Consider the following 57,671-nt stretch of genomic DNA (forward strand, 5'->3'; position numbering starts at 1 on the left):
GCGCAGGCAAGGCCTTGCGGTCCAGCTTGCCGTTGTGGGTCACCGGCAGCGCCGCCAGCAGCACGCAGTGCGCCGGCACCATGTAATCCGGCAAGCCGCCCTTGAGCGCGGCGCGCAGGCTGTCGGCGAAAGCGCGCTGCGCCTCCTCGCCGGCGGCCGCGGCCTGCGGCGCGCCGACGTAGGCCGCCAACTGGCGCACCGCGTCCTCGCCGCCGTCGCTGCGCACCACCACCGCCGCTTCGGTGACGCCCGGCTGGCGCCGCAGCAGCGCCTCGATCTCGCCCAGCTCGATGCGAAAGCCGCGAATCTTCACCTGATGATCGATGCGTCCCAGGTATTCCACGTTGCCGTCCGGCAGCCAGCGCGCCAGGTCGCCGGTGCGATACATGCGCGCCCCCGCCTGGTCGAAGGGATCGGCCACGAAGCGCTCGGCCGATTGTCCGGGCCGCCCCAGGTAACCGCGCGCCAGCCCCTCGCCGCCGATGTAGAGCTCGCCGGCCTCGCCCGGCGCCACCGGCTGCAGGCAATCGTCGAGGATATAGGCGTTGCGCCGCCCCACCGGTTTGCCGATCGGCACGAAGGGGCCGTCGACATCGACGTCCGCCACCCCAGCGCCCTTCCAGATCAGCGGTGTCACCACCGTCTCGGTCGGGCCGTAGCCGTTGATCAGCAGGCGCGGCGCCAAGTGGCGGCGCACCCGCTCGAACGAGGCGCGGGGCATGGCCTCGCCGCCGAAGACGTACAGCTCCAGCGGCGGCGCCTCGCCATGCTCTTCGCCCCACTGCGCCAACTGGCCCAGGTAGGCCGGCGGGAACACCGCGTTGGTCACCCGCTGGCGGTGCAGCGCCTGCCAGCTCTGCTCGATGCTCCACATCTCCGGGCCGCGCAGCACCAGCGCGGCGCCGCTGATAAGCGTGGTGATCCAGCGCTCGTGCGCACCGTCGAAAGAGAAGGACATGAACTGCAGCTCGCGCCAGCGCGGCGTCATCTCGTAGAGTTCGGCGGTGGCCTGGCAATGCATCGCCAGCGGCCCGTGGCTGACGGCAACGCCCTTGGGGCGACCGGTCGAGCCCGAGGTATAGATCACATACGCCATCTGCTGCGGCGCCACGACCACGGCCGGATCGTGCCCGGGCAAGCCGGCCAGATGCGCGGCGAAGGCGGCGTCGTCCAGCGCCAGGCAAAGCAGCCCGGAGTTGTCCTGCGGCGCCAACAGCCGGCGTCCGCGCTCATGCGTCAGCAACACGCGGATGCTGCTGTCGCCAACCATGTAGGCCAGCCGCTCGGGCGGATAGTCCAGGTCCAGCGGCACGTAGGCGGCGCCGGCCTTCATCACCGCCAGCAGGCCGACCAGCATGTCGAACGAACGCTCCACCGCCACCCCCACGCGCTGCTCGGCGCCCACGCCCAGCGAGATCAGGTGATGCGCCAGCCGGTTGGCGCGCCGGTTGAGCTCGCCATAGGTCATGCTGTGCTCGTCCAGCGCCAGCGCGACGGCATCCGGCGTCTGCGCCGCGCGGCGCGCGATGAGCAAGTGCGCCGGCGTTGCGCACGGGTAGTCCCGCTCGCCGCGCCCCAGCGCCAGTACCGCATCGAGCGCCGCCGGCGACAGCCGCGCCAGTTCGCCCAGCGCGCGTTCACCGCCGGCGCTCAATTGCTCGAGATTGAGCATGACCTGCTCGCGCAGGGCCTCCACCTCGGCGTCGCCGAACAGGCGGCGGTCGTAGCAGAACTCGATGTCCAGCGTCTCGCGCGCCACCACCTGCAGATCCATCGCGAAGCCGGTCAGGCCTTCGCCCTGGGCCTGGCCGAAGCGCAGCCCGGCGTTCTCGCGCGCCTCCAGCGAGCGGGCGATGGGGAAATTCTCGAACACGATGATGCTGTCGAACAGCGCGCGCCCGGCCATGCCGCTCCAGCGCTGGATGTCGTACAGCGGCGTGTGCTCGTGCTCGCGACTGTCGATGTTGGCCTGCTGCAGCGCGCGCAGCCAGTCGCCCACCCGGCGGCGGCCATCGACCTCGACCACGATGGGAATGGTGTTGATGAACAGGCCCAGGCTCTTTTCCACATCCGGCAGGCTCGCGGGCCGGCCCGATACGGTGGCCCCGAAAACGACCGTTGCGCTGCGCTTGCGGCGCGCCAGCGCCAGCGACCACGCGCCCTGCACCAGGGTGTTGAGGGTTACGCGCTGGCTGCGCGCGAACTGCTCCAGGCGCCGCGTGGCGGCGGCGTCGCAATGCCCGTAGATCTTGCCGAAACCGTGCCGCGCCGGATCCGGGCGCACGCCCTCGGCCAGCAGGCTGGGACCGTCCAGCGCTTGCAGCGCGCGCGTCCAGTAACGCTGCGCGGCCTGCGGGTCGAGCGCGGCCAGCCAGCGGATGTAGTCGGCATAGGCCGGTCCCGGCGCCGGCAGCGGTTGGCCGCCGTAGGCCAGCATCAGTTCCTGCATCAGTGCCGCAGTGCTCCAGCCATCCAGCAGGATGTGGTGCATGGTCCAGACCAGGTGGTGGCGCCCCGGCCCCAGGCGCAGCAGCGTCGCGCGCACCAGCGGCGGTTGCTGCAGGTCGAAGCCGCGCGCCAGGTCGGCGGCGGCGAAAGCGGCGATCGCCTCTTGCAGGCCGTCTCCAGCGGCGCGTTCGCTCCAGTCGTGCACCTCGATGCCGAAGTCCAGTTCGCGCCATACCGCCTGCAGCGGTTGCGCATAGCCGGCCTGCCACAGAAATCCCGTGCGCATCACCGGATGGCGCGCCAGCACGGTCTGCCAGGCTTGCGCGAAGCGCGCCTCGTCCAGGCCGTCCACGCTCACGCTGAGCTGATTCACATACAGGCCCGAGCCGGGGCTCTCCATGGTGTGGAACAGCATGCCTTGCTGCATCGGCGACAGCGGATAGACATCGTCCAGCGCGGCGTCCGGGGCCAGTTGTTCCAGTTGCGTGGCGCTGAGGTAGTCCTCCAGCCGCCCGGCCGCCGCTGCGGCGGCAGTTGCGACCGTCGGCGCAGTCGCTTGCGCCGGCCCGCACTGCAGCGCCAGTTCGGCCACCGTCTGGCTCTGGAACAACTGGCGCGGCGTCAGCGGCATTCCGCGCTCATGGGCGCGCGCCACGATCTGCAGGCTGAGGATGGAATCGCCGCCCAGCTCGAAGAAGTTGTCGTGGCGGCCGACCCGCTCCAGCCGCAGCACTTCGGCCCAGATCGCCGCCAGCAGGGTTTCGGTCCCGCCCTGCGGCGGTTCGTGCCCGGCCTGTTGGTTGAGGTCGGGACGCGGCAAGGCCTTGCGGTCGACCTTGCCGTTGGCGTTCAGCGGCAGCGCCGGCAGCAGCACCAGGCGCTGCGGCACCATGTAGTCGGGCAGGTTTTGCAGCAGGGCCGCACGCAAGGCGTCGGCGTCCAGCGCGCCGTCCGGATCGGCCGCATAGCCCACCAGCCGCGCCGGGCGGCCCGCTTCGGCCAATGCGATGACGACCGCGCCGGCCACGCCCGGCTGGGCCAGCAATTGCGCCTCGATCTCGCCCAGTTCGATGCGCAGGCCGCGGATCTTGACCTGATGGTCGGTGCGGCCCAGGTATTCGATCTCGCCGTCGGCGCGGCGGCGCACCAGGTCGCCGGTGCGGTACATGCGGCTGCCGTCGGCGGCGAAGGGATCGGCCACGAAACGCTCGGCCGACAGGCCGGGCCGTCCCAGGTAGCCGCGCGCCAGGCCGATGCCGCCCAGGTAGAGCTCGCCGGCGATGCCATGCGGCAGCGCGTTGAGACCGCCGTCCAGCACATAGGCCGCGGTGTGCGAGATCGGCCGTCCGATCGGCACGCTGCGCTCGCCCGGGCGGCAGGTCCAGTGCGTGACGTCGATCGCCGCCTCGGTGGGGCCATACAGGTTGTGCAGGGCGATCCGGGGCAGGCGTGCGAAAGCCTGTTCCTGCAGCTCGGCCGGCAAGGCCTCGCCGCTGCAGATCACCTGACGCAGGCTGGCGCATTGCGCGCTGGCCGGATGGGCCACGAAGGCCTGCAGCATCGACGGCACGAAATGCAGCGTATCCACCTCATGGCGGCGGATGCGCGCGGCCAGCAACGCCGGGTCGCGATGCTCGTCGGGCGCCGCCAGCGCCAGCCGGGCGCCGCTCATCAGCGGCCAGAAGAACTCCCACACCGAAACGTCGAAGCCGAACGGCGTCTTTTGCAGCACGGTATTGCCGGGGCCGATGGGATAGGCTTCCTGCATCCACGCCAGCCGGTTGTGCAGCGACACATGGCGATTGCCGGCGCCCTTGGGCTTGCCGGTGGAGCCGGAGGTGTAGATGACGTAGGCCAGCCCGTCGGGCGCGACTTCGATGCCGGGATCATGGGTCGGCATGCCCTCGCGCCACGGCCGGCCCGGCGCATCCAGCGCCAGCACCCGCACGCCGGGCGGCGGCGCCAGTTCGGCGCGCAGCGCGGCCTGCGTCAGCAGCAGCGCCAGGCCGCTGTCGGCCATCATGTCGGCCAGGCGCGCCGGCGGCAGGTCGGGATCCAGCGGCAGGTAGGCGGCGCCGGCCTTGAGCACGGCCAGCAGCGCCACCACCATCTCCGGCGCGCGCCGCGCGGCCACGCCGACGATGCGCTCCGGCCCCGCGCCCTCGGCCAGCAGGCGGTGCGCCAGGCGGTTGGCTTCCTCGTTGAGGCTGCGATAGTCCAGCACCGTGTCGCCAAAGACAAGCGCCTGCGCTGTGGGCGTGGCCGCCGCCTGGCGTTCGATCAGGCGATGCACCGGCAGCTCGTAGGCATGGCGCTCGCGGTTCACGCCGGCGTCCCGCCACGGCGCCAGCTCATCGGATGACAGCAGGCCCACGCTGCCGATCGGCTGCTGCGGCTGCGCGGCCAGCGCCTGCAGGAGGTGCCGCAGGTGGGCGCCGATGCGCTCCACCATCTCGTGGGCGAAATCGGCGCGGGCGTAGCGCAGCTGCAATTGCAGCGTATCGCCGGCGTTGACTACCACGGTCATCGGATAGTTGGTTTCCTCCCGATGCCGCACAGCGGAGAACGCCAACCCCTCCGGCGCGCCCTGGCTCAGGGTGGCGTCCACCGGATAGTTCTCGAACACCAAGATGCTGTCGAACAGCGCCTGCGCGCCCTGCCCCGACCAGCGCTGGATGTCGTACAGCGGGGTGTGTTCGTACTCGCGCGCCTGCAGGTTCTGCGCCTGCAGCGCGCGCATCCAGTCGCCGGCGCTCTGCCCCGGCGGCGTGGCCACGATCACCGGCAAAGTGTTGATGAACAGGCCCAGCAATTGCTCCACGCCGCCCAGTTCCGCCGGACGCCCTGCCACGGTGGCGCCGAAAGCCACGCCCTGGTCGTCGGCGGCGCAGGTATAGCGTTGCAGCAGCAGCGCCCAGGCGGCCTGCACCAGCGTGTTGAGGGTGATGCGTTGGGTGCGTGCGGCCTCGTTCAGGCGTGTGGCGGCAGCGGCGTCCAGCAGCACGCGGTGTTCGCCGTGGCCGCCGCCGGCCCCGGCCGGACGCGGCATGGCGTCGGCCAGGCGGGTCGGCTGCTGCAGGCGCGCCAGTTGGGTTTTCCAGAAGGCGCGTGCGCCTTCCTGGTCGCGGCCCTGCAACCAGCCGATGTAGTCGCGGTAGCGCAGCGCCGGCCTGGCCTGGCCGGCGGCGGCTCCCTGCGCGTAGCGGCGCAGCACTTCGCCCAGCAGCATCGAGGTGCTCCAACCGTCCAGCAGCAGGTGGTGCACGGTCCAGATCAGGTGATGGCGCTGCGCGCCGGTGCGCACCAGCACCAGACGCATCAGTGGCGGCGCCGCCAGGTCGAAGCCTTGCGCCAACTGGCGCTGGGCCAGCGCATCGAGCTCGCCCCCCAGGGCGTGCCCGGCGGCCGCGGTGTCGCGCCAATCCAGTTGCAACAGCGGCGAGGCGATGCGGCGCGCCACCCATTGCAGCGGCCGCGGCTGGTGCAGGAAGCCGGTGCGCAGGACGTCGTGGGCGGCGGCCGTGTCTTGCCAGGCCTGTTCGAAGCGTGCGGCGTCCAGGCCGTCGATGTCCACTCGCAACTGGTTGAGGTAGGCGCTGCCGCCGGGCTCGTAGACGCTATGGAACAGCATGCCGCCCTGCATCGGCGAAAGCGGATACAGGTCGTCGACGTTGCGCGGCTCCAGCGGCAAGGCGTCGAGCTGGGCCTGAGTCAGCGCCGCCAGCGGCAGGTCGGACGGCGTCAGGCCGCCGGCATGAGCGGCGCACAGTACGACGAGTTGCTCCAGCTGCGCCTGCAGGTGGGCGGCCAGCACCTCCACCATGGCGCGGCCATGGCGCTTGCCGCAATAGTTGAAGCGTAGCTGCAGCACGCCCTCATGCACCTGGCCGTTGACCGTCAGCGCGTGGCGCATGGCGGCCTGCGGATCCATCGGAGCGCCTGTGGATTCGGCCGCCAGGCGCCAGCCACCCTCTTCGCCGGACTGGAACTGGCCCAGGTAGTTGAACGCCACCTGGGCGCGCGGCAAGGCGGCCAGCGCGGCGCATTCCCGGGCGCTGCCGAAGCGGCGCAGCACGCCGAAATCCAATCCCTTGCTGGGCAGCGCGCGCAGGCTTTCCTTGGTGCGCAGCAGCGTCTCCAGCGGCGTGCCCGCGGCGTCCAGCGCCAGCGGGAACACCGAGGTGAACCAGCCCAGCGTGCGCGACAGGTCGGGCCCGGCAGCCTCGGCCAGTTCTTCGCGGCCGTGGCCTTCAAGATCCACCAGCAATCGCTGCGGCGCGCCCCAGGCAGCCAGCGCGCGCGCCAGCGCCGCCAACAGCAGGTCGTTGACCTGGGTGCGCCAGGCGCCGTGCGCGTCCTTGATGACGGCCTGGGTCAGCGCGGGCGTCAGGCGCAGCAGCACGCTTTGCTGGTCGGCCAGGCGCGGCGTTTCGTGGTCGTCGGCCGCCAGCGCCGGGTCGCCCGGCAACTGCACCGGTGTGCTTTCCAGCGCCAGCCAATACGGCATGCGCCGAGCGGCGACGGGCGCATGGGCCGCCAGTGCCTCGCTCCACTCGCCGACGGTCGCACCTTCGCCCGCCAGCCGCGGCGCCGTCTGCGGCGCGGCGCAGGCCTGCGCGTAGGCGTGCTGCAGGTCTTCCAGCAGCACACGCCAGGAAACGCCGTCGATCACCAGGTGATGCGCCACCAGCAGCAGGCGCCAGCCGGCTTTGCCCATGTCCGCCACGGCCACCCGCAGCACCAGGCCCCGCTCCAGGTCCAGGCTGCGCTGCGCGCTTTCGCACAGCGCCAGCAGTTGATCGGCGTCGTCGGCGCGAGCCGTCAGCAGGCGTTCCCGGATCGTTTGCGCGGCGGGTAGCGCGCCATACAGCTGGCGCCAGCCGTCGCCGTGGCGCTCGTAGCGCATGGCCAGCGCCGGATGGGCTTGCATCAGCGCATGCAGCGCCGCCGCCAGCGGTGCGACGTCGATGGGCGCGTCGCTGTGCAGCAGCAGCGACTGGTTCCAGTGCGCGCGATTGGGAACGTCGGCGTCGAAGAAGTCCTGCTGGATCGGCAACAGGCGGCATTCCTGCCCGGCCTGCGCGGTGGCAGCGCGCACCGGCGCGGCCGCGGCGCCTTCGCGCACCGCCACGGCGGCCAGTTCCGCCACCGTCTGGCGCTCGAACATCTGGCGCGCCGTGATGGCGATGCCGGCGCGGCGCGTGCGTGAAACGATCTGCAGGCTCAGGATGGAATCGCCGCCCAGCTCGAAGAAGTTATCGTGGCGTCCCACCGGGCCGCCCTTGAGCACCTCGGACCAGATGGCCGCCAGTTGCGCCTCCAGCTCGCCCTGCGGGGCCGCGTATTCGGCGCGGGCGGCCATCTCCGGCGCAGGCAGCGCCTTGCGGTCGACCTTGCCGTTGATGTTCAGCGGCAGCGACGGCAGCAGCACCAGCGCGGCCGGCACCATGTAATCGGGCAAGGTCGCGGCCAGCGCGGCGCGCAAGGATACGACATCGGGCGTTGCGCCGGCGCGCGGCGACAGGTAGCCGACCAGGCGCGACGCGGCGCCGTCCTGGCGCACCATGACGGTGGCCGCGCCGACGTCGGGCTGCGCCAGCAATTGGGCCTCGATCTCGCCCAACTCGATGCGAAAGCCCCGTATCTTGACCTGCTGGTCGATGCGTCCCAAGTAATCCATCTGGCCGTCGTGGCGCCAGCGTACCAGGTCGCCGGTGCGGTACAGGCGGCCGCCTTCCTCGCCCGCGCGGGCGAACGGATTGGCGACGAAGCGCTCGGCCGACAGCGCGGCCCGGTTCAGGTAGCCTCGCGCCAGGCCCGCGCCGCTGACGTAGAGTTCGCCGGGCACGCCCGGGGGCGCCAGGTTCAGGCGCTCGTCCAGCACGTACAGGCCGAGGTCGGGGATGGCCGTGCCGATCGGGCTGCGGGCCGCCTCCAGGTCGCCGCGCAGGATGCGGCGATAGGTTACGTGCACGGTGGTCTCGGTGATGCCGTACATGTTGATCAGCGCCGGGCGGTCGTCGCCGAACTGCGCGATCCAGGGACGCAGCATTTCCGGCTCCAGCGCCTCGCCGCCGAAGATGATGGCGCGCAAGGGCAAACCGGCGGGCTGCATCTGCTGCAACTGCGGCAGTTGCAGCAACTGGCGGAACGCCGACGGCGTCTGGTTGAGTACGGTGACCCGCTGCTCGCACAGCAGCGCCAGGAAGTCTTCCGGCGAGCGGCTGACCGCGAACGGCACCACCACCAGGCGGCCGCCGTAGCACAGCGCGCCGAAGATCTCCCACACCGAGAAGTCGAAGGCGTAGGAGTGGAACATGGTCCACACGTCTTCGCGCCCGAAGGCGAACCAGTCGGCGCTCTGGCGCAGCAGCCGCAGCACGTTGGCGTGCGTGAGCTGGGCGCCCTTGGGACGGCCGGTGGAGCCGGAGGTGTAGATGATATAGGCCAGGTTGTCCGGCTGCAACGGTACGCCGGGGTTGTGCGCGGGCGCGCCGTCGCCGGCCAGGGCCGGGGCGATCGGCACGCTGCGCAGGCCGGTTGCCGGCAAGGCCTGCGCGGCGTCGCCGGCGGTCAGCGCGAGCGTGACGCCGGCATCCTGCACCATGTAGGCCAGGCGCTCGGACGGATAGTCCGGGTCCAGCGGCACGTAGGCCGCGCCGGCCTTGAGGATGGCCAGCATGCCGACGATCATCTCGAGGGAGCGCGGGGCGGCGAGGCCTATCCTGTCTTCAGGGCGCACGCCCTGTTCCAGCAGGCGATGCGCCAGGCGGTTGGCGGCGGCGTTGAGTTGCGCATAGCTCAGTTGCCGCTGTTTGCACACCACGGCCACGGCCTCGGGGATCGCGGCGGCCTGCGCCTCGATCAGGGCCGCCAGGTTGGTGCCGGGCGGCAGTGCGTCGCACCGCCGCGGGTCGCCCCAGCTTCGCAGCCGGGCTTGTTCATCATCATCCAGCAGCGCGATCTGCGAGACCTGCGCCTGCGGCGTGCGCGCGAAGGCGCGCAATATGTTGCGGTAATGGCCGGCCATGGCCTCGATGGTGGCGGCGTCGAACAGGTCGCTGGCGTATTCCAGCTGGCATTGCACCGCGCCCTTGATTACCTTCACATCCAGCGACAGGTCGAACTTGGCGCTGCGCTGCGCCAGCGCCACCGGCGCCGTTTCGATGCCGTCGAAGGACAGCACGGCGCCGCCCTCGCCCACCATCTGCAGGCCGAACATCACCTGGAACAGCGGATTGCGGCCGGGATCGCGCTCCACCTTGCGATGTTCCAGCAAGGCTTCGAACGGCAGGTCGCCGTGTTCCAGCGCGGCCAGCATGTCGCCGCGCACCTGGCGCACCAGTTCACGCACGCTCATCTCGGGCGCAAGCCGTGCGCGGTACAGCTGGGTGGTCACGAAAAAGCCCACCAGGTCCTGCAGCTCGGCATGGTTGCGCCCGGCGTTGGGAGCGCCGACCAGGAAGTCGGCCTGACCGCTGTAACGCCCCAGCAGCAGTTGCCAGGCCGCCATCAGCGCCACGAACGGCGTGCAATGCTGGGCCCGGCAGAAGGCCTGCATTTCCTGCGCCAGCGCGTCGTCCAGCGCGAAAGCGTGAACCGCGCCGCGGAAGCTCTGGCGTGCCGGACGCGGGCGGTCGGTGGGCAGGTCCAAGGCGCTGTTGGACGGTCCCAGGTAGCCGTCCCAATGACGAAGTTGATCGGCCAGCCAGGGCCCCTGCACGCGCCCGCGCTGCCAGTGCGCGTAGTCGGCGTACTGCATCGGCAGCGCCGGCAGCTGCGCCCGTCCATCCCGGCGCGCCTGGCGATAGGCTTCGGCCAGGTCGCGGATCACCAGCGGATTGGACCAGGCGTCGGAAACGATGTGGTGCATGCCGATAGCCAGCACGTGTTCCTGAGGCGCCAGCGCGATCAGGCGCACGTCCAGCTGGCCGGCGCTGCCGAGGTCGAATACATGCGCGGCGGCGGCTTGCAGCTCCTCCTGCAGGCGCTGCTCGCGCTGCTGCGGCGGCAGCGCGCGCAGATCAATCCAGGCCATGTCCACCGGGAACGGCGGCAGCACCTCCTGGTACGGCAGGCCGTCGGTCTCGGCGAAACGCGTGCGCAAGATGGCGTGGCGCGCCTGCAGCGCGTCGATGGCGGCGGACAGCGCCGCACGTTCGAGCTCGCCAGTGAGGCGGAAGGCGCGCGTCAGGTTGTAGGCCGTCAGGCCGGGCTCGTACTGCTGCAGGAACCACAGCTGCTGTTGCGAATAGGATAGCGGCGCCTGCGTGGCGCCCACAGGCGCCGGTGCTTGCGGCGCCAGGTCCTGGTTGTTGCGGGGCATGTCGTTCATGATTGGAATGGAGGTGTTGGAACGTGATGGTCAGGCAGTAAGAACCTGTTTACGACCCCGTCCGAGGTTGCTCAAATACCTTTTCAGGCGCTCTGCGGCGTTGCGCCAGCCGTTCCAGCGCATCGGCGTCGGCGGCGGCAACCTGCAGCGCCGCCGCCAACGCGGTGGCGCTGGGATGATCGAACACCAGGGCCGGCGCCACTTCCAGCGCCAGGCTCTGGCGGATGCGCGCCACCAGCTTGATCACCAGCAGCGAATGCGCACCCAGCTCGAAGAAATCCTCGTCGGCGCCGATGGCCGGGCGTTCCAGCAATTGCGCCATCTGTTCGGCCAGCAGCGCGGGCAAGGCGCCCCGGGCCTTTTCGGCGATAACCGGCGCGCTCGCATCCTGCCGGCCGAGCTTGTCCAGCAAAGCCTTGCGGTCAACCTTGCCGTTGCCCAGACGCGGCAGCTCGGACAGCACCAGCCAGCGCGAGGGTTGCATCTGCGCCGGCAAGGCATCGGCCAATGCGGCGCGCCAGGCGGGGATGGCCTGCGCATCGTCGGCGGCCACGCAGACCGCCAGCGCACCGTCCGGCGCGGCCAGCGCCAGCGCCTGGCGCACGCCGGGCTGGCGCCGCAAGGCCGCTTCGATCTCGCCCGGTTCGATGCGGAAACCCCGCACTTTCAACTGGTGGTCGGCGCGTCCGGCCAACCGCACCCCGCCCTGCGGCAAGAGCACGGCCAGGTCGCCGCTGCGGTACAGGCGCCGGCCCGGCTGCCAGGGATCGTCGATGAAGGCCCCGTCGTCCTGTTGCGCATCCAGGTAGCCGCGCGCCACCTGGGCGCCGCCCAGCCACAACTGGCCGATGGCGCCCTGCGGCGTGGGCCGCATCCGGGCGTCCAGCACGCGCGCATAAGCGTGCGGCAAGGCCTCGGTGAGCGGCAGGCTGTCCCCGGCTTCGTCCTCGGCGCGGTGCACCAGCACGCCGACCGTGCACTCGGTCGGGCCGTAGTGGTTGAACACCCGGCATTGCGGCGCCAGCGCGCGGATGCGCGCCAGCAGCGCGGCCGGCGTGGCTTCGCCGCCCAGCACCAGGATCGCCGGCAAGGCCGGCGCCGGCGTATCCAGCAAGGCGTCCAAGTGCGAGGGCACGATCTTGAGCGCATCGATTTCCTGCGCGCGCATGAAGGCGGCGAAGCGCCGGCCGTCGCGCATGTCGTCCGGGCTCGCCACATGCAGGCAGGCGCCATTGGCCAACGCCCCGAACAGCGCGGTGTTGCCGAGATCGGCGGCCACCGTGCCGGTCAGCGCCCAGCGGCGGCAGCCGTCCAGGCGCAGGGCCCGGGTCACGCCCTGCACGTAGGCGGCCAGTTGCGCATGGCCGATCACCACGCCCTTGGGCGCGCCGGTCGAGCCGGAGGTGAACAGCACATAGGCCGCGTCCTCCATGCGGCTGCCCGGCAAGGCCGACGACGATTCCACGCTATCGGCGGCCAATTCGTCCCAGGCCGCCGCGGCGCAACGGCCCGGCAATTCGTCGGCGGATTCGCCTGCCGGCAGCACTAGCAAGCTGGCGCGTGCTGCCTGCAGGATCTCGTTGCGGCGCGTGGCCGGGCCATCGCTCTCCAGCGGCAGGTAGGCGGCGCCGCAACGCCACGTCGCCAGCAAGGCCAGCACCAGCGCGATGGAGCGCGGCAATTGCAGCGCCACCGTGTCGCCCGGCGCCACGCCGCGCGCGCGCATGGCGTGCGCCAGGCGATCCACGCGCTGCGCGAGTTCGGCGTAGTCCAGCGACTCGCCGACGGCGACCAGCGCCGGCGCATCCGGATGCGCCGCCGCGCGCGCGGCGATTAGCTGCGGCACCGTCACGGCCGGCATGCTCGACGCCACCGCGCCCAGCGTGGCCGGCGCCAGCGAATCGGCATGCAGCGGCAGCGAGGACAGCGGCTGCTCGGGCACGGCCAGCGCGCGCGCCAGCAGTTGGCGGTATTGGCCGGCCAGCACGGCGATCTCCGCGCGGCTGTAGCGTTGCCCGTCGAAATGCCAGGCCAGGCGCCAGCCCTGCCCGCGACGCCGGGCCAGCAAGGCCAGTTCGGCGCCCGGCGGCGGACCGGGCAACTCCAGCACGCGCCAGCCGGCCGGCGCGTCCACCTCGTCGCGCCAGCCGAACAGCACCGACGGCGCGACGCCGCCGTCCTGGTATTCCTGTTGTTCGCGGTGCATGCGCAGCGCCTGCTCCAGCTGCGCGCGCCATTGGCGCAAGCCCGCCTGAAACGGAAACGCCAGCCGCAAGGGCGACACCCGTTCGAAGCGGCCGACCGCGCCGGCCAGCATTTCCCGCAGGTGTTCGTCGGCGCGGCAATCGTGCAGCCAGCCGCTGGCCAGCACGCGCGGCTGTTCCTCGCCGAACGCGGCCGACAGGCGCGCCAGCAGGGCCAGCCAGACCGCATGCAAGACCTCGGCCGCGGCCTGCGGGGCAGCCGGCAGCGCCTGCGCCAGTGGCGTGTCCAGCGGACATTCGAACAACTCGACGCGGGGCTCCCGGGAGGCGCCCTGGCGGCGGCTGGCCGGCAACGGGAGCGTATCGTCGGCTTGCCGCGCCTGCGCCTGCCAATAGGCCTGCCCGGCCACGGCGGCGTCGCGGTTGTCGGCGCCGTTGGCCAGTTCGTCGAGCCAGTTGCTGAAGGCGCCGAACTGCAACGGCTGGTCAGCGAGGCCTGCCGACGGCAGCTCGCCTACCAGCGTCGCCAAGCTGCCGTAATCGGCGACCAGCGGCGAGCATGCCAGCCACAGTTCGTCGCCCTGCCCGCCGGCCTCGCCCTGTATGCCTGCCGCGCGCCACAGGGCGGCGTCCGGCCGGCCGAACTGCTGCGCGCGCCAGGCGGCAATCGCCGCATAGTCGTCATGGGCAATGAGCACGCAGTCCACCGCGGAGCCCGCGTCGACCAGCCGCCATTCGCGGTAGCCCGGCACCTGGCGCAAGCGGCAGCGCAGGATCTCGTGGCGCAGCGCCAGCCGCTCCAGCAATGCCGGCAACTGGGCCGCGCCGATGCCGGCAGGCAGGCCCAGGCGCAGGTGCAACGTCGGGGCCGCCTCCTGCAGCAGCGCGCGCTGGGTGGCGGTCAGGGGAAATCCGGCGGCGTCCGGCCGGGCTTGTTCTTGTTGGTGCATGGTGTTCTCCGGTGGCAGGCGCGGCATTGGCCGATCCGCGCCCGTGAATTCGTCGATGTGTGCCGAGGCCTCAGCCGGCTCGCGCGTCGTCGGGCGCCAGCAGGTCCTTGCGTTCGAACATGGCGCCCATGGCGACCACGATCTTGCGCGGCCCTTCATAGGGATCGCGCGCATGGGCGGCGATCATGTTGTCCAGCATGACCACGTCGCCCTGCCGCCAGGCGAAGCGCACCGCGCATTGCTCGTACAGGCGGCCGACCGTCTCCATGGTCGGCTCGTCGATCTCGCTGCCGTCGCCGTAGGTAACGTGGCGCGGCATGCGCTCCATGCCGACCATGGCCAGCAGGTCGCGCCGCACCGAGGGCTCGAGGCAACTGACGTGGTGCAGTTGGACCTGGTTGAAAAACACCTTTTCGCCGGTGTGCGGATGGCGGATCACCGCCGGGCACGGCGTGCGCGTTTGCAGCTCGTCGCCGGCCAGCCAGCGGTATTCGGTGCCGGCCGCTTCCAGCCGCGCCTCGACGGCGCGCCGGTCGTCGGTCTTGAAGAAGTCGCGCCAGCTCACGTCCAGCCGCTCGGTGAAGGTGCGCACGTACATCAGTTGCTTTTGCTCGAAGCGCCGCGCCAGTTCGGCCGGCAGGCGGCGGTACACCTCGCGGCAGTCGACGATGGGGGTGGCCCCGCCCACCGGCGAAGGCAACTCGCAGAAGAACCACTGCTTGCGCGGCCAGCGCTCCATGTGGGCGCTCTCGTTGTGGAACAGGATCATTTCCTTTTCCGGATAGGGCGTGGAGCGGTAGGTGTTCTTGCCGCCCTCCTTCTTGGGCAGGTCGCCGTAGCTGCCGTAGAGCTCCGGTTCGATGGCTTCGGCGAAAGCCTCGAAGTCGGCCGGCGTGCGCAGGCCAAGGTTGCGAAACAGCACGCCGCCGTGCCGGCACAGCATGTCGGCGATGTAGTCGCGCTCGCGGCGCGCCCACTCCGCCATGTCGAGGCCGGCGGCGGCGGGCTCGATCACCAGCGGGAATTCGCGGCCGGCCTGCAGGAAGGACGTCTTCACCAGGGCGCGCGGCGCATCGCCGGCGGCCGTCGGGCGGCCCTTGAGGCTGCGCAGTTTGTCGAGTTTGGACGCCGCCGGAGTGGAACCGGAGGCGGAGGCTGATACGGCGGAGGAAGTCTGCGTCATGTCGGTTCTCTCGTTAGGTTGGGCCTGATCCCGAACCTGGGAATGGGATGAAAGGACGGCGCCCGGCAACGGCGCCCAAGGCGAGGCCAGCAACTGCTCCAGCAGCAGTTGCCAGTCGCGCCCCAGCGCCTCGATGGCGGTCGCATCGAACACGGCGTCCGCGTAGACCCAGTCGGCGCGCCAGGACGGCAGGCCGTCGGCGTCGGTGTCGTCATCGATGAACAGCGCCAGGTCGAACTTGGACCAGTTCTCCAGCGGCTCCAGCAGTTCGGCGCGCACCTGCGGCAACGCCAGCGCCGCACGCGGCGTGTTCTGCAGCACGAACAGCACCTGCACCAGCGGGTTCCAGCGGCGTTCGCGCTGCACTCCGGCGGCGTCGACGATGCGTTCGAAGCCCAGCGCCTGGTGTTCGAACGCGCTCAATGCGACGCCGGCGCAATGGCGCAGCCATGCGGCGAAGCTGGCCTGCGGCGCCAGTACACCGGGACGCAGGCGCAGCGGCAGCACGTTGACGAAGAAGCCGACCAAGCGCTCCAGGTCCGGATGGTCGCGGCCGGCCACATCGGTGCCGACCACGAAGTCGCGCGCGCCGCTGCGCTGGTGCAGCAGCCAGGCGAAACCGGCCAGCAGCACCGCGTAGGCGGTCACGCCCTCGCGTCGCGCCAGCGCCTGCACGCCGGTGCGCACGGCGGCCGGCAGACGCAGGCGCAGGCGTTGCCCGGCATGCGAAGCCCGCGCCGGGCGCGGCCGCACGGACGGCAGGTAAGGCTCGGCGGGCGCCCCGGCCAGCGTGTCGCGCCACCAGGCCGCGCTCTTTTCCAGCACCCGGCTGCCGGCGCCGGCGATCTGCCAGGCGGCGTAGTCGGCGTACTGCAGCGGCAGCGGCGCCGGCGCATAGGCGCGGCCTTGCTGCAAGGCGCCGTAGGCGGCGGCGATCTCGTCCATCATCAGCGCCACCGACCAGCCGTCGGCGACGATGTGGTGGATGGCGAACAGCAGGATCTGCCGCTGCGACTCCAGCCTCACCAGCGCGGCGCGCAGCAGCGGCGGCCGATGCAGCTCGAAACGCGCGGCGGCGTGGAGGCGGCGCAGTTGCGCCAGTTGCAGCTCGCGCTCCTGTGGCGGCAGCGCGGCCAGGTCGTGGCGTTCCAGCGTGAAGGCGCTCTCGTGCAGGGCAGCGCACGGATTGCCGTCGCCGTCCTCGCCGAAGCCGGTGCGCAGGATGTCGTGACGCGCGATCAGGAGGCGCAGCGCCTGCTCCAGCAGCGCGGCGTCGACCGGGCCATGCAGCGCCAGCGCCGCGCTCATGTTGTAGGCGGCGGCATCGGCCGCACCGGACAGGCGACCCACCAGCCACAGGCGGCGCTGGGCCGGCGACAGCAGCGCCTGTGCGCCGCGCGGGGCCGGCTGCAGCAGGCAAACCGGAGCGGCGGCCAGTTGCTGGGCGGCGATGGCGGCCTGTCCTTCGATGCAGGCCGCCATCTCATGCAGGCGCGGGTATTCGAAGATGAAACGCAGCGGCAGCGTCACCCCGGCCGCAAGGCCGTTGGCGGCGTCGCCCCACTGGTAGCGCACGCGCGCCACCAGGCTGCCGGCCAGGAGCGAATGTCCGCCCAGCTCGAAGAAGTGGTCGAAGCGCCCCACCTGCTCCACGCCCAGCAGCTCTTGCCAGAGCCGGGCCAGGCGCAGTTCGGCCGGGCCTTGGGGCGCGGCATGGACAACCTCTTCGGCTGCCGTGCGTGGCGCCGGCAGCGCCTTGCGGTCGATCTTGCCGTTGGCGTTCAGCGGCAGCGCCGGCAGCAGCGTCAGCACCGCCGGCACCATATAGTCCGGCAGGCGCGCGGCCAGCGCCTGCTTGAGCGCCGCGGCGTCCTGGCGCCGCCAGTTGCGCGAGGCGACGTAGCCGGCCAGGATCGGGCCGGCGCCGTTGTCGTGCGCCACCACCACTGCTTCTTCCACCTCGTCCTGCGCCAGCAGCTGGGCCTCGATCTCGCCCAGTTCGATGCGCAAGCCGCGGATCTTGACCTGGTGGTCGAGGCGGCCGAGGTATTCGATCTGGCCCTCTTCGCGCCAGCGCACCAGGTCGCCGGTGCGGTACAGCCGTTCGCCGTCGCCGAAGGGGCTGGCGACGAAGCGCTCGGCGGTCAGTGCCGGACGTCCCAGGTAGCCGCGCGCCAGTCCGACGCCGCCCAGGTAGAGCTCGCCGGCCACGCCGCAGGGCGCCGGATTGAGGTCGGCGTCGAGCACCACGGCGCGGGTGGCGCTGATCGGGCGCCCGATCGGCACCGGCCCCTGGTCGTCGCGCCGGCAAGTCCAGTGGGTGACGTCGATGGCCGCCTCGGTGGGGCCGTAGAGATTGTGCAGCGCGGCCTGCGGCAGGCTGGCGAAGAACTGGTCGCGCGCCTCCGCCGGCAGCGCCTCGCCGCTGCAGATCACCTGTCGCAGACTGGTGCAGGCGGCGGCCTGGCCCGAAACCAGGAAGGCTTGCAGCATCGACGGCACGAAGTGCAGCGTGCTCACGCCGTGGGCGCGGATGGCGGCGGCCAGCCCGGCCGGATCGCGGTGCGCGCCAGGCGCCGCCATGGCCAGGCGGGCGCCAGCCATCAGCGGCCACAGGAACTCCCATACCGAGACGTCGAAGCCGAACGGCGTCTTTTGCAGCACCACGTCACCGGCCTGCAGCGGATAGGCCTGTTGCATCCAGCGCAGACGGTTGTACAGCGCGCGGTGGCGGTTGCCGGCGCCCTTGGGGCGTCCGGTGGAACCGGAGGTGTAGATCACGTAGGCCAGATGCTCGCCATGCAGCGGCAGTTGCGGGTTGTCGTCGTCGCCGGGCCCGACGGCGAGCTCTTCCTCCTCCAGTTCCAGCAACGGCAGCGCGGCCGGCAACGCCAGCTTGCGCTGCAAGCCGCGGTGCGAGACCAGGCATGCCGGGCGGCCGTCTTCCAGCATCCATGCCAGGCGCTCAGCCGGGTAGTCGGGGTCCAGCGGCAGGTAGGCAGCGCCGGCCTTGAGCACGGCCAGCAAGGCGGTCACCATCGCCGCCGAACGTTCGGCCAGCAGCGCCACCACGGTGTCGGGGCCGACGCCCATGGCCTGCAGCCGACGCGCCAGCCGGTTGGCGGCGGCATTGAGCTGGCGGTAGCTCCAGCACGCGCCGTCGGCTTCCAGCGCGATGGCGTCGGGCTGCCGCGCAGCCTGCTGCTCGAACAGGCGATGCACCGGCTGTGCGCCGTCGAAACCATCGACGTTGAGGCTCCACGCCAGCGCCTGCGCGCTCTGCAGCGCCGAGCCCAATGCGCAGTCGCCCAGGCGGCGCGCGCCGTCGCCGGCCAGCGCGCACAGCGCCTGCGACAGGTAATCCGCCAACTGCGCCACCTGGGCCGCGCTGAAGTGGGCGCGGTCGTAACCAAGCCGCAGCGCAAGGCCGTCCTGCACGGTCGCCGTCACGGTCAGCGGATAGCTGGTCTGCTCGTGCAGCCGCAGTCCAGACAGGTGCAGGCCGTACTCGGCGGCGCGCCCTATCGCCTCGTCCATGGGGTAGTTTTCCAGCACCAGGATGCTGTCGAACAGCGCCTGGCCGCCGCGCCCGCTCCAGCGTTGGATCTCGTACAGCGGCGCATGGGCGAACTCGCGCATGTCCAGATTCTGCCGCAGCAAGGCGCGCAGCCAGTCGCCGGTTTCCTGTTCCGGGGCGAAACGCACGGCCAGCGGCAGCGTGTTGATGAACAGGCCCAGCGTGGACTCGATGCCCTCCAGCTCGGCCGGGCGGTCGGCCACGGTGACGCCGAAGGCCACCGCCGATTGCCCGCAGCAGCGCCGCAGCACCAATGCCCAGGCCCCCTGCAGCAAGGTGCCGGGCGTGACGCGCATGGCCTTGGCGGCCTGGCAGAGTGCCTGCCACTGCGCCTGGCCGATGGCGGCGAGATGTTCGGCATGGCCCGTTTGCGCCTCGCGCCGGCGCGGCATGGCGCCCGCCAGCAAGGTCGGTTCTTCCAGCGCCTGCAGTTGGCCGCCCCAAAAGGCGCGGGCGGCGTCGCCGTCCCTGCCCTGCAGCCAGTCGATGTAGTCGCGGTAGCTGGCGGACGGCGCGGCGACGGCTTGGCCGGCGTAGCCGCGCACGATTTCGGCGAACAGTTGGGCGCTGCTCCAGCCGTCCAGCAACAGGTGGTGGCGGGTCCAGATCAGGTGATGGCGCCCCTCGCCCACCTTGGCCAGCACCAGGCGCATCAGCCCGGGCTGGTCCAGCGCGAAGCCTTGCGCCAGTTCGGCCGCGGCCAGTTGTTCCAGCTGTTCCAATTGTTCATTTGCCTCTCCGGCCAGGTCCGGCGTGCGCCAGTGCAGCAGCGGTTGCGCTACCCACTGCTCGGGCGCGTCCTGGTCCTGGCGGAACCCGGTACGCAAAATGGGATGGCGGCGCACCGCGTCGCGCCATACGGCTTCGAAGCGCGCGACGTCCAGGCCTTGCAGGTCCAGGCGCAACTGGTTGACGTAGGCGCCGTCGCCGGCGTTGAGCTGGCTGTGAAAGAACATCCCGGCCTGCATCGGCGAGAGCGCATACGGAGCGTCGTCGCCCGCCCGTGATTCCAGCGTCTCGATCCATGCCATCAGCACGCTGCGCAGCCGCTCTTGCAGCGCGCGCATGTCCGGCGCCGAATGCAGGTCCTTGCAATAGGTCCACTGCCATTGCAGTCGGCCCTGCTGCACCCGGGCGATGGCCTCGAACAGCGTGCGGCGGCGGCTGTCGGCGGCGCGTTGGGCGCCGGCGTATTCGTCGGCAAGAGTCCAGCCGGCGGGCTCGATGCGATGGTCGAAGTGGCCGAGGTAGTTGAAGGTGACCTGCGGCTGCGCCCCCTGCGCCAGGCACCGGCCTTGCGCGGTGAGGTAGCGCAGCAGGCCATAGCCGATGCCGTTGGCCGGCACGGCGCGCAATTGCGCGCGCACCGCCTCCAGCGCCGTCAGGGGCGCGGTATCCGATGACCCCGGCGCCAGCCGCACCGGATACAGCGCGGTGAACCAGCCGGTGGCGCGACTCACGTCCAGGCCGCCCGGGATGTCTTCGCGGCCGTGGCCTTCCAGCTCGAACAGCAGGCTTTCGCGTCCGCTCCAGTCGCACAACACCCGCGCCAGCACCGCCAGCAGCAAGTCCTGCGGCGCGACCCGCCGGGCCGGGTCGGGATGCGCCCCCAGCGCCAGCAGGCGCGCGGTGGCGTCGGCGTCGAGTACGAAGCCGGCATCGGCGGCGCGGCCGGCAAGATTGGCGGCGGCATCGGCCAGCGGCTCCTCCGGCGTCTCCTGCACGGCGCGCCAGTGCGCCAATTGCGCCGTCAAGGCGGGGCTTTGCGCGTGCGCATGCAAGGCTTGCCCCCAGGCGTTCAGTCCGGCCGCCGGCGGCAGTTCGGCTGGCGCGCCGCCCTGAAGCAAGGTGTGGTAAAGCTCGGCGAGATCGTCCAGCAACACGCGCCAGGACACGCCGTCCACCACCAGGTGGTGGCCCACCAGCAGCAGGCGGCCTTGCTGGCCGTCGGCGTCGAGCCTGATCCAGGCGGCCGCCATCAGCGGCCCCTTGGCCAGGTCCAGGCTGCGCTGGATCAGCTCGCCGGCGGCAGCGATGGCGCCCGGCTCTTCGCCGTCGATGATCTCCAGCGGCAGCACGGCCTCGCCGTGGCGCTGGCGCCATTGCCCGCCCTCCTGCACGAAGCGCAGGCGCAGGCTCTCATGACGTTGCGCCAGCAGCGCCAGCGCGCGCCGCAGGAGCTCGCCGTCCAGTCCTGGCGTATTGAGCAGCACCGATTGGTTCCAGTGCTGCACGGTGGCGAAGCGCTGCTCGAAGAACCAGCACTGCACCGGCGTCAGGGCGATGTCCTCAGGCGTCGTCGCCACGGCAGGAGCTGGCGCCACGGCGACTGCGCCCTGCACGGCGCCGGCCGCCACGATGGCGGCGACGGTCTGCTGCTCCATCACCGCCTTGGGGGCGATGCGCAGCCCCTCCTTGCGGGCGCGCGCCACAATCTTCAGCGTGAGGATGGAGTCGCCGCCCAGTTCGAAGAAATTGTCATCGCGGCCCACGCGCGGCAGCTTGAGCACCTCGGCCCAGATGGCGGCGAGCTTGCGTTCCTGGTCGCCGCGCGGGGCATCGGCGGCGTCAGCTTGCCGTTCGGCCGGCGCCACGTCCCCTGGCGCGGCGACCAGGCCTGATAGCGCCTGGCGGTCCAGCTTGCCGTTGGCCGTCAGCGGCAAGGCCGGTACCGGCGTCAAGGCCGGCACCATGTAGTCAGGCAAGGCCGCGGACAGCACGGCGCGCCAGCCTGCCAGATCGGGAGCCGTGCCCTGATCGGGTACCACGAAACCATGCAACTGCAATCGCTGCGCGTCGTCCGGCGCGGCCAGCGCCAACACCGCCGCGTCGGACACGCCCGTCAGGCGCAGCAGTTGCGCGCGCACCTCGCCAGGCTCGACGCGATGACCGCGGATCTTCACCTGGTCATCGATGCGGCCGAGGAACTCGATGCTGCCGTCGGCCAGGTAGCGCGCGCGGTCGCCGCTGCGGTACAGCCGTTGCCCGGCGGCGAAGGGATGGGCAATGAAACGCTCGGCGGTCAGCGCGGCGCGGCCGTGGTAGCCGCGCGCCAGCCCGGCCCCGCCGAGATACAGTTCGCCGACGGCGCCGGCCGGCGCCAGGCGCAATTGGCGGTCCAGCACCCAGGCTTGGGCGCCGGCCAGCGGTGTGCCTATCGGCAGCGCCGCGGCCAGGCGGGATGCCGACGCGGCCTCTTGCGCCAGTACGCCCACCGTGGTCTCGCTGGGTCCATAGTGGTTCAGCACCCGGCACTCGGGGCGCAAGGCGGCGATGCGTTCAAGCAGCGGCCAGCCGGTGGTCTCGCCGCCCAGCACCAGCGTGTGGCGCGGCAACGCCTGTTCGGGACGGGCCGCATGCAGCAGCGCCTGCAGGTGGCTGGGGACGATCTTGAGTACATCCACCGCGTGCCGCTGGATGTAGGCGGCAAAGAGGTCCGGGTCGAACGCCAGTTGGGGGGCGATCAGGTGCAGTTCACGGCCCGAGCACAGGGCGCCGTACAGCGTGGTGTGGCCGAGGTCGGCCGCCACCGTGGAAATCATCGCCATGCTGCGCGCGGTATCGGGCAGCGCCAGCTTGCGCAGCATCGCCTCCACGTAATTGGCCAGCCCGCCGCGCGTGACCATCACGCCCTTGGGACGGCCGGTGGAGCCGGAGGTGTAGATCAGGTAAGCCGCTTGCCCGGCATGCGCATGGGGCGGCTGCCAGGCGGCCACGCCAGGTTCGTCGGCATCCTCGCCGATATGCAGCAAAGGTACGCCGGCCTGCGCCAGCCACTCCGGCACGGCGGCCTCCTCATGCAGCACCCAGCGCGCCCCGCTGTCCTGCAACTGCCAGGACAGGCGATCGGCCGGCAGTTGCGGATCCAGCGGCACGTAGGCGGCGCCGGCGCTAAGCACGGCCAGCATGCCGCAAACGAAAGAGATGCCGCGCCCGGCGTGCAGCGCGATGCGGGTCTCGGGGCCGGCGCCGGCTGCGATGAGACGGCGCGCCAGCACATCCACCCGTTGCAGCAGCCGGGCATTGTCGATGGTGCGCTGGTCCTGGCGCAAGGCGATCGCCCCGGACTGCGCCTGGGCCAACCGGCGCCAGCGTGCGACGACATCCTCCGCGTCCGGCGCTTCGGCCTGAGTGATCCGCGGGTGTTGCGCATGCAGCTCGGCCAGCGGCAAGGTCGGCGCGGCGACCACTCGCTGCGCCAGCGATTGCAGCAGCGAAGCGAAGCCGGCCACGGTTGCGGCATCGAACAAGGCCGGCGAATAGGCCAGCAGGATATCGATGCCCTGCGGCGTGTCGCTGAAGTCCAGGCTGAGGTCGAAATGCGATTCGGCGTTGGGCTGCAGCTCGACCCGCATCTCCAGCGCGCCCATGCGGCGCAGCGCGGCGATCGGCTGCTGCTGGGTGCACTTGACCTGGAACAGCGGATTGGCGCCGGCCACGCGTTCGGGCTGCAACGCCGTCACCAGCGCATCGAGCGGCAGGTCCTGGTGGGCCTGGGCTTCCTGCACCGCCTGCTGCACCTGGCGCATCAGTGCAACGAAACCGGCGCGTTCGTCGATGCGGGTGCGCAGCACCTGCACATTGATCAGGTAGGCCACCAGGGCCTGGGTCTCGCGACGTTGGCGGTCGGCCAAGGGGGCGCCCACGCTGAGGTCGGATTGCCCGGACAGGCGTTGCAGGGTCAGCTTGAACAGGGCCAGCACGGCGCCGTAGAGCGTTACGCCGTGGCCGCCGGCCAGCGAGCGCAAGGCTTCGGACAGGGCCGGTTCCAGCCGCAGGCGATGCTGCCCTTCGCCGCCATGGGCGCCTGCCTGGCGGGCGCGATCGGTGGGCAAGGCCAGCAGCGCTGGCGCGCCTTCCAGGCGGCCACGCCAGTAATCCAGCTGGCGCCGGAACTCGGGCGAGCCGGCCTGCATGCGTTGCTGCTGCCACAGCGCATAGTCGCCCGGCTGCAGCCGCAGCGTCTCCCATGGCGGCGCCATGCCGGCGCAGCGCGCCTCGTAGGCGGCGCTCAACTCGTCGAGCACGATGCCCAGCGACCAACCGTCGGCGGCAATGTGATGGATGCACAGCGCCAGGCGGAAGTGATCCGGCTCCAGCTGCACCAGCATGGCGCGCAGCGGCGCCTCGCTGTCGAGCCGGAACGGCTGCGCGTCGAAACGCCGCAACGCGGTGGCCGCGGCCGCCGCCCTCTTCTCGGCCGGCTGGCGCCTCAGGTCGCTGCGCAACAGCATGGGACGCGCCTCGTCGATGTCCAGCACCTGCTGCAGCGGGGCGCCGTCACGCAGCGGGAAGATCGTGCGCAAGGCGGCGTGGCGCCCGGCCAGGTCGCACAGCGCGTCTTCCAGCGCGTCGGGCTGCAATTGGCCGCGCAGATCGAGTACGCCGGCCAGATTGTAGGCGGCGCTGTCGGGTTGCAGCTGCCAGGTCAGCCACAGGCCATGCTGGGCGTGCGTCAGCGGGAACTCGACGCGACCGCTGGCCGGCGCCGGCGCCGGCATCGGCTCGGCGTGGGCCCCGGCTTCGGCCAGCGCGGCGATCCGGGCCGCGCCGGCGGCCAGCGTCGGATGCGCGAACATCATGGCCGGCGTGAACTCCACCCGCCAACGCTCCACCACCGCCGCCACCACTTGCATGGCCGCCAGCGAGTTGCCGCCGCTGCGGAAGAAATCGGTATGGCGCCCCTGCACGGCGCGCTTGAGGGCGTCTTGCCAGATGGCGGCCAGCGCGGTCTCGAGCTCCCCCTGCGGCGGCTCGGTCGGCGTCTCCTCGCTCATCGCCGCAGCCGGGCCGGCCAGCACGCGGCCGCCTTCGACGGTGGCCCAGGCGTCCAGCTCGCCGTTGAGCCAGCCCTGGCGGCAGGCGCCGCGCTGCAGCTTGCCGCTGGAGGTCTTGGGCAGCGCGCCCGGATTGAGCAGGATCACCACCTGCGGCGCCTCCAGGCTGGCCTGCGCGACGGCTTCCGAAATCGCCTGTACGATCGCGCCGGGCGCGGCCAGCTTCTGCATGCCGCGCGAGATTTCGGCGGCCACGCCGATGCCCTCGCCTTGTGCGCCGGCCACGGCGAATGCCGCTACCCGGCCCTTGCGCACCGCCTCGACCCGGTCTTCGACGGCGCGCTCGATGTCCTGCGGATAGACGTTCTGTCCGCGCACGATGATCAGGTCCTTGCGGCGCCCGGCGATGTAGAGCTGGCCGTCGCGGAAGAAGCCGATATCGCCGGTGCGCAGCCAGCGCCTGCCGTCGCGCTCGACGAACGCCTCCGCGCTCTCGCGCGGGCGCCGCCAGTAACCCTGCGTGACACTGGGGCCGCAGACCTCGATCTCGCCCACGGCACCCTCGGCCAGCGCGCGTCCGCCTTCGGTGATGCGCACCTCATGGCCGGGCGCGACCTCGCCGCAAGCCACCAGTTGCGCTGCGCCGTCGCCGCCGGCGGTGGCGCGGCCGGCCGCCAGCGCCTGCGTATCGAAGGCCTGCGCGCTTAGTCCATGGTCGGGGCCGCCGCTGACGATCAGCGTGGCTTCCGCCAGGCCGTAGCAGGGATAGGCGGCGCGCGCCGGGAAACCGGTGGCCGAGAAGTGTTCGATGAAGGCCGGGAAGGTATCGGCGCGCACCGGCTCGGCTCCGCAGAAGGCCACACGCCAGCTCGACAGATCCAGCCCCTCGGCCTGGGCCGGCTTGATGCGTTCCAGGCACAGGCGGTAAGCGAAATCGGGGCCGCCGCTGATGGTGGCGCGATGGCGCGAGACCAGTTCCAGCCAGCGCAGCGGCCGTTCGAGGAAATGGCGCGGGCTGCACAGCACGGTCTTGAGGCCGCGCGCCAGCCCCTGCAGCAGGCCGCCGATCAGGCCCATGTCGTGGTACAGCGGCAGCCATGTGACAAAGACGTCGTCGTCGCGCACCCGCATGCAGGCGCTGATGGCGGCCTCGTTGGCCATCAGGTTGCCGTGGCTGACCATCACGCCCTTGGGCGCCGAGGTGGAGCCCGAGGTGTATTGCAGGAAAGCGATGTCCTGCGGCTGCGGAGCGTGCTCGCGCCACGCGGCGGCCCCGGCATCGCTTACCTGCTCCGCCGCCAGCAGCTCGGCCGCGCCGAACAGCGCCTGCTGCGCGCAGGTCTCGCGCAGGCTGGCGGGCAACACCACGCAGGCCGCCTGCGCATCCGCGGCGATGCCGGCCAGGCGGTTCAGGTGCTGCTGGCGCACCGATTCCGGCGGGAACACCGGTACCGCCACCATGCCGGCGTAGAGGCAGCCGAGGAAGGCCTGCACGTAGTGCTCGTCGTTCTCCAGCACCAGCAGCACGCGCGAACCCTGCGCGCAGCGCTGCTGGAGGGCGGCGGCGAAAGCGCGCGCACGCAAATCCACCTGGGCGAAGCTGAAGCTGCGTTCGCCCCGCGCATCGGCCACCACCAGTTCGCGCGCACCGGCGCCGGCATCGGCGGCGTGAGCGACGGCGCGAAACTGGCTGACGAAATCGTCGGCGAAGCGGCGTTGGGCGGGATCAAACGGCAAGGTCGGCGAGGCTGCCTGGTTCATGGCGAGGTCCTGGAGATGAAGACAGGCGCGCCGGCTACGGCGCGCGATGGTTGCAGCGGGATGGCACGCGCCGTAGCCGGCGCGGCGCCGGTTTGCGGATCAGGGCTGAAGCAGATTGCCGTGCGATTCGGCCATCGCCACCACCACCTTGCGCGCGCCTTCGAAGGGCGTGCGCGCATGGGCGGCCAGCATGTTGTCGAGCATCAGCACGTCCCCGTCCTGCCAGGGGAAGATCACGGTTTCTTGATCCAGCACCGCGCGCACCTCGTCGAGCATGCCGTCCGGGATAGGCGCGCCGTCGGCGAAGACTACGTTGCGCGGCAGGTTGTCGATGCCGAGCATGTCTTCCAGGCTCTCGCGCACGTCGGCCTGCAGGTTGGAGGCATGGAACAGATGCGCCTGGTTGAACCACACCATCTCGCCGGTGCGCGGGTGGCGTTCCACGCCCTGGCAGCGCTGGGTGGTGCGCAGTCTGCCGTCGGGCTTCCACTCCCACTGCACGCCGGCGCGCCGGCAGAAGGCCTGGACCTGGGCGCGGTCGTCGGTATTGAAGACCTGCTGCCAGGGCACGTCGAAGTCGCTGTCGTAGTTGCGCACGTACACCAGGCCGGCGGCGAAGCGCTCGCGGATGGCCGGGGGCATGCGGCGATGGATGGCGCGGCTGTCGGCGATCGGGGTCTCGCCGCCGACGGCGGCGGCGGTGACGCAGTGAAACCAGATCTTCATCGGCCATTCGCGGGTGTAGGCCTGCTCGTTGTGCAGCGGGATGTGCTGGTGCGCCGGGTACTCGGTGGAGGTGTAGACGCCGGAGGACACGTTGGAGCGCGGCGTGGAGGCGAACTCGTAGCTCAGCAGCGGATGGCCGAATCCGGCCGCGAAGGCGCGAAAGGCCGCCACGTCCGGCACCGTGTAGCCGCGCAGCAGCACGCCGCCGACTTCTTGCACGGCGGCCTCGATCCAGTCGCGCCGCTGCTCCAGCGCCTGCTGCAGCGACTGGCCGGGGCTGGCGGTCTCCAGCAGCGCCGGCAGCGCGCCGGACGGTGGCGCCTTGCTGCGCCAGGGGGTACGACGGGCGGCGGGAGTGTCCATGGCCTGCGGGCGCGGGGCCGATACGATGTCTGTCTGCATGATGGTCAGTGCGTAGGTAGCCAGGCCAGCGCGGCGGCGTAGCCTGGTGGGGAAACGAGTTGGCAGGCCCGGATGTCGGCCCAGTCGGATTGTTCGTGCGCGATGGCGTAGCTGCCGTCGGCGCCCGGCTGCACCGTGAGCGACTGCAGGTGCTCGCCGATGCCCACGCCCAATGCCTTGAGCGCGGCTTCCTTGCCGGTCCAGCGGGCGAAGAAGTCGCAGGGCCGGATCTGCCCGTCGCGGCGCTCGCGTTCGGACCAGGCGACCTCGGCCAGGCTGCCGACGTCGAGCTGGGGATCGCGGTATTCGATGTCCACGCCGACCTCGTCCCGTTCCGACAATGCGACCAGCACGTAGTCGCCGGCATGGGACAGGTTGAAATGCGGCGCGCCGCGTTGCGCCAGGCGCGGCTTGCCGAACGGCCCGGCGGCGAAGGCCAGCTCGCACGGCCGGCAATCCAGCCGCTGCGCCAGCAGCAGGCGCAGGATGGCGTGCGCCAGCGCGAAGCGCCTGCGGTCGTCGGGGCGGACGCAGGCGTCCATGCGGGCGCGCTCGGCGCCGCTCAACTGGGCGCGCGCGGCGGCCAGCGTGGCGTGGTCGGCGTCGGCCAGGCAGTACTGCCAGACCTGCACGCCATCGGGCAAAACGCCGGAGGTCGCGGCCGCCAGTGGCATGTCACGCCGCATGGCCGGCCTTCGCGCGGGAGAGTTCTTCGATCCGCGCCGCCATGTGCGCAAGCAGCGGCTCCTGCTGCGCGTTGAGGTAGAAGTGGCCGCCCTCGAACCATTGCAGGCCGAAGCCGGCGCGGGTCTCCTGGCGCCAGGCATTGAGGCAGGAGGCGTCGATCTCGTCGCTGCGGCCGGCATAAACCTGCAGCGGCATGTCGAGCGGCGGGCCGGGATGGCGGGTGAAGCCGGCGCAGACCGCGTAGTCGGCGGCCAGCACATCCAGCGTCATGGACAGCAACTCGTCGTTGTCGAACACCTCGGGATGGGTGCCGCCCAGGCGCCGCAGGTCGTCCAGCAGCGAGGCGGCGTCGTCGATGGTGAAGCGCTCGCGGTCACGCCGCGTGGGCGCGGCGCAAGCTGACAGGAACAGCGCGCACGGCTGCCGCACGGCCGGCTGCGGCGCCAGGCGGCGCGCCAGAGCGTAGGCCAGCAGGCCGCCCATGCTGTGGCCGAAGATGGCGTAGCGTGCCTGCGGCCAGCGGTCGAGTTCGTCGCGCAGCCGGTCGGCCAGTTGCGCGCACAGGACGTCGAAATCGCGCACGACCGACTCGGCCATGCGGCTTCCCCGCCCGGGCAGCTCCAGCGGCACGACCCGGATGTGGGACGGCAGCAGACGCCGCCAGCGCAGGTAGGCGCTGGCGCTGCCGCCGGCGCAAGGCAGGCAGAACAGGAGCCATGTCGAAGCGGCCATGACTCAGCCCGCGGCGTTTCGTTCCTGTTCCATGAAGCGCCGCAGGCTCAGCGGACGCATGTCGGTCCAGACCTTTTCCACGTGCGCCAGGCAAGTCTGCTTGTCGCCGCTGACCCCGACGTCGGTCCAGCCGGCGGGAATGCTCTTGTATTCAGGCCAGATGGAATATTGCTCTTCGTGATTCACCAGTACGCGGAACACCGCGTCGTCGGCATCGAAACTCATGGCGTGCTCTCCCAGTCGTGCGCAATTGCTTGCGTCGCAAATAAAAATGGATCTCATTAACGATGACGAGGCAGCGCATGAAAAATTTAGTCGCCCAGGCAGAAATTCATGCACAAGTCATGTGCATGTCATGTGCATATCGCGGGCAAGCCGGGAAATTGAGGGGGAAAGATCGGGGGAAAGTCGAGGAAACAGGCGGATGGGAGAGCGGCCAGCCGCAGCGCCCGCTTCAGTCGCGTTCGTCGGGCGCGGGGATGAAGCCCAGCGCCAGCCACAGGCGGGTCGCTTCGCGGTAGGCCTCGCGGTGGGCGGGGTCGGCCTTGAGCCAGGCGTCCAGCTCGCGCGCCGGGGCGCCGTCCAGGTAGCCTTCCTCATGCTCGCGCATTACCCATGAGACGGCGGTCTGCCAAGGTGTGGAGGAGGATTCGGGCTCGGACATGAATACGCGGCTGACCAGGGGACAAGGAGAGGCGTCGCACCCGTCCTGCAGATGCGGCCTGAGCAGGCATCATAGCCGATGCCTGCGCCGCAATTGTGGCAATTGCAAAAATTTCAGGCAAATGGCGCCCTGCCGCCCTGCCCGCCGGACTCAGGAACCGGCCAGTTCCGGCTCGCCCCGCAGCAGGTTGCGGCAACAATCGAGGGCGTCGCGGATCATGAAGTTGACCAGCGTGGTGGAAATGTTGAGCTCGGCGGCGATCTCGCGCTGGGTCAGGCCGACCAGCCGGTACAGCTCGAAGGCGCGGCGCGTGCGTGCCGGCAGTTGCTCCAGCGCGCGGCCGATCATGGACAAGTATTGCCGGCTGATGGCGATGGCCTCGGGCGAGTCGCCCTCCTGGTGCACCTCCAAGCCGTCGGCCTCTTCGGCGAAGACGTCGTATTCGAAGGCGCTGCGCCGATGGCGGTCGATCGCCAGGTTGCGCACGATGCGGTAAAGGTAGGCCACCGGCTGCTTGATGTCGAAGTCGTCCGGGACTTCGGCGATCTTGATGAAAGTGTCCTGGACCACGTCGTCGGCGCGATGGGGACAGCCCAGTATGCGCGTGGCCACATCGCGCAGGCGGGCGCGATGCTCGATGAATTGCTCCCGTAACCGGATAGCTTGCGTTGAGTAGTTCACCTTGTCCTGCCTTCCTTGAATTCTGCCCGTATCGATGACGAAGAAATGCTGCGACAACTGCCCGCGACCATGGGCCGGGCTGTGCTTACCAGTGATAACGGGCGCTCAGGACCGCAGTGCGTTCCGGCGCCCAGAAACAGGTCAGCGTCGGCTCGGCCAGGCAGGAGGTGTATTGCCTGTTGGCGAGGTTGCTGATGTTCAATGCATAGCGCCAGGGACCACGGTCGACGCGGACCATGGCGTCGAGGATCACCTGCGCGGCGTTCTCCACGCTGTTGGCGGCGGTGGCGTAGTTGCGCCCGGTGTAGCGCGCGCCGGCGCCAAAACCCATGCCGGCCAGCTCGCCGCGCTGCACGACGTAGTCCAGCCACAGCGAGGCCGCCTGGCGCGGCACCAGGATGGGCGACTTGCCCACCAGGTCGGGCATGGCGTTTTGCGTGTTGAGCACCTGCGCATAGGTATAGGCGGCCATCACGTTCAGGCCCGGCGCCAGCTCTCCCTTGGCTTCCAGCTCCACGCCGCGCGAACGGACCTGTCCGTTGGAGATGGAGAAATTGGCATGCAGCGGATCCGAGCCCAGCGCGTTGTCCTTGACCAGCTGGTAGACGGCGGCGGTGTAGACCGCGCGCCCGTGATCCGGCAGGTACTTGATGCCGGCCTCAACCTGCCTGGCCTTGGCGGCCTTGAAGGCGTTGCCGTAGAAATCCTGGCCGGCCTGCGGCAGGAACGAGGTGCTATAGCTGGCATACGGCGCCAGCTCGGGCGTGATCAGGTAGGACAGGCCGATGCGGCCGCTGAAGGCGTTCTCGTCGGCCGCCTGGCGGCTGTTGTTGACGGCGTTGCGGGTGGCGTCGCGCGAGCGGTCGTAGCGGCCGCCCAGCGTCAGCACGAAGCGCCGGTAGCGGATCTGGTCCTGCGCGTAGAGACCGGTCTGCACCAGGGTCTCGTCGAGATCGCCGAAAAGCGCCGTGGCGGCCGGGATAGGCTGGCCGTAGAGCGGGTTGTCGATGTCCAGGCTGGGCGCCTGGCCCCGGTAACGCTGCTCGCGCTGGGTCATGCGCATCCAGTCCAGTCCCAGCAGCACCTTGTGTTCCACCTCGCCCCAGCGGAACCGGGCCTGCGCCTGGTTATCCAGCAAGGTGTTGTCGACCTGGCTGTCGTAGACGGTGGTGCTACGGGTGACGATGCTGCCGGTCAGCGTGCCCGGGTTGATCGCCGAATACCGCGAACGCAGGCCGGCCTGGCGGAAGTTCTGGCGCAGCGTCCAGGTGCCGTCCAGCTTGTGTTCCAGCATCCAGCCGAGCGACCATTGCTCGCCGCGCTGCCGGTCGAAGTCAGGGTCGCCCAGCAGCGTGTGGGTCTGACTGCCGTCGGCCCGGACCGCCGTCCAGCGGCCGCTGCCGCTGCGGTCTTTCAGGTATTCGGCAACCAGGGTGAGCGAAGTGTCCGTCGACGGCCGGATTTTCAGCGAGGGCGCGAGATAGACGCGGTCGTTTTCGCCGGCGCGGCCGTTGCCGTAGGTGAACTGGGTGTCGCCGTCGAGCAGCAGGCCGACCACCCGGCCCTGCACCTTGCCGTCCTCGTCGAAACTGCCGCTCAGGTCCGCCGCGAGCTGGCGGCGCCGGAAGGAGCCGATGTCGAGCATCAGCTCGTTGCGTGAGTTGGCGCCGGCGAGTTTGCTGACGCGGTTGATGACGCCGCCAGGATCGGCCTGGCCGAAGGTCACCGAGTTGGCCCCGCGCAGCACCTCGACCCGTTCCAGGCCGTAGGTCTCGGTGCGGAACATGCCGAAGCCGGCCGGCACCTGGCGCAGGCCGTTGAGGTAATTGCTGGTGGTCTGCGCGTTGATGAACCCGCGCAGGTTGAAGTAGTCGTAGCCGCGCGGGTCGACCCCGTGGGTTTCGGTATTGGCGCCGGGCATGTAGCGCAGCACGTCGAGGATGCTGTTGGCGCCGCGCGCATCCATTTCCTCGCGCGTGACCACCGAGACGGATTGCGGGATTTCCAGCAGCGGCGTGTCGGTCTTGGTGGCCGCGCCGCTGCCCAGGGCGATATGGCGGTTGTCCGGGGCGGACGCGTCGTCGTCGCGTCGCCCCGATACGGTGATGTTGCGCAGGCGGTGAAGGGTATCGGTCTGCGGATCGGCCGCGGTCAGCGCCACCGGCTGCAGGCCGTAGCTGCCGTTGTCGGCGCGCACGGCGCGCAGGCCGCTGCCGGCCAGCAGCGCGCTCAAGCCCTGTTCGACCGAGTATTCGCCTTGCAGGGCCGCGGCCTTTAGCCCCTGCACCAGGGCCGGCGCGTAGGACATGGTGACGCCGGCCTGGCGCGCGAAACGGTTGAGCGCATCTTCCAGCGGCCCGGCCGAGACGTTGAAGTGGCGGCGCGCCTCGGACGCGACCTGCCCCTGCGCGGCGCCGGACCACAGCAGCACCGCCATGGCCAGCAGCACGCTGCGCGCCACCGGGGCGACGGTCCGTCCCAGCACCGCCATCACCGCGACCGGCACGACGCCAGGGCCAGGTGGGCAGCGCGCGGGATGCGCCAGGTAAGGGAAAAGGATTGCATTCATCAGAGCATCGGGGTCAATCATCGGGGGCTTCTCTATGTATGCCGAACGCGCTGCCCGGAACCCGTAATGCTTTTCGTGTTTTTTTTCAGATCAGGAGCTGTTGCCGGCCGGCACGACCCGAACCCAAAATCGTGTGCGCCGTTCGATGGCCACCGGAATCGCGCGCACCAGCGAGTCCAGGGCGAGATCGCTGTCGTCCGTCTGGAACACCCCGGACACCAGCAGGTCGGCCACCGCCGGATCGCATTGCAGCCAGCCGCGCCGGTATCGCGCCAGTTCGCGGATGAAGTCCTGCAGGCGCATCTGCTTGACCACCAGGGCGTTGTCGCGCCAGCCGGTGGGATCGATCGCGGCGCCGGCGATGTCCCCGCGGCCGATACGGCCGCTCTCGTCGACATCGACCATCTCGCCCGGCCGCGCCACCGCCCTGAGCATGCCGCCGGCATGCACGGCCACGCGTCCTTCGGTGACCGCCAACCGGGTAACGCCCTCCTCCTGGCGCACATAGAACTGCGTGCCCAGGGCCTGGAAACTGGCATGCGCGGTCTGGATCCAGAACGGGCGCCGATGCGCGGCGCCGGCATCCGCGCCGGTCTCGATGAATACCTCGCCCTGCCGCAATACCAGCAGCCGGCGCTGTTCGTCGAAATGCACCTGCACCGAGGAGTCGGTGTTGAGCGCCAGGCGGGTGCCATCCGGCAACGCCACGCTGCGCCGGCCGCCCACTGCGGTGGCGTAGGCGCCGCTCTGCCAGGCATCGAACAGGTCGGCATGCCGGGCCGCCAGCGCGCCGACCGCCAGGCTGCCCACACCGAAAGCCATGTGGCGCAGGAAGCGGCGACGGTCATCGCGGCGCTCGCGGCCTTCCTGGATCTGATGCAACGCTCCTTGCAACTGAGCGGCGGGAATGGGCAGGGCCGACAGGCGCTTGAACTCGCCTTCGGCGGCGTTCAGTTCACGCCAAACCTGGTCGTGCCGTGGATGGGCGACACGCCAGGCGTCGATACTGGCCTTGAGGCGAGGATCCGTGCCGCCGCCGCTGCCCGAGCGCAGCTTCACCAGCCAGTCGATGGCCTGGTCGAGTACTTCGTCGGGAATATCGCGGGTGGCTGGCATCGTGCAGTGCTGGCAAGGAAAGCTCACTGCTCGTGCAGCGCGTGCCGCATGAGGTAGCAATGGCGGATCGCCGCCGCCATGTATTTTTCGACGCTGCTCAGGGAAACCTCCATCTGGTGCGCGATGTCGGGATAGCTCATGTCTTCCAGGCGCGACATCAGGAAAGCCTGGCGCGCCTTGGGATTGAGGCCGTCCAGCATGGCGTCGATGGCCACCAGCGCCTCGGTCAGGATCATGCGTGCCTCGGGCGACATGGCTTCCGGTTCAGGCAGCCGGGCGATCGCCTCCAGGCAGGTGCGCTCGACTTCTTCGCGGCGCACCTTGTCCACCACCAGCCCGTGCGCGATCGAAGTCAGCCAGGCGCGCGGCTCCCGGACGCTGTCCAGGGTGCGCGGCTTGCCCAGCACGCGCAAGAACGTGTCCTGAGCCAGGTCCGCGGCGTCGAAGGTATTGTTCAACCTGCGGCGCAACCAGGCGCTCAGCCACCCGTGATGCTCGCTGTAAAGCGTCTGAAACCTCAACGTGTCGGCACTATGTTGGACAGACATACGCGCTCCGGGATGGGAATTAATAAGAATAATTCTCATTCTAATATCGCATCCGCGGATTTACAACAGCCATACACAGAGATTAAGTCAAGAGCACCTCCGCAAATCAGGCATTAAAACCAGGAAAATTCCAATTTTGCCCACACAATTTTTAGCCTGGCTTGCGCGGCCCCGCCTCATCATCAGCTTTCCGGAGGACTGGTCGGGAATATTGGGATTTCAACTTGCGAAGTACCACAGCGATGGGCGCAGCCATCAGGCACCAACACAGCCAATCCCATATTCCATCGCCGATGATGCCGGCGGCCAAACCGCCCAGCGTCAGAAACATCAGCAATACAGGCCATCCCCAGACCCCGCTCATATACCGCCCTTTAATTTTTGAACATCAATGGCCGCATCCTGCGCATTGGGCTGATGCGGCGCTGCCTTGCTGCGCCGGGCCCAAATGAGCAAGCCTGATCCCGTAGCCGCCGCCACCAGAACGGTCATGAACGCCCAGAGAATTTTCAGTGGCAGGCCGGCATAGTTTCCAAAATGAAAAGGCCCTGAGAGAAGCAAGATCTGGATATACCACGGCATCCCTCTTGTCTGCGAAACCGTTCCGGCCTCTGCATCAACGACCACGATGCCGTAGACGCGCTTCTCGATCTCGCTATGGCCGCGCTGAACCACCATGTAGTGACGCGGGGTCGCATATTCGGAGCCCGGATAAAATACAAAGGCCAGGTCTTTTCCCGGTATGGCAGCCGCGGCCAGGCGTACCGCTTCATCGGGTGCAATAAACGTCTTCGGTGGAGCGGCCGGCAAGGTGCGAACCAGGTCGGCTAGTTCGGTCTTCTGCCAAAGACCGATGATCAATGGCGACCAGGCCAAAATGGAACCGGTCAATCCGACCACCAGCGCCCATGCCATGACGGTGATTCCCGACAGGTTGTGCAGATCGGCCAGGACAATGCGCGGATGGCGCCCAAATCGAACCACGCCGAACGCCAGCTTGCGCATGAACGGGGCGTACAGCACGATGCCGCTCACCATGCTGATGACAAAGATCAGGCCGACCGCCCCGATAAATAGTTGCCCGGGCAGGCCAAGGAAGAGATTGACGTGCAATTTCAGGACGATCCCCGTCAGGGACTCATCCTTTCGGATGGCGTATGCCTGGCCGGTGGCACTTTTATAGAATTCCGATTTTCCGTCGCGAAGCCCCGCCACGCCGGGCGAACCCACGCGGATGCCAATCAGGCGCTCTTTATCGTCGAAAAAGGAAATTGACTTCGCCACGGCGCCAGGGTGAGCTGCCAGCGCTTGATTCACCAGATGCTGCAGCGTTGGCCGAACCACCGCCTGGTCGGAGATGCTGGCGGCATCTCCCCTTCCGGACCAGTCGTCGATTTCCTCATGAAAAATCAGCACGAGTCCGGTCAAGCACAACAACAGCAGATTCAAGGTACAAACCAGACTGCTCCAGCGATGCACCGCGTACCACCATTTCAGGGTTGTATTTTTCATGCCCATGATTGCAATAGCTGGCCGCCCTCGTTCTCGCGCGTCTCAAATGCCTGGATACATTTCTCGACATCACCTCATGGCTGGCGCTTGAACAGCCTCATTTACTTCACTGACGAATAGGCATTGCGGAAATTTAGTCTGCAAGTCTCTACAAACGGCGCCTGGCACCGAATGTATCGATAAACAAGGTCACGGAGGGATGCTTGGCTTGCCGGCGAGATTCCGTAAGCTGATAACAACCTGACAACCGCCGTCACCGACCTGACGCTGGCAATCGGCCAATTGTTGCGCCGGCTGCGTGCTGGTCGCCTGCAGCGGCATTGTGGTCGGCCTATGGCGCCGGCGCCTTTCCCGTCCCCATCAATCCGGTTCGCACTCGCCCTTCTTGCCGGGGTGGATGCGCTGGCATCCTATTCTCGGCCTGGGCTTCGCTGCGATCACGTTGACCTGGATCTTCAGCGGCCTGATGTCGATGAACCCGCTGAACGTCTTCTCCCCTTCCTTGCTCCCCGATCTGGCCGGATATGCCGGGGCATCGCCGGGTGAGCGCCATCTCGATGCAAGTCCGCGCGACCTGCTGCTCGCGCTGTCAGGAGGTCAGGATGACGGAAGCCATTCCTTGACAAATATTGACGTTAATTATTAATTATTTACAATAAACGCTTGGCCGACTATCTTTTGACGCAAGCGTATGCATCACTCCCGGACGGCGCAGTCGGGCTGGCAATACGCACGTTGAACGGATAAATAAAAAAGGGGGAGCGGCAAAATGACACCTGCCACGATAAAGGACGGCGCCAATGCCGTCGGCTTTCGCAGGACCTTGTTTTGGACCACCGTGATCGCCACGCTGGTCGCCGCGACTGCGAACCTACCGCCAGCGTATGCGCAATCGGTGAGCAGTACCGGCGCCGTGACGCCTCCTGGTCCTGCTACGGCGTCGAACTGGACGGTTGGTAGTGACCTCTTTGTCGGGGATGGCGCCTCCGGTGCGCTGACACTTACCGACGGCGGTACCGTGAGCAGTGACTCCGGCACGATCGGGGTGAATGGCGGTATCGGTACGGTGACGGTCACTGGTGACGATGCCCTTGGCAATCCTTCTACCTGGACCAGTTCCTCTCAGATTACAGTCGGCAGCTCCAGCACGGGTACCCTGCTCATCCAGAACGGCGGCCTGGTGCGTAGTGGCGATGGAGTGATTGGCATTGACGACGGCTCTGGCCCTGCTACCGGCACCGTTACCGTTTCAGGCAGTGATGGCAGCGGCAGAGCCTCGACCTGGGCGATTGGTGGTGACCTCACTGTCGGAAATGGCGTGGGTGTGGTCGGTACGCTGACACTTACCGGCGGCGGTACCGTGAGCAACCAATTCGGCATGATCGGGATGGATGGCGCTACCGGTACGGTGACTGTCACTGGTGGCGATGCCCTTGGCAATCCTTCTACCTGGACCAGTTCCTCTCCGATTATAGTCGGCGGCTCCGGCACGGGTATCCTGCTGATCAATGACGGTGGCCTGGTGCGCAGTGACCAGGGATTGATTGGCTTTGACAACGGCTCTGGCGCAGGTACCGGCACCGTTACCGTTACAGGCCGTGATGGCAGCGGCAGAGCCTCGACCTGGGCCGCCGGGAATAATATCTATCTAGGTTTCTCGGGTACGAGCAGTGGCACATTGAACATTCTCGATGGCGCCGCGGTAACGACCAGTCTGCCAAACGGAGGTAATGCAGCTGGCTATGTCGGTTACGTCACCGGCAGTACAGGCATCGTCAATATTTCAAGCAGCACCGGCAACCTCTCGACATGGACGATCCGCGACTTCCTTTCTGTCGGTTACGACGGCTTGGGCACGGTAACCATCGACAAAGGCGGCCTGATCCATGTCGGCACCGATACCTATGTCGCCCGCTGGAGTACCTCCAGCGGAACACTGAGTCTGCTCGGCGATGCGAGTGGGCGCGGCATTCTGGAGACCGGCTCGGTGATCAAGGGCGCTGGCACCACCGCCGTTCTTGATCTCAATGGCGGTATTCTGCGTGCGACACGAAATGAAACCAATTTCCTCGATGGCTTCGGCGCACTGACCGTGGGCGCCGAAGGCGCCTGGTTCGATACCAACACGTACAATATTGGTATCAGTACGGTATTTAGCGGAACCTCCACTTTTAACAAATTAGGCCTTGGAACCCTGACCCTCACGGGCAACAGCGCGAGCTTCACAGGCAACACCGAGGTCCAGGCCGGGACGCTGCAGGTTGATGGCGTGCTAGGCGGCCCGACCAACATCGCATCTGCCGGCCGGCTGACCGGTACCGGCCAAGTCGGGCCGACCACCAACAGCGGCATGATCGCTCCTGGCCACAGCAACAGCTTCGGAACATTGACTATCGCCGGAAATTACACGCCTGCGGGCGGCGGCCTTGAGATCAAAACCCAACTGGGAGATGACAGTTCCCCGACCGATCGCCTGGTGATCACCGGAACCACCGCGGGCGTGACGCCAGTTACGGTAATCAATGTCGGCGGCCTGGGCGCACAGACGCAACAAGGGATTCAGGTGGTGCAAGTCAACGGCGCCTCAAACGGCCAATTCAATCTGGCCAATGGAAACTACGTCATCAACGGCCAATCCGCCTTGATCGCCGGCGCATATGGTTACGTTCTGCAGAAAGAGCAGGCCGACGGCGATTGGTATCTGCGCTCATCGCCGCTGGCAGCCGGTATTGCCGGCGGTGTTGCCGATAACGGCCCGCTCTACCAACCAGGTGTCCCTGTCTACGAAGCGTATGCGACGACGCTGCTGGGCTTGAGCAGCGTCCCGACTTTGCGCCAGCGCGTCGGCAATCGGCGTTATGATCCAACGGACCGCGACCGGAATGGCGTCTGGGGGCGCATCGAAGGCAAGACAAGCCACCTTGAACCATCGGCATCTACCAGCGTCAGCCATCAAGACATCGATAGCTGGCAGGCCCAGTTCGGCGTGGATCGCATCTTGTCCGGCGAGAAAGATGGCGCGCGCGTGGTGGGCGGCTTGACCGCCCGCTACGGCACCGCCGACACCCGGGTAGCCTCGATCTATGGCGACGGCAGCATCGACACCAAATACTATGGCGTGGGCACTACCCTCACCTGGTACGGCCAGCAAGGCGCGTATGTCGATACCCAGCTCCAGGCCACCTGGTCCAGCAGCGATCTGGGCTCCAGGCTCGCCGGCTCCCTGGTCAATGGCCAACTCGGACGCGGCTATGCCGCGAGCATCGAAGCCGGCATCGCACTGCCGGTCAAGGATGGATTCTCTGTCATCCCGCAGGCGCAGCTAAGCTATGCGTCGACCAGTTTCGGCTTCAAGGACCGGTTCAATGCGCAGGTCGACAGCGACAAGGGCGAAAGCCTGCAGGGACGACTTGGCCTCGCCTTCGATTACCAGCGTGGTGAAGCGGACGCTGCCGGAGAGCTGCGTCAGCTCAATGTCTATGGCTTGATCAATCTCAAGCGCGAGCTGCTCGATGGCACTCGGGTGATCGTGGCGGGGACGCCGCTCGAGACGCGTCAAGGACGCACCTGGGGCGGGCTGGGCGTTGGCGGAAACTATGCGTGGGGCAAGCGTTACAGCATCTACGGAGAAGTGACCGCCGACAGCGACTTCAAGGGCAGCTACTACGTATCTGCCACGACTGGCCTCAGGATGCGGTTCTAGATCCTGGCTCAGGCCACACCTCGTTTCTCCATATTTTGGGCTGAATATAAACAGGTAAACTTGCAAGTTACCCTGATTGTTTGTAGTATGTGTTCATGCCCAGACAGACTCAATCCCCCCCTCACCTGGAAACCGCCGTCACCGACCTGACGCTGGCAATCGGCCAATTGCTGCGCCGGCTGCGTCAGGAAGTTGACCAGGGCGGCCTGACCTGGTCGCAAAGCTCGGCGCTCGCCCGGCTCGATCGCAACGGCTCCATGACCACCGCCGAGCTGGCGCGCCTGGAAGCGGTCAAGCCGCAATCCATGGGCGCCACACTTGCCGATCTGGAGCAGGACGGTTTGATCGAGCGCCAACCGCACCCTACCGATGGCCGGCAATTGCTGCTGTCCTTGACCGCCAAAGGCATCGAAGTCCGACGCCAGCGCAACATCGCCAAGCAGCAATGGCTGCTGGCCGCCATCGCCAAACTCGACACCGATGAACAGCAAACCTTGATAGCGGCAACCGCACTGCTCAAACGCCTGGGCGACGTCTAGCGCCAGGCATTTTTACCTGTTTTTTGTACCACCGCCCCGTACCTGCAAGCGCCCTGTCGCCTGCGGCAGGCCGCGCACGACCATTTGAAACAACCGAAAGGCAACCGCCATGCCGATTACCACACTGGATCCGCAAACCGCGCTGGTCGTGATCGACCTGCAACAAGGCATGCGCTCGATGAAACTGATTCATCCCCTGCCCGAGATCGTCGCGCAGGCCTGCGACTTGATCGCCGCCTTTCGCCGCCATGCCTTGCCGGTGGTGCTGGTCAACGTTGCTGGCAGGCCGCCGGGGCGCTCCGAACGGGCGCCGCGCATCGATGCATTCGCGGCCGACTTTGCCGAACTGCTGCCGGAGCTGGATCGCCAGCCGCAAGACCATGTCGTCACCAAACATACGCCCGGCGCATTCACCAATACCGACCTGGAAGCGTATCTGAAACGTCAGGGCGTCACCCAGCTCGTACTGGCCGGCATTTCCTCCAGCAATGGCGTGGAGGCAACGGCGCGGCATGCCTTCGAGCTCGGCTTCAATCTCGGTTTTGCCATCGATGCCATCACCGACGGCGATCCTGAGGCCCATGCCAATAGCGTCACGCGGATCTTCCCCAAGCTGGGAGAAACCGGTACCGCCAAGGCAATCATCGACCTGCTGGATCACAAGGAGCGCGCATGACATCGTTACACTATCTGGCCTGTTTCTTCGGCGCGGCGTTTCTCGCCAATGCCATCCCCCACTTTGTCAGCGGCATGATGGGGCGCGCCTTTCAAAGCCCGTTTGCGACGCCGCCCGGTGAAGGGTTGTCTTCTTCAAAGGTCAACGTGCTGTGGGGCTTTGCCAATCTGGTGCTGGCCTATCTGCTTCTGGTGCGGGTAGGCGATTTCGATCTGCGCATGGGCGATCAGGCCTTGGTTGCCGGCGCCGGCTTCCTGTTGATGGGATGCTTGTCGGCGCATCTGTTCGGGCGCTTTCATGGCGGCCGCTTGCCCGGCGCCTGAGGATGGCGCTCGCGACATTCCGTTCGCTGCGGCTGTTCAACTTTCGGGTCTGGACGCTCGGGGCAATGGTCTCCAATGTCGGCACCTGGATGCAGCGCACCGCACAGGATTGGCTGGTGCTGACGCAACTGACACAGCACAGCGCCACCGCCGTCGGCGTGGCCATGGGCTTGCAATTCGGGCCGCAACTGTTGTTGCTGCCCTGGAGCGGTTACGCGGCCGACCGGTTTGATCGCCGCAAACTGCTGTTGTGCACGCAGTTCGCCATGTGCCTGCTGTCTCTGGCGCTGGGCCTGTTGATCGTGAGCGGGCTGATCCGGCTGTGGCAAGTGTATTTGCTGACCTTCTTGTCCGGCTGCGCCGCCGCCATTGATGCGCCGGCGCGCCAGACTTTTGTCTCGGACCTGGTCGGCGAAAACGATCTGGCCAATGCCGTGGCGCTGAATTCGACGTCGTTCAATATCGCCAGGATGGTGGGGCCGGCCGTGGCTGGATTGGTGATTGCGGCCGTCGGTTGCGGCTGGGCCTTCTTGTGCAATGCCGCTTCCTTTGCCGCCGTGCTGTGTTCCCTGCAGTTTCTGCGGCGGCAAGAACTGCATGACCACCAGCGCGCCGCGCGTGCGCGCGGCAATCTGGCGGAAGGCTTGCGCTATGTCTGGACGCGTCCGGACCTCAGGGCGATCTTGTGGATGCTGTGCCTGATCGGCACCTTTGGGCTGAATTTCCCGATTTTCATCTCGACCATGTCGGTCAAGGTGTTTCATGGCGATGCCGGCCAATACGGCGTGCTGACCGGCGTCATGGCGATCGGCACCGTACTCGGCGCGCTGCTGGCAGCCGGACGCGAGCGCCCTCATTTCAGGCTGTTGTGGATCGGTGCGGCGCTATTCGGGCTGGGATTTGTGCTGGCCATGCTGGCGCCGAGCGCCTGGGCCTTCGGCATCACCCTGGTCATCATTGGCGTGTCGGCGTTGACGTTCAGCAATGCCACCAGCAGCCTGCTTCAGCTCTCCACCGATCCCGTCATGCGCGGCCGGGTCATGGCGCTGCGCCTGGCCGTCGGGGTTGGCGCCACACCGATCGGCGCGCCGCTGGCCGGCTGGGTAGCCGATACATGCGGGCCACGCTGGGCCCTGGGCCTGGGGGCGCTGTCCGGCTTCGCGGCTGCCGCTATCGCGTTGCGCTGCATGGCCAACTATCCGCGACTACGATAGCGGCACATCTTCCCTCCCCCTCAGACGCTGATTCTTCCCTAGAAACACGTTGACTTGAGGTGCTCACGCAATCTCGCCATGTCGCGATCGATATCAGGTTGTTTCATGACATCGTGGCAAGAGAACGATGGCAGGATCTCGGCGCCGCAGAATTTGTAGTTGGCGGTATTGTGGACGAATACATCGTCAACTGTCTTTCCCTCGAACAAGAACTGCCGCGCGTCGCCGAATGCTTCTTGCGGGGCATTCCATGTCAAGGAGAGCATGTATTTTTTCCCTTGCATTTTGCCGCCGGTCCCATATTGCCTGGCAGGATCTTGCCTGGTTCGGCCATCGTCGACCAAAAGACTCTGTTGCATCAGGCCTGCCGTGAAAACTTCGTCGACGTATTTCTTGTATATCCAGGGCATGCCAAACCAGTAGACCGGCGATTGCAGAATGATGATATCGGCCCAGACGTGTTTCTGAACTTCAGCATCAATGTCATAGCCTTGTTCAATGTTGCTCAGTTTTACATTGAAGTTTCTCTTTTCCATTTCCCCCGTGATTGTGTCGACCATGGTTTGATTCAGTCGACCTGGGGAGATGCCTTCATAAAATTGGTGTGCGTTGATTATGAGTACGTTTTTCATCATCGATCCGGAGTGGTTGTGGCGCATGACCGCTATTCTGGATCCGATGACCGCATTCAGGTTTGCCGAATCCGATCGCCTTATTGCCTGATCTGACGAGTCATCGACAAATCCGAAAAAAGGCACGATTGCTGATGTTAGGCTGCTGCTTGATAATCAACCCCAGGCCGCATAAATGAAACCAGGAAGTGAAATGTCTTTGACCAATCAAGAGGGTCTTGCTCATTTAGTCGGCAAAATTGCACAAAATGATGGCGACTTCAGCACGTCGATTCCTGAACTGACGATCTATCGCCGCAGCAGGGTCACCGATCCAATGCCATGTATCTATGGGCTGGGGTTGGGCGTGACGGTGCAAGGCGGCAAGCGCGTCACCCTGGGCGACGAGATTTATGACTACGGCCCGGGGCAATCTCTGGTCACCTCCGTTGATCTGCCTGTCGTGTCGTATGTCACGCGTGCAGATTTCGATGCCCCCTATCTGGGAATGCGCATTGAATTCGATGCCAGGATGATCGCGCAGCTTGCTGCCGAGATGGATTTTTCCTCTTCCGCGAAAATCTCCGCCTCGCGGGCATTATCGATTGTGACGCTGGAAGACGGCCTCCTGGATGCGCTGATGCGATTGGTCAGGCTTTTGGGCGAGCCGCATCTGCTGGCACAGGTCGTGCCGCTGATACAGCAGGAAATCATCGTTCGGCTGCTCAATGGCGGGCACGGGCCAACGCTGCGCCATCTTGTAACGTCAGGCTCGCCGAGCCATCAGATTGCCAAGGTGATCGCCTGGTTGAAGCTGCATTTCACAGACAACGTGCCGATCGATGACCTGGCGCTAAAAGCGCACATGAGCCCCTCCACATTTCGGCAGCATTTCCGCGCAGTCGCCGGCATGAGTCCTTTGCAATACCTGAAAAGCCTGCGCTTGCAAGGCGCACGGCAACTGATGCTCAATGAGGATATCGACGCCAGCAGCGCCGCGCTGCGGGTCGGCTATGAAAGCGCATCCCAGTTCAGCCGGGAATACAACCGCTTGTTTGGCTTGCCGCCGCAACGAGACATCAAGCGCTTAAGGGAAGCATCCGGAAAGCTATAGCCAATTCAGCTAAAAATTTGTTGAAATAGGCAAGAGATGTGTCAAAACCGGCAAGAATGTTTCGCAGACAAGCGTGCATACTTCCATGGTTTGAAGGGCCTCGCTCCCTGTGCATGCAATATTGGCGGAGCCTTGCCCCCGGTAATCGCTGTTTGAGTTCGGACAATGCGTTCAGACAAGCGCAACTAGCCAGCCTCCTTCCTCACTCACCCTGGAGAATAGCCCGCCATGAGTACGCTCAACATCAACGGTCGCCAACACACCGTCGACGCAGATCCCAGCACCCCTATTCTCTGGGCCTTGCGCGACAACCTTGGCATGACCGGCACCAAGTTCGGATGCGGAGCCGCTTTGTGCGGCGCTTGCACGGTACATCTGGAGGGCCAGCCGATCCGCTCGTGCGTCACCCCGATTTCCGCCGCCGAAGGCAAGGCGATTGCGACGATCGAAGCCGTCACCGACGGCAGCGATCCCGTCGGCGCAGCTGTACATGCGGCATGGCTTAAACACGATGTGGCGCAGTGCGGCTATTGCCAAAGCGGCCAGATCATGAGCGCAACCGGATTCCTGAAATCCTTGCCTCGCGGCACGCAGCCCAGCGTTGCCGATATCGACTCAGCCATGGCGGGCAACATTTGCCGCTGTGGCACCTATGTCCGCATTCGTGCTGCGGTGGCCGATGCCGCCAAAGCCCTGGCCTGAAGGAGCTGCCATGTTGCCCAATGTCGATTACCGCGAAATGCCGCGTGCCTTGCAATACCTGCTGGAACGGGAGCAAAACGACGCGGCGCCGGTCTTGCCGCGCCGCACTTTCCTCAAACTTGCCGGTTCGATAGGGCTGGCTCTGGGCGCCTTCCCTCACCTGGCCATGGGACAAGCCGGCAACCCGCTCAAACCGACTGAGCAACCGGCCGCCTTCGTACAAATTACGCCCAATGGCGAGGTGATGGTGGCCGTCAATCGACTGGAATTCGGTCAGGGAGTGCAAACGGCATTGCCGATGATCCTGGCCGAAGAGCTGGATGCGGATTGGACGCTGGTGCGGGCCCGGCATGGTTCAAACGACCCGGCCTACATCGATCCGCTATTTGGAATTCACCTGACCGGCGGCTCGAATTCGGTAAAAAACAGCTTCACGCAATATCGCGAACTCGGCGCCCGCGCCCGCGCCATGTTGCTCGGCGCCGCGGCCGCGCGCTGGAATGTCGATGCAAGCGCCTTGCGCACTGAAAGCGGCTGGGTGCTGGGCCCAGGAGGCCGCAAGCTGAGCTACGGCGAACTGGCGGAAGCCGCGATGGCGTTTCCCGTGCCCGAAAAAGTGACGCTGAAAGATCCCAAGGATTTCCGCATCATCGGCCGCCCGACGACACGCCTGGACGCACGCGACAAAAGCAGCGGCCGGCAACAATTCGGCATCGATACTCGCCTGCCCGGCCAATTGACTGCCGTAGTGGCGCGTCCGCCGATGTTCGGCGCTCGCCTGGCAGCGGTGGACGACAGCGCGGCGCGTGCCGTAAAGGGCGTCAAGGCCGTCGTGCGTGTGCCGCTGGACCGGGGCGCCGAAGGCGTGGCCGTCATCGCCGACGGTTACTGGCCCGCCAAGCAGGGACGCGACGCGCTCAAGCTGGAATGGGATACGTCAGCCGTCGAGAAAGTCGATAGCGAAAAGCAGCTCACGCAATACCGCACCCTTGCCACCCAACCCGGCCCGCGCAAGTTCGACGCCGACATGACGCCCTTGGCAACTGCGCCGCATCAGTTGGACGCCGAATTTGTCTTCCCCTACCTGGCGCATGCCGCCATGGAGCCGCTCAACTGTACCGTGGCGCTCAAGGATGGACGCGTCGGGATATGGACCGGATCTCAATGCCCGGGCCTGGATGGCGCCGCGGTTGCCCGTGTATTTGGGGTGAAGCCGGAACAAGTGGATGTCCATGTGCAAATGGCGGGCGGCGGTTTCGGTCGCCGCTTCTCAAGCGGCAGCGACTTTGTCGTCGAAGCGTGCGAAATCGCGAAGGCAGCCCGCGCCGCAGGTTTCAACGTCCCGGTGCGCACGCTCTGGAGCCGCGAAGACGACATGCACGGCGGCTACTACCGGCCCATGCACCTGCACCGCGCCCGCATCGGTTTCGATGCGCGCGGCAAGGTGCTGGCTTGGGAGCATGTCATCGTCGGTCAATCCATCACTACCGGCTCCGTCTTTGAGCAGTTCCAGGTCAAGGACGGCATCGACGGCACGGCCACGGAAGGCATGCGCGACCCCTATCCCATTCCGATGCGCCTGACGGTGCACCACCCTAAGCTGAATGTGCCGGTGCTGTGGTGGCGCAGCGTTGGTTCCACGCACACGGCGTTCGTGATGGAAACGCTCATTGACGAAATCGCGCGCAGCACGAACCAGGATCCTGTCGCCTACCGCATGCAGCTGTTCGGAGACAAGCACGCGCGCCACCGGGCAGCCCTGCAATTGGCCGTGGACCAGAGCGGCTACGGCAAGCAGCAATTGCCTGCCGGACGCGCCTGGGGCGTAGCCGTACACGAGGCCTTCAATTCCGTCGTGGCGTATGTGGTGGAAGCTTCGTTGCAAGATGGCCAGCCGGTGTTGCATCGGGTAACCGCCGGCGTGCACTGCAATCTCGCCGTCAATCCACGCACGCTGGAAGCGCAGGTCCAGGGCGCGGCGATCATGGGGATGTCCATGTGCCTGCCGGGCGCCGCCATCACGCTCAAAGATGGCGTGGTGGAGCAAAGTAACTTCGGCGACTTCACCGTGGCGCGTATCACCGACGTTCCGGCATTCAGCGTAAACATCGTGCCGAGCGCAGATCCACCGACCGGGATGGGCGAACCGGGCCTGCCGCCGTTAGCGCCGGCATTTGCCGCCGCCATTGCCCGGCTAACCGGAAAACCCTTGCGTCAGTTGCCATTCAAGTTGGCGTAAGCACCGGCATGGACGATCTTGACACGCTGGTATTGCGCACTGCCGTGGGCTGGCAAAAGGCCGGCTTGCCGGTCGTGCTGGTGACTGTTGCCCGGACCTGGGGCTCTTCGCCGCGACCGCCGGGATCGTTGATGGCGATCAACAGCCGCGGAGAAACCATCGGTTCGGTCTCCGGCGGCTGCATTGAAGACGACCTGATTCTACGCATCCGGAACGAGGGAATGCAGGCGGTTTGCGCAAACAGCTTGCCATCCTTGCTGCGCTACGGCATTTCTGCGGACGAAGCGCACAAATTCGGCCTGCCTTGCGGCGGCACGGTGGAACTGGTGCTTGAGCCTGTCTCGGCAGACAGCAGATTGGAAGATCTCCTGGCGGCATGCATGCAAAGGCAGGCCACCGAGCGTGTCCTCGATCTGGGCAGCGGGAGAGTCGAATTGCGCCAGGGCCGTCGCGATGGCGTTGCGCTATTGGACGAGAAGCGCTTGACTACTTATCTGGGGCCGCAGGTTCGCCTGATCCTGATCGGCGCCGGCGATCTCTCGCGCTATGTGTGCCAGATCGCATTAGGCCTGGGATTCGAGGTCATCGTCTGCGATCCGCGAGAGGAATACCGTGCCAGCTGGCAACTGGATGGCGTGCTGGTCAGCCGTGAAATGCCAGACGATCTCATCTTGCGCCTGCAGCCCGACGCACGTACGGCGGTCGTTGCGCTGACGCACGACCCCAAACTGGACGACCTGGCGCTGATCGATGCGCTTCAGTCCAATGCCTTCTATGTCGGCGCCATTGGTTCTCGCCGCAACAGCGAGAAACGTCGGGAACGGTTGCGACTCCACTTTGGCATGACGGACTCCGTACTCCGGGATTTGCATGGGCCGGTGGGCTTATACATCGGCAGCAAGACACCGGTAGAAATCGCACTGTCGCTCATGGCCGAGATTGTCGCCGTCAAAAACGATGTTCCATTGAACCCATCAACACAAGTCATGGCCGGCAAGTCTCGCGGCGAGACACAACGCGCAAGCATGCAGGAAGCCCCCGGGCAGAACCAATCGGCCCCCACTCTCCCCTAGGAAAAACCGACATGATCGACTCCCGCAGGCAAAGAAAAAGCACGAGCAGCATTGCAACGATCAAGTGGGCCATCGCCGCCCAGGTCGTGGCGGGAGCCTGTGTTGGCGCATTGCTGCCAACACAGGCCCTCGCCAGTCAAGCGCTTGCCCAGAAATACGCATGCATGGCGTGCCACCAACCCAAGGCCAAGGTGGTTGGCCCTTCCTGGCAAAGTATTGGCGATCGCTATGGCCAAGGAAAAGCCACTGCCGAGCAACTGGCCGCGAGCATAAAGGCTGGCGGATCTGGAAAATGGGGGCCAGTGCCCATGCCCGCGCAAAATAAAATTCCTGACGCAGACCTTCAGGCACTTGCCCAATGGATACTCGATGGCGCGAAGTAAATAGACTGGATCATCAGATTGCAGATTGGGATTAAGGCCCACGGCGTCCGGCATTCATTCTGCAAAGCGATCCACCGCAAACGGCGCGATTGGCAAGCTGCTGCTTCCATTCAGGACCAGCTCGGAAACAATCTTTCCCCCGATGGGGCCAAGTTCGAATCCATGGGCGGAAAAGCCGAAGGCGTGAACCAGGTTGGGCGCCTTGCGGCTCAGGCTGATCACCGGGATGTCGTCCGGCATGAAGGCTTCGACGCCGGCCCAGGCGCGCACGATATTGACCCCGCGCAGATGCGGGAACAGGTCGGTAACGGTCTGGGCGCTGGTCGCCAGCTGCATGAAGTCGACCTCGCCGAAGCGGCGCACCACGTCGGCGGCGCACTTCAAGGCGCCGCCGATGAGCACCGTACCGTTGCCGAACTGCTTGAACGACAATGGCCGCCCTTGCGCGCCGACTACCGGGTCGACGAAATGCGGCACGCGCTGGGTGATCATCAGCATCAAGCCTTGCGCCCGCACCGGTACCGTTTCACCGACCTGGCTGGCGAATTCCCCGGACCAGGCGCCGGCCGAATTGACCAGCCACGGCGCCGTGAATACCCCGCGCGGCGTGGTGACCTGCCACAGGCTGCCGATGCGCTCGATCTTTTGCGCCGGCGTGTTTTCATGGAAGACCGCCCCCTGGCGCTGCGCGGCCAGGCGGAAAGCGGTCACGGCGCGATAGGGAACGGCATGGCCGTCATCCTTCGCCCAGATGGCGCCGACCACGTGATCGGCCACCGCCGGCAGAAGTTCGCGCACATGGTCCGGGCCGATCATTTCTTCGTTGGTAAACCCAAGGGCATTGAGTTCGGCCACGCGCTTGCGCTGCGTTGCCAATTCCTGTTCGGTCTCGGCGATCTTGATCTGGCCGCTGTGCACGAAGGTGCCGTCCTCGCCCAGCAACTCCGGCAACCGGTGCCACAGCTTCAGTGATGCGACGGCCAGCGGCACTTCGGCATAGTGGCGCCCCAAGGTGCGCACGCCGCCGGCGTTCACGCCCGAAGCATGCCGCGCGCAATACTCCGCTTCCAGCAGCATGACTTTCACGCCCGCGCGGGAGAGGTGGAAAGCGCTCGAGGTGCCATGAAATCCGCCACCGATGACGATGACATCGCTGCCCGTCGGCAGCGCCGCGTTATTTGGCTTCATGCGCCAGCTCTCCCAGGGTGAGCGGTTGAATCGGCGGGCGGATGCGGTAATAGCCGGTTTCGCCGGGCGCCACGCCGCGCGCCTCGGCGATCACCTCGGTGACCGTGAGGCCGCATAGCCGTCCCTGGCAAGGTCCCATGCCGCACCGGCCGTAGCTCTTCACCTGGTTGGGGCCGGCGCAGCCGAGCTTCACGTAGCCGCGGATTTCGCCGGCGGAGACTTCCTCGCAGCGACAGACGATGGTGCCGTCGGCCGGGATGCGGTTCTCTTGCCTGGGCCGATACAGCGCGTCGAGGAACGGACGGATGAACAGGTGCTTGCGCATGCTTGCGCGCAGCGGCGCCGCCAGCCGGTCGCGTTGCGGCGCCGGCAGCTTGCCAAGCTGGGCGACGGCGGCCAGGCTTGCCAATTCCCCCTGGATGGCGGCCACCGCGGCGCCGCCAATGCCGCGTCCGTCACCGGCGACGAAGATACCTTCCACATCGAGTTCGCCCCACTGGTCAGTGACCGGAAGCCAGCACAGCTGGTCGTCGCTCCATTCATGCGCTGCGCGCAACGACCATGAGAATTGCGTATTGGGGACCACCCCTTGATGCAGCAGCACCAGCGGCGTATCGATTTTGTGCAGGCGCCCCCTGCAGACAAAGCCCAGCCCGTCGACCTTGTCGTCGCCCAGCACATGCAGTTCGGACGCGCTCCGGTAGAACGGCACGCCGGCATTGCGCAACGCGGCCATCAGCGACAGCCCCTTGCCGAGGTACTTCCAGCCGGCCAGCGCGCCGCCGGCGAAGCGTATCGCACGGCGATAGTCGGCGCCGCCGGTGGTGTCGACGATGGCGGCGATCTTCACGCCGGCGCGAAGGTATTGCCAGCCGAGCAGATAGAGCAGCGGCCCGCAGCCCGCCAGCACCACCGGCTGCGACGGCGCCATGCCGGAGCCCTTGAGCATGATCTGCGCCGCCCCGGCAGTCATCACGCCCGGCAAGGTCCAGCCCGGGATCGGAAACGGCCGCTCCATGGCGCCGCTGCACAGGATGACGCGGCCGGCCTGGATCGCCTGCACCCGCCCCTCCAGCAGATAGTTCACTTGGCGCCCGGTGGTCACCTGCCAGACCGATGCGCCGCTCACATGGCGCGCACCGCAGTTGGCAAAGGCCTTGGACAGCGCGGCGCCCTCGGCGTAGTCCGGCCCCAGGATTTCCAGGCGGCCGGCCGGCGCGCTGTCGATTCCGCGATAAACCTGTCCGCCGGGCGCCGGCTGCTCATCGAGCAACACCACATGCGCGCCATGTCGGCTTGCCGCTATCGCGGCAGCCATGCCGGCAGGCCCCGCGCCGATCACCACGATGTCGGCTGGTTCGGTATCAAAGACCACGGTCTTGCCGCCGGCATTACCCGCCATGAGATGCCTCCATCGATTGCGCCGGATTGCCGTCGTTGCCGGGCGACTCGGGTAAGGTATCCTGCGTGCGGGTCTGCATTCCCGGCCTGAGCGGCGCCAGGCAGCCCTGGCGGTTCGCTACGCCGTCGATCTCGAGCAGGCATTCGAAGCACGCCCCCATCAGGCAGTAAGGCGCCCTGCCGGCCCCGGATACCGGGGACTTCCGGAAGCGCCGGACGCCGCCTGCCAGCAAGGCCGCGGCGACGCTGCCGCCAACCGGGACCTGCATCCGCTCACCGTTGAAGATGATCTCGACCGTCGCCGTCGACGATGCGCCGGCGTTGCCCAAAGGCTCAAACAGGGATTCGGTAGACATGGCTGGAGAAGATGAATACGTCATGAATACATCATGAATACGTTGTCGGCTGCAGCGATACTCAGCCCGCGGCCGCCACGACGGTCATCTCGACCAGAAGATTGGCCGCGCCAAGCCTGGCTTCGACGGTGGTGCGCGCCGGCGCGGCGCCGGCGGGAATCCAGGCGTCCCACACGGAGTTCATCGCGCTGAAGTCGTCGATATTGCGCAGGTAGATGGTGGTGCTGAGGATGCGGTCGCGCGTGGCGCCGGTCTCCGCCAGCAAGCCATCGATGCGCGCCAGCACTTCCCTGGTCTGGACCATCACGTCGCCTTCCGCGGCCGGACTGTTATTGGCGGTCTGTCCACATAGATAGACCAGCCCACCGTGGGTGACGATCTTGCTCATGCGGCCGTTGGTGTGCTTTCTTTCGATGATGCTCAACATGTTCTCCTGGTTAAAAATCGATTGAGGGAGGGATCGCGAGATTGCGCATGGCTCAATGGCCTTCCTGCCGAACCATGTCCGGATCGGCCAACGCCGCCAGCGAGGCCAGCGGGATCGGCTTGAGCGGGGTGCGCACGCGATAGGCGCCGACCTCCGCCGGCGGCTTGCCCAGTTCGGCGCTCAGGATCTGCGTCACGCTCAGTCCGCACATGCGTCCCTGGCACGGCCCCATGCCGCAGCGGCTGAAGAACTTGGTCTGGTTGGGGCCTTGGCACCCCAGGCGCGCCATCTCGCGGATGCGGCCCGCCGTCACTTCCTCGCAGCGGCAGACGATGGTCTCGTCGACCGGATTGGCCAGCCATTGCGGCGGCCGATACAGCGCATCGAGGAACGGCCGGATCTTCATCTGCCGCTGCAGTTGCAGGCGCGCGGCGGCCGACTGCGCCTCGAATGCGGCGTCACTCAATCGCCCCATGGCCCTGGCCGCACCCAGCGCCGCCAGGGCGCCGCCGGGCTCGGCCGCCTTGGCGCCGCCGATGCCGGCGCCGTCGCCGGCGATCCTGAAGCCGCGCAGCGAGGTCTCGCCCCAGGCGTCCACCACCGGCCGCCACGCCAGGTTGACGTCATCCCATTCGTGGTCGACGCGCAACTGGCGGCTCAACTGGGTATTCGGCACCACGCCGTGATGCAGCAGCACCACATCCGCCCCCACCTGCTGCGCCTTGCCGTCGACGCGGAAGGACACGCCTGCGGCGCGCCCCTCGCCGGTGATGCGCACATCGGTGGCGGCGGACACCATCGGCACCTTGGCGCGGCGCAAGCGCCACAGCATCCTGAGGCCCTTGATCAGGTAAGCCGGCACCGCCAGGGCGCCGCCCAGGTGTGCCATCGCTTTTTGCCGGTTCTCGGCGGGCGCGGTCTGCACGATGGCGGCGACCTGCACGCCGGCGTCCAGCAACTGGCAAGCCACCAGCAACAGCAACGGCCCCGCGCCGACCAGAACCACCCGCCCTTGCGGCACGGCGGCCGACGTCTTCAGCGCGATCTGCGCGGCGCCGGCGTTGAGCACGCCCGGCAGCGTCCAGCCCGGCACCGGCGATGGCCGCTCCATCGCACCGGTGGCGGCGATCAGCTGCGGCGCACGCACGCGAAACGACTTGCCGTCCTGCTGCACGGTGAGCGTCAGGTCCTCGGCCACTTCCCAGACCAGCGCGCCGAAGCGGCGGTCGACCGCGGAACGTTCCAGGCGCTGCGCCAGCGTGCGGCCGTGCAGATAGTCGGGGCCCAGCAGGCGGCCCACGCGCTCCGGCGCCACGGTGACGTTGCGATAGATCTGCCCGCCCTGGCGCGGCTGCTCATCCAGCAGCAAGGTCTTCAGGCCCTGCGCGGCGCCGGTCATGGCCGCCGCCATCCCGGCCGGGCCGGCGCCGATCACGATCAGGTCATGCGTGAACTCCATCATGTCGGTGCTCCCGGACGAGGCGCGCCCTCCGGCAGCTGCACTTGCATGCCGGCCTGCACCTGGACCATGCACGACTGCATATTCTGCCGACCGTCGACCGCCACCAGGCAATCGAAGCACACGCCCATCAGGCACAGCGGCGCCCGCGCGCTGCCGGACACCGCCGTATGGCGGAACGGCACCACGCCGGCATTGAGCATCGCGGTGGCCAGCGGCTCGCCGGCGCGCGCCTGGAACGCCTGGCCGTTGACGAAAATCTCGACCACCGGCCGCGTGTCTTCCGCCGCGCTCAACATTGTCTTAAACATCGAATCGCCCCGCTATGAAGGTGGAAATCTCTGCCGGCGGCCGCGCGCCGCGTATCCAGTCGGCGACCGGGCCGGCGTGGTTGGCCGCCAGCGTGATGCCGCTGTGGCAGGTGGCGAGGAAGGCGCCGGGACATTGCCTGGATTGCTCGTAGATCGGGAAGCCGTCCGGCGTCATCACGCGCAAGGCGCCCCAGGTACGCACCAGGTTGACCTGCTCCAGCAGCGGGAAGTACTTGCACGCACGCCGCGCGATGTAGGCCAACTGGTCGATGCTGGTGCCTTCGTCGAAACCGGCGTCTTCTTTGGAGTCGCCGATCTGCACCACGCCTTCGCCGGTCTGGCGCACGCGGCCCGAGGGATGGCGCAGGAATGGCTGCATCCGCTCGGTCACCAGTACCTGGCCGCGATTGGGTTCGAGCGGCGCCTTCAGCCCCACCAGCGGCGCCAGCTTGCGGTTACCCAGGCCGGCCGCCAGCACCAGCTTGCCCGCCACATGCTCATCGCCGTCGGTCCAGGCATGGAACGCGTCGCCGCGATGTTCGATACGGCTGCAGTGAACGCCGTTGCGCAGCTCGCCGCCGAGTTGCCGGAAGTTTTGCACCAGCGCGCGCAGCAGGCGCAGCGGGCTGACGTGGCCATCCAGCCCGCCGTAGACGCCGCCCACGACCTCGGGGCCGATGTGCGGGGACAGTTCCTTCAGGCTGCGCGCATCCAGCACCTCGAACGGATAGTCGCCGCCGAGCGCGCTTTGCAGGCCCGCCAGCTTTTGCGCGTAGCCGCGCAGTTCGTCCTCTTCCAGGAAAAACTGCAGGCCGCCGATCTGCGACAGCTCCAGCTCGACGCCGGTGGCCGCCGTCAGGCCTTCGGCGAAGGCTCCCCAGCGCTTGACCGAGGCCATGCTCCAGCGGGCGTAGTCGGGCTTGTCGATGCCCTTGCCCTGTACCCACACCAGGCCGAAGTTGCCGCGCGCCGCGCGGAAGGCGTCGTCGGCGCCGTCCAGCACGCGCACCCGTTCACCGGCCTTGGCCAGGCCGTAGGCGATCGACATGCCCACGACGCCGCCGCCGATGACCAAGGTATCGATATCAGGCAAGCTCATGATGTCTTTCCAGCGAGAATACGGTCCAGTCCATAGAAGCGATCCAGGACCACCATCAGAATCAGTGTCAGCACGATCAATACCGTCGACACCGAGGCCAGCAAGGGATCGATTGTGTTGGCGATGTGGTTGTACATTTTTACCGGCAGGGTTTCGGTGCCGGCGGAAGCGACGAAGATCGACATCGTCAGTTCGTCGAAGCTGTTGATGAAGGCGATCAGCCAGCCGCCCGCCACACCCGGGATGATCAGCGGCAGCTCCACCCGCCGGAATACCGTCCATGGCGATGCGCCCAAGGCCTCGGCCGCCTGTGCGATGCTGCGGTCGAATCCGGTGGCGGCGGCCACCACCAGGCGCAACACGTACGGCAGCACGATCACGGTATGCGCCACCGTCAGGCCCCATGCGGATCCGGACGAATCGATCAGCGTCAGGAAGCGCAGGATGGCGATGCCCAGCACCACATGCGGCACCATCAGCGGCGACAGCAGCAGGCCCAGCACCGCGTCGCGCCCGGGGAAGCGATGCCACGCGATGGCCATGCCGGCCGGCACCGCCAGCACCGTGGCCCCGGTGGCCGCCGCCACACCCAGCCACACGCTGCGGTAGAAAGCATCCATGAAGCTGTCGTCCTGCAGGATGGCGGCGTACCAGCGCAATGACGCGCCGTCGAACGGCATCGAGATGAAGCCCTTGTCGGTAAAGGACACGAAGACCACCACCACCAGCGGCGCCAGCATGAAGGCCGCGAACAGCCAATGGAACAACAGCAGCGAAAATGGCGTGCGGCGGTTCATTGGAACACCTGTTTGTAACGGCGTTCGACCAGGCGGTTCACGCCCAGCGAGACGGCCAGGACGATGATCAGCAAGACCACTGACAAGGCCGCGCCCAGCGGCCAGTTGAGGTTGCCGAGGAATTCATCGTAGATCGTGGTCGGCACCACCTTCAGGCGCCGGCCGCCGATGATCGCCGGCGTGGCGAAGGCGCTTGCGGCCAGTGAAAAGACGATCAGCCCGCCCGACAGCACGCCGGGGATCACCTGCGGAAAAACGATGCGCCGCAAGATCGTGAATAGCCCGGCGCCCAGCGACTCGGCGGCCTGTTCGGTGGCGCTATCCAGCTTTTGCAGCGAGGCCCACACCGCCAGCACCATCAGCGGCACCAGCACATGCACCAGGGCGATCGCCACGCCCGTGAAGGTGAACATCATCTTGATCGGCTCGCTGATCAGGCCCATCGACAGCAGCAGCTTGTTGATCACGCCTTCATTGCCGAGCAGCACCGCCCATCCCAGCGTGCGCACCACCACCGAAACCAGCAGCGGCCCCAGCACGATCACGATGGAGACCGCGCGCCACTGCGGCGACAGCCGGCTCAGTACGTAGGCTTCCGGCACGCCGACGGCGATGCAGATGGCGGTGACGACCAGGGCCATGCCGAAGGTGCGCAGGAAGATCGTGTAGAAATAGTCATCGCTGGCGATATCGATGTAGTTGGCCAGGGTCAGGTGGTCGCCGGTGGCGCCACCGGCGACGAAGGGAAAGAAGCTCAGCGACAGCGTCACCACCAGCGGCAGCGCGACGAAGGCGAGGATGGCCAGCGCGCCGGGCGTGGAGAGCCAGTAAGGAAGTGCGCTCGGTTTGGCTCGCATGTCAGGCCTCCTTGGCCGGCACCAGGCGGGCGTGTTCCGGGGCCCAGCGCAGACCGACTTCCTGCCCTTCCGCCGATTGCGGATGGCCGCTATTGGCGTGGGTGATCTGTACCATGCCCAGCGGGGTCTCTACCTGGTAGAGCCAGTGGTTGCCGAGGAATACGCGGGCGCTGACCCGGCCTTGCAGGAACGCCGCATCGGCGCTGGCGAATTCCAGTTTTTCCGGACGGATGATGTATTCGACCGCCCCCAGCGTGGCGTGGTCATTGATCGGCAAGCGACAGCCCCTGACCTCGATGAACGAGTCCGCCTGCCCGCGCGTCGCCTCGAAGACGTTGGCCTTGCCCAGGAAGGTGGAAGAGAAACGTCCGTTGGGTTGTTCGTACATGTCGAAGGGGCGGCCGATCTGCTCGACGCATCCCTTGTTCATCAGCACCACCCGGTCGGACAAGGTCATGGCCTCGGCCTGGTCGTGCGTCACCATGATGGTGGTGACGCCGACCCGGTGCTGCAGGGCGCGCAACTCGATCTGCATCTCTTCGCGCAGCTTGGCGTCCAGCGCGCCCATTGGCTCGTCCAGCAACAGGACCGGCGGCTGGATCGCCAACGCGCGCGCCAGCGCCACCCGCTGGCGCTGGCCGCCGGAGAGTTCCTTCGGATAGCGTTGCGCCATGGCGCCAAGATGCACCAGCTCCAGCGTCGCACTCACCCGCCTGGCGCGCTCGGCCGACGGCAGCCGCTGCATCTCCAGGCCGAACGATATGTTCTCGGCCACCGTCATGTGCGGGAACAGTGCGTAGTTCTGGAACACGATACCCAGGCCGCGGCTGGCCGGCTTGACGCCGGTAATGTTCTTGCCGTTGAGCAGGATGCGGCCGGTCGTGGGCGGCACGAAACCCGCAATCATCTGCAGGGTGGTGGTCTTGCCGCAACCCGAAGGGCCGAGCAGGCTGATGAATTCACCTTTTTCGACCGCCAGATCGAACTGCCCGACCGCGCTCACGTCGCCGTAACGCTTGGACAGGTCTTGCAACGTCAGAAAGCTCATGAAGTGTGCCCCGGTTCCGGTCGATCAGCGCTCAACCGCGCGGTTCCAGCGGTTGGTCCACTCGGCGCGCTTGGCATTGATCACGTCGTAGTTGGGGGCGATCAGGGCATTGACCTTGTCCGGGCCGGACACCACGCGCTTCATCACCTCCGGCGGCAGCTTCACGTTCTTGTTGACCGGGCCGTAGCCTTGTGTGGTGGCGAGGATGGTCTGCACTTCCGGGGTCAGCAGGTTCTGCACAAACTGCTGGCCCAGCTTGGCCTGCGGCGCGCCCTCAAT

At 67.4% G+C, this 57,671-nt stretch carries 36 protein-coding genes (2 of these 36 cut by a window edge); 11 read left to right on the forward strand and 25 right to left on the reverse strand.

From position 1 onward, the window contains the following. The 13 genes from AC07N6_RS07745 to AC07N6_RS07805 form a co-directional block, all read right to left on the reverse strand. Positions 1 to 10,783, reverse strand: the 5' portion of a protein-coding gene (locus AC07N6_RS07745; RefSeq protein WP_494779730.1) for an amino acid adenylation domain-containing protein. 1,133 nt of this gene lie to the left of the window's left edge; the window shows 10,783 of its 11,916 coding nt (coding positions 1-10,783); the start codon lies at positions 10,781 to 10,783; the stop codon falls past the left edge of the window. Between the two features lie 49 nt (positions 10,784 to 10,832). Beyond that, on the reverse strand, positions 10,833 to 13,937 hold the full coding sequence (locus AC07N6_RS07750) for a non-ribosomal peptide synthetase (RefSeq protein WP_494779731.1): 3,105 nt from the start codon (positions 13,935 to 13,937) through the stop codon (positions 10,833 to 10,835). Positions 13,938 to 14,007: 70 nt separating this feature from the next. After that, the gene (locus AC07N6_RS07755) at positions 14,008 to 26,235 is read right to left on the reverse strand and encodes an amino acid adenylation domain-containing protein (protein WP_494779732.1); all 12,228 of its coding nucleotides are present in this window, start codon (positions 26,233 to 26,235) and stop codon (positions 14,008 to 14,010) included. Positions 26,236 to 26,334: 99 nt separating this feature from the next. Next, the gene (locus AC07N6_RS07760; RefSeq protein ID WP_494780259.1) at positions 26,335 to 27,324 is read right to left on the reverse strand and encodes a TauD/TfdA family dioxygenase; all 990 of its coding nucleotides are present in this window, start codon (positions 27,322 to 27,324) and stop codon (positions 26,335 to 26,337) included. 44 nt (positions 27,325 to 27,368) lie between these two features. Further along, a complete protein-coding gene (locus tag AC07N6_RS07765) occupies positions 27,369 to 28,037 on the reverse strand; it encodes a 4'-phosphopantetheinyl transferase family protein (protein WP_494779733.1) in 669 nt (222 codons plus the stop codon). A 1-nt stretch (position 28,038) separates the two neighbouring features. Continuing rightward, the gene (locus AC07N6_RS07770) at positions 28,039 to 28,782 is read right to left on the reverse strand and encodes a thioesterase II family protein (protein WP_494779734.1); all 744 of its coding nucleotides are present in this window, start codon (positions 28,780 to 28,782) and stop codon (positions 28,039 to 28,041) included. Between the two features lie 3 nt (positions 28,783 to 28,785). Next, on the reverse strand, positions 28,786 to 29,007 hold the full coding sequence (locus tag AC07N6_RS07775) for an MbtH family protein (RefSeq protein ID WP_494779735.1): 222 nt from the start codon (positions 29,005 to 29,007) through the stop codon (positions 28,786 to 28,788). Positions 29,008 to 29,236: 229 nt separating this feature from the next. Further along, positions 29,237 to 29,446, reverse strand: a complete 210-nt coding sequence (locus AC07N6_RS07780; RefSeq protein WP_494779736.1) for a FecR/PupR family sigma factor regulator — start codon at positions 29,444 to 29,446, stop codon at positions 29,237 to 29,239. A gap of 150 nt (positions 29,447 to 29,596) precedes the next feature. Then, the gene (locus AC07N6_RS07785) at positions 29,597 to 30,127 is read right to left on the reverse strand and encodes an RNA polymerase factor sigma-70 (protein WP_494779737.1); all 531 of its coding nucleotides are present in this window, start codon (positions 30,125 to 30,127) and stop codon (positions 29,597 to 29,599) included. A gap of 85 nt (positions 30,128 to 30,212) precedes the next feature. Next, entirely contained in the window at positions 30,213 to 32,696 is a 2,484-nt protein-coding gene (locus tag AC07N6_RS07790; RefSeq protein WP_494779738.1) for a TonB-dependent siderophore receptor, read from the reverse strand. Positions 32,697 to 32,786: 90 nt separating this feature from the next. After that, entirely contained in the window at positions 32,787 to 33,812 is a 1,026-nt protein-coding gene (locus AC07N6_RS07795) for a FecR family protein (protein WP_494779739.1), read from the reverse strand. A 23-nt stretch (positions 33,813 to 33,835) separates the two neighbouring features. Then, entirely contained in the window at positions 33,836 to 34,360 is a 525-nt protein-coding gene (locus AC07N6_RS07800; RefSeq protein ID WP_494779740.1) for a sigma-70 family RNA polymerase sigma factor, read from the reverse strand. A 360-nt stretch (positions 34,361 to 34,720) separates the two neighbouring features. Further along, on the reverse strand, positions 34,721 to 35,872 hold the full coding sequence (locus AC07N6_RS07805; protein WP_494779741.1) for a PepSY-associated TM helix domain-containing protein: 1,152 nt from the start codon (positions 35,870 to 35,872) through the stop codon (positions 34,721 to 34,723). Positions 35,873 to 36,170: 298 nt separating this feature from the next. On the opposite strand from AC07N6_RS07805, the gene AC07N6_RS07810 reads away from it, so the two are divergent. The 6 genes from AC07N6_RS07810 (at position 36,171) to AC07N6_RS07835 (ending at position 42,327) form a co-directional block, all read left to right on the forward strand. Next, positions 36,171 to 36,518 (forward strand): hypothetical protein, encoded by a 348-nt coding sequence (locus AC07N6_RS07810; RefSeq protein ID WP_494779742.1) that lies wholly within the window; start codon positions 36,171 to 36,173, stop codon positions 36,516 to 36,518. 123 nt (positions 36,519 to 36,641) lie between these two features. After that, positions 36,642 to 39,575 (forward strand): autotransporter outer membrane beta-barrel domain-containing protein, encoded by a 2,934-nt coding sequence (locus AC07N6_RS07815; RefSeq protein WP_494779743.1) that lies wholly within the window; start codon positions 36,642 to 36,644, stop codon positions 39,573 to 39,575. A 95-nt stretch (positions 39,576 to 39,670) separates the two neighbouring features. Next, positions 39,671 to 40,114, forward strand: coding sequence for a MarR family winged helix-turn-helix transcriptional regulator (locus AC07N6_RS07820; protein ID WP_494779744.1), 444 nt, complete (start codon positions 39,671 to 39,673; stop codon positions 40,112 to 40,114). A gap of 109 nt (positions 40,115 to 40,223) precedes the next feature. Continuing rightward, the gene (locus AC07N6_RS07825; protein WP_494779745.1) at positions 40,224 to 40,790 is read left to right on the forward strand and encodes a cysteine hydrolase family protein; all 567 of its coding nucleotides are present in this window, start codon (positions 40,224 to 40,226) and stop codon (positions 40,788 to 40,790) included. Beyond that, the gene (locus tag AC07N6_RS07830) at positions 40,787 to 41,113 is read left to right on the forward strand and encodes a hypothetical protein (protein WP_494779746.1); all 327 of its coding nucleotides are present in this window, start codon (positions 40,787 to 40,789) and stop codon (positions 41,111 to 41,113) included. Before AC07N6_RS07825 ends, AC07N6_RS07830 begins: the two co-directional genes overlap by 4 nt. Before the next feature lie 2 nt (positions 41,114 to 41,115). Continuing rightward, on the forward strand, positions 41,116 to 42,327 hold the full coding sequence (locus tag AC07N6_RS07835) for an MFS transporter (RefSeq protein ID WP_494779747.1): 1,212 nt from the start codon (positions 41,116 to 41,118) through the stop codon (positions 42,325 to 42,327). Positions 42,328 to 42,365: 38 nt separating this feature from the next. On the opposite strand, the gene AC07N6_RS07840 is transcribed toward AC07N6_RS07835, so the two are convergent. Beyond that, positions 42,366 to 42,986, reverse strand: a complete 621-nt coding sequence (locus tag AC07N6_RS07840) for an NAD(P)H-dependent oxidoreductase (RefSeq protein WP_494779748.1) — start codon at positions 42,984 to 42,986, stop codon at positions 42,366 to 42,368. 166 nt (positions 42,987 to 43,152) lie between these two features. Between AC07N6_RS07840 and AC07N6_RS07845 the strand changes: the two genes are divergently transcribed. The 5 genes from AC07N6_RS07845 (at position 43,153) to AC07N6_RS07865 (ending at position 48,449) form a co-directional block, all read left to right on the forward strand. After that, complete coding sequence (locus AC07N6_RS07845) at positions 43,153 to 44,052, forward strand: AraC family transcriptional regulator (protein WP_494779749.1); 900 nt, start codon at positions 43,153 to 43,155, stop codon at positions 44,050 to 44,052. 228 nt (positions 44,053 to 44,280) lie between these two features. Then, positions 44,281 to 44,754: a (2Fe-2S)-binding protein gene (locus tag AC07N6_RS07850; RefSeq protein WP_494779750.1), complete on the forward strand. Its 474-nt coding sequence runs from the start codon at positions 44,281 to 44,283 to the stop codon at positions 44,752 to 44,754. A gap of 10 nt (positions 44,755 to 44,764) precedes the next feature. Continuing rightward, positions 44,765 to 46,993, forward strand: a complete 2,229-nt coding sequence (locus tag AC07N6_RS07855; protein WP_494780260.1) for a xanthine dehydrogenase family protein molybdopterin-binding subunit — start codon at positions 44,765 to 44,767, stop codon at positions 46,991 to 46,993. An 8-nt stretch (positions 46,994 to 47,001) separates the two neighbouring features. Continuing rightward, positions 47,002 to 48,066, forward strand: a complete 1,065-nt coding sequence (locus AC07N6_RS07860; protein WP_494779751.1) for an XdhC family protein — start codon at positions 47,002 to 47,004, stop codon at positions 48,064 to 48,066. A gap of 11 nt (positions 48,067 to 48,077) precedes the next feature. Continuing rightward, positions 48,078 to 48,449 carry a c-type cytochrome gene (locus tag AC07N6_RS07865; protein WP_494779752.1) on the forward strand — a complete coding sequence of 124 codons (372 nt, stop codon included), beginning with the start codon at positions 48,078 to 48,080 and terminating at the stop codon, positions 48,447 to 48,449. A gap of 54 nt (positions 48,450 to 48,503) precedes the next feature. Here AC07N6_RS07865 and AC07N6_RS07870 read toward each other — a convergent pair whose 3' ends face one another. The 11 genes in view from AC07N6_RS07870 to AC07N6_RS07920 are tightly spaced (at most 52 nt apart) and all read right to left on the reverse strand, a layout consistent with a single transcriptional unit that may run on beyond the window. Then, positions 48,504 to 49,637 (reverse strand): NAD(P)/FAD-dependent oxidoreductase, encoded by a 1,134-nt coding sequence (locus tag AC07N6_RS07870; protein WP_494779753.1) that lies wholly within the window; start codon positions 49,635 to 49,637, stop codon positions 48,504 to 48,506. Further along, entirely contained in the window at positions 49,624 to 51,039 is a 1,416-nt protein-coding gene (locus AC07N6_RS07875; protein ID WP_494779754.1) for an FAD/NAD(P)-dependent oxidoreductase, read from the reverse strand. The genes AC07N6_RS07870 and AC07N6_RS07875 overlap by 14 nt, the downstream gene beginning before the upstream one ends. Continuing rightward, positions 51,029 to 51,418 carry a (2Fe-2S)-binding protein gene (locus AC07N6_RS07880; RefSeq protein ID WP_494779755.1) on the reverse strand — a complete coding sequence of 130 codons (390 nt, stop codon included), beginning with the start codon at positions 51,416 to 51,418 and terminating at the stop codon, positions 51,029 to 51,031. The genes AC07N6_RS07875 and AC07N6_RS07880 overlap by 11 nt, the downstream gene beginning before the upstream one ends. A 37-nt stretch (positions 51,419 to 51,455) precedes the next feature. Further along, the gene (locus tag AC07N6_RS07885; protein WP_494779756.1) at positions 51,456 to 51,821 is read right to left on the reverse strand and encodes a RidA family protein; all 366 of its coding nucleotides are present in this window, start codon (positions 51,819 to 51,821) and stop codon (positions 51,456 to 51,458) included. Between the two features lie 52 nt (positions 51,822 to 51,873). After that, positions 51,874 to 53,283 carry an FAD/NAD(P)-dependent oxidoreductase gene (locus AC07N6_RS07890; protein ID WP_494779757.1) on the reverse strand — a complete coding sequence of 470 codons (1,410 nt, stop codon included), beginning with the start codon at positions 53,281 to 53,283 and terminating at the stop codon, positions 51,874 to 51,876. After that, the gene (locus AC07N6_RS07895; RefSeq protein ID WP_494779758.1) at positions 53,280 to 53,591 is read right to left on the reverse strand and encodes a (2Fe-2S)-binding protein; all 312 of its coding nucleotides are present in this window, start codon (positions 53,589 to 53,591) and stop codon (positions 53,280 to 53,282) included. The genes AC07N6_RS07890 and AC07N6_RS07895 overlap by 4 nt, the downstream gene beginning before the upstream one ends. After that, positions 53,584 to 54,690 carry an NAD(P)/FAD-dependent oxidoreductase gene (locus AC07N6_RS07900; RefSeq protein WP_494779759.1) on the reverse strand — a complete coding sequence of 369 codons (1,107 nt, stop codon included), beginning with the start codon at positions 54,688 to 54,690 and terminating at the stop codon, positions 53,584 to 53,586. The genes AC07N6_RS07895 and AC07N6_RS07900 overlap by 8 nt, the downstream gene beginning before the upstream one ends. Further along, positions 54,687 to 55,487, reverse strand: a complete 801-nt coding sequence (locus tag AC07N6_RS07905) for an ABC transporter permease (RefSeq protein WP_494779760.1) — start codon at positions 55,485 to 55,487, stop codon at positions 54,687 to 54,689. The genes AC07N6_RS07900 and AC07N6_RS07905 overlap by 4 nt, the downstream gene beginning before the upstream one ends. After that, on the reverse strand, positions 55,484 to 56,344 hold the full coding sequence (locus AC07N6_RS07910; protein WP_494779761.1) for an ABC transporter permease: 861 nt from the start codon (positions 56,342 to 56,344) through the stop codon (positions 55,484 to 55,486). Before AC07N6_RS07910 ends, AC07N6_RS07905 begins: the two co-directional genes overlap by 4 nt. 1 nt (position 56,345) lies before the next feature. Continuing rightward, complete coding sequence (locus AC07N6_RS07915; protein ID WP_494779762.1) at positions 56,346 to 57,392, reverse strand: ABC transporter ATP-binding protein; 1,047 nt, start codon at positions 57,390 to 57,392, stop codon at positions 56,346 to 56,348. A 24-nt stretch (positions 57,393 to 57,416) separates the two neighbouring features. Beyond that, positions 57,417 to 57,671, reverse strand: partial view of an ABC transporter substrate-binding protein gene (locus tag AC07N6_RS07920; protein ID WP_494779763.1) — the end only. Its footprint extends 774 nt past the window's final position; 255 of the gene's 1,029 nt are visible here — the last part of the coding sequence; its start codon lies beyond the right edge, outside the window — the gene reads right to left on this strand; it ends in the stop codon at positions 57,417 to 57,419.

The sequence above is a fragment of the Herbaspirillum sp. GW821-FHT09A12 genome (assembly GCF_059418325.1).

Excerpts from the sequence above, each read along its gene's own strand:
- AC07N6_RS07750 (WP_494779731.1), bottom strand. The coding sequence starts at position 13,937 with ATGCACCAACAAGAACAAGCCCGGCCGGACGCCGCCGGATTTCCCCTG.
- AC07N6_RS07755 (WP_494779732.1), bottom strand. The coding sequence starts at position 26,235 with ATGAACCAGGCAGCCTCGCCGACCTTGCCGTTTGATCCCGCCCAACGC.
- AC07N6_RS07760 (WP_494780259.1), bottom strand. The coding sequence starts at position 27,324 with ATGGACACTCCCGCCGCCCGTCGTACCCCCTGGCGCAGCAAGGCGCCA.
- AC07N6_RS07765 (WP_494779733.1), bottom strand. The coding sequence starts at position 28,037 with ATGCCACTGGCGGCCGCGACCTCCGGCGTTTTGCCCGATGGCGTGCAG.
- AC07N6_RS07770 (WP_494779734.1), bottom strand. The coding sequence starts at position 28,782 with ATGGCCGCTTCGACATGGCTCCTGTTCTGCCTGCCTTGCGCCGGCGGC.
- AC07N6_RS07775 (WP_494779735.1), bottom strand. The coding sequence starts at position 29,007 with ATGAGTTTCGATGCCGACGACGCGGTGTTCCGCGTACTGGTGAATCAC.
- AC07N6_RS07780 (WP_494779736.1), bottom strand. The coding sequence starts at position 29,446 with ATGTCCGAGCCCGAATCCTCCTCCACACCTTGGCAGACCGCCGTCTCA.
- AC07N6_RS07790 (WP_494779738.1), bottom strand. The coding sequence starts at position 32,696 with ATGAATGCAATCCTTTTCCCTTACCTGGCGCATCCCGCGCGCTGCCCA.
- AC07N6_RS07795 (WP_494779739.1), bottom strand. The coding sequence starts at position 33,812 with ATGCCAGCCACCCGCGATATTCCCGACGAAGTACTCGACCAGGCCATC.
- AC07N6_RS07800 (WP_494779740.1), bottom strand. The coding sequence starts at position 34,360 with ATGTCTGTCCAACATAGTGCCGACACGTTGAGGTTTCAGACGCTTTAC.
- AC07N6_RS07805 (WP_494779741.1), bottom strand. The coding sequence starts at position 35,872 with ATGAAAAATACAACCCTGAAATGGTGGTACGCGGTGCATCGCTGGAGC.
- AC07N6_RS07815 (WP_494779743.1), top strand. The coding sequence starts at position 36,642 with ATGACACCTGCCACGATAAAGGACGGCGCCAATGCCGTCGGCTTTCGC.
- AC07N6_RS07820 (WP_494779744.1), top strand. The coding sequence starts at position 39,671 with ATGCCCAGACAGACTCAATCCCCCCCTCACCTGGAAACCGCCGTCACC.
- AC07N6_RS07825 (WP_494779745.1), top strand. The coding sequence starts at position 40,224 with ATGCCGATTACCACACTGGATCCGCAAACCGCGCTGGTCGTGATCGAC.
- AC07N6_RS07830 (WP_494779746.1), top strand. The coding sequence starts at position 40,787 with ATGACATCGTTACACTATCTGGCCTGTTTCTTCGGCGCGGCGTTTCTC.
- AC07N6_RS07835 (WP_494779747.1), top strand. The coding sequence starts at position 41,116 with ATGGCGCTCGCGACATTCCGTTCGCTGCGGCTGTTCAACTTTCGGGTC.
- AC07N6_RS07840 (WP_494779748.1), bottom strand. The coding sequence starts at position 42,986 with ATGCGCCACAACCACTCCGGATCGATGATGAAAAACGTACTCATAATC.
- AC07N6_RS07845 (WP_494779749.1), top strand. The coding sequence starts at position 43,153 with ATGTCTTTGACCAATCAAGAGGGTCTTGCTCATTTAGTCGGCAAAATT.
- AC07N6_RS07850 (WP_494779750.1), top strand. The coding sequence starts at position 44,281 with ATGAGTACGCTCAACATCAACGGTCGCCAACACACCGTCGACGCAGAT.
- AC07N6_RS07855 (WP_494780260.1), top strand. The coding sequence starts at position 44,765 with ATGTTGCCCAATGTCGATTACCGCGAAATGCCGCGTGCCTTGCAATAC.
- AC07N6_RS07860 (WP_494779751.1), top strand. The coding sequence starts at position 47,002 with ATGGACGATCTTGACACGCTGGTATTGCGCACTGCCGTGGGCTGGCAA.
- AC07N6_RS07865 (WP_494779752.1), top strand. The coding sequence starts at position 48,078 with ATGATCGACTCCCGCAGGCAAAGAAAAAGCACGAGCAGCATTGCAACG.
- AC07N6_RS07870 (WP_494779753.1), bottom strand. The coding sequence starts at position 49,637 with ATGAAGCCAAATAACGCGGCGCTGCCGACGGGCAGCGATGTCATCGTC.
- AC07N6_RS07875 (WP_494779754.1), bottom strand. The coding sequence starts at position 51,039 with ATGGCGGGTAATGCCGGCGGCAAGACCGTGGTCTTTGATACCGAACCA.
- AC07N6_RS07880 (WP_494779755.1), bottom strand. The coding sequence starts at position 51,418 with ATGACGTATTCATCTTCTCCAGCCATGTCTACCGAATCCCTGTTTGAG.
- AC07N6_RS07885 (WP_494779756.1), bottom strand. The coding sequence starts at position 51,821 with ATGTTGAGCATCATCGAAAGAAAGCACACCAACGGCCGCATGAGCAAG.
- AC07N6_RS07890 (WP_494779757.1), bottom strand. The coding sequence starts at position 53,283 with ATGATGGAGTTCACGCATGACCTGATCGTGATCGGCGCCGGCCCGGCC.
- AC07N6_RS07895 (WP_494779758.1), bottom strand. The coding sequence starts at position 53,591 with ATGTTTAAGACAATGTTGAGCGCGGCGGAAGACACGCGGCCGGTGGTC.
- AC07N6_RS07900 (WP_494779759.1), bottom strand. The coding sequence starts at position 54,690 with ATGAGCTTGCCTGATATCGATACCTTGGTCATCGGCGGCGGCGTCGTG.
- AC07N6_RS07905 (WP_494779760.1), bottom strand. The coding sequence starts at position 55,487 with ATGAACCGCCGCACGCCATTTTCGCTGCTGTTGTTCCATTGGCTGTTC.
- AC07N6_RS07910 (WP_494779761.1), bottom strand. The coding sequence starts at position 56,344 with ATGCGAGCCAAACCGAGCGCACTTCCTTACTGGCTCTCCACGCCCGGC.
- AC07N6_RS07915 (WP_494779762.1), bottom strand. The coding sequence starts at position 57,392 with ATGAGCTTTCTGACGTTGCAAGACCTGTCCAAGCGTTACGGCGACGTG.